The 57,671-nt window shown below is 71.9% G+C and carries 37 protein-coding genes and 1 riboswitch (2 of these 38 running past the window's edge); of the genes, 12 read left to right on the top strand and 25 right to left on the bottom strand.

Annotated elements, in window-relative coordinates:
• The 7 genes from ABZX65_RS14740 to ABZX65_RS14710 all read right to left on the bottom strand — a co-directional run.
• Positions 1–2,331, bottom strand: the 5' portion of a protein-coding gene (locus tag ABZX65_RS14740) for a glycoside hydrolase family 3 C-terminal domain-containing protein (protein ID WP_355338439.1). Its footprint begins 1,323 nt before the window's first position; the window shows 2,331 of its 3,654 coding nt (coding positions 1–2,331); it begins with the start codon at positions 2,329–2,331; the stop codon falls past the left edge of the window.
• A 233-nt stretch (positions 2,332–2,564) separates the two neighbouring features.
• On the bottom strand, positions 2,565–4,826 hold the full coding sequence (locus ABZX65_RS14735) for an ROK family protein (protein ID WP_355338436.1): 2,262 nt from the start codon (positions 4,824–4,826) through the stop codon (positions 2,565–2,567).
• Positions 4,819–8,136, bottom strand: coding sequence for a glycoside hydrolase family 38 C-terminal domain-containing protein (locus tag ABZX65_RS14730; RefSeq protein ID WP_355338433.1), 3,318 nt, complete (start codon positions 8,134–8,136; stop codon positions 4,819–4,821). Before ABZX65_RS14730 ends, ABZX65_RS14735 begins: the two co-directional genes overlap by 8 nt.
• A 228-nt stretch (positions 8,137–8,364) precedes the next feature.
• Positions 8,365–9,447, bottom strand: a complete 1,083-nt coding sequence (locus ABZX65_RS14725; protein WP_355338430.1) for a Gfo/Idh/MocA family oxidoreductase — start codon at positions 9,445–9,447, stop codon at positions 8,365–8,367.
• Positions 9,432–10,067 carry a ThuA domain-containing protein gene (locus ABZX65_RS14720; protein WP_355338792.1) on the bottom strand — a complete coding sequence of 212 codons (636 nt, stop codon included), beginning with the start codon at positions 10,065–10,067 and terminating at the stop codon, positions 9,432–9,434. Before ABZX65_RS14720 ends, ABZX65_RS14725 begins: the two co-directional genes overlap by 16 nt.
• A gap of 80 nt (positions 10,068–10,147) precedes the next feature.
• Positions 10,148–11,434: an enolase C-terminal domain-like protein gene (locus ABZX65_RS14715; RefSeq protein WP_355338427.1), complete on the bottom strand. Its 1,287-nt coding sequence runs from the start codon at positions 11,432–11,434 to the stop codon at positions 10,148–10,150.
• A gap of 287 nt (positions 11,435–11,721) precedes the next feature.
• Positions 11,722–12,468, bottom strand: coding sequence for an IclR family transcriptional regulator (locus tag ABZX65_RS14710; protein ID WP_355338424.1), 747 nt, complete (start codon positions 12,466–12,468; stop codon positions 11,722–11,724).
• Between the two features lie 251 nt (positions 12,469–12,719).
• Between ABZX65_RS14710 and ABZX65_RS14705 the strand changes: the two genes are divergently transcribed.
• From ABZX65_RS14705 to ABZX65_RS14680, 6 genes are all read left to right on the top strand, one after another.
• Positions 12,720–14,060 carry an extracellular solute-binding protein gene (locus tag ABZX65_RS14705; RefSeq protein WP_355338421.1) on the top strand — a complete coding sequence of 447 codons (1,341 nt, stop codon included), beginning with the start codon at positions 12,720–12,722 and terminating at the stop codon, positions 14,058–14,060.
• The gene (locus ABZX65_RS14700) at positions 14,057–15,064 is read left to right on the top strand and encodes a sugar ABC transporter permease (protein WP_355338418.1); all 1,008 of its coding nucleotides are present in this window, start codon (positions 14,057–14,059) and stop codon (positions 15,062–15,064) included. Before ABZX65_RS14705 ends, ABZX65_RS14700 begins: the two co-directional genes overlap by 4 nt.
• Positions 15,061–15,951, top strand: a complete 891-nt coding sequence (locus ABZX65_RS14695; RefSeq protein ID WP_355338415.1) for a carbohydrate ABC transporter permease — start codon at positions 15,061–15,063, stop codon at positions 15,949–15,951. Before ABZX65_RS14700 ends, ABZX65_RS14695 begins: the two co-directional genes overlap by 4 nt.
• Positions 15,951–16,808, top strand: coding sequence for an NAD(P)-dependent oxidoreductase (locus tag ABZX65_RS14690; RefSeq protein ID WP_355338412.1), 858 nt, complete (start codon positions 15,951–15,953; stop codon positions 16,806–16,808). Before ABZX65_RS14695 ends, ABZX65_RS14690 begins: the two co-directional genes overlap by 1 nt.
• A 111-nt stretch (positions 16,809–16,919) precedes the next feature.
• Positions 16,920–20,102 (top strand): glycoside hydrolase family 38 C-terminal domain-containing protein, encoded by a 3,183-nt coding sequence (locus ABZX65_RS14685; protein ID WP_355338409.1) that lies wholly within the window; start codon positions 16,920–16,922, stop codon positions 20,100–20,102.
• A 127-nt stretch (positions 20,103–20,229) separates the two neighbouring features.
• Positions 20,230–24,150, top strand: a complete 3,921-nt coding sequence (locus ABZX65_RS14680) for a discoidin domain-containing protein (RefSeq protein ID WP_355338406.1) — start codon at positions 20,230–20,232, stop codon at positions 24,148–24,150.
• Positions 24,151–24,224: 74 nt separating this feature from the next.
• On the opposite strand, the gene ABZX65_RS14675 is transcribed toward ABZX65_RS14680, so the two are convergent.
• From ABZX65_RS14675 to ABZX65_RS14660, 4 genes are all read right to left on the bottom strand, one after another.
• Complete coding sequence (locus tag ABZX65_RS14675) at positions 24,225–24,872, bottom strand: thymidine kinase (protein ID WP_355338403.1); 648 nt, start codon at positions 24,870–24,872, stop codon at positions 24,225–24,227.
• Between the two features lie 84 nt (positions 24,873–24,956).
• On the bottom strand, positions 24,957–26,150 hold the full coding sequence (locus tag ABZX65_RS14670; RefSeq protein WP_355338400.1) for a nucleotide pyrophosphatase/phosphodiesterase family protein: 1,194 nt from the start codon (positions 26,148–26,150) through the stop codon (positions 24,957–24,959).
• Positions 26,150–26,743, bottom strand: a complete 594-nt coding sequence (locus tag ABZX65_RS14665; protein WP_188286046.1) for a DUF5998 family protein — start codon at positions 26,741–26,743, stop codon at positions 26,150–26,152. The genes ABZX65_RS14670 and ABZX65_RS14665 overlap by 1 nt, the downstream gene beginning before the upstream one ends.
• A 76-nt stretch (positions 26,744–26,819) precedes the next feature.
• Entirely contained in the window at positions 26,820–29,579 is a 2,760-nt protein-coding gene (locus ABZX65_RS14660) for a GNAT family N-acetyltransferase (RefSeq protein WP_355338398.1), read from the bottom strand.
• Between the two features lie 161 nt (positions 29,580–29,740).
• On the opposite strand from ABZX65_RS14660, the gene ABZX65_RS14655 reads away from it, so the two are divergent.
• Positions 29,741–30,022 carry an HPr family phosphocarrier protein gene (locus ABZX65_RS14655; RefSeq protein WP_355338395.1) on the top strand — a complete coding sequence of 94 codons (282 nt, stop codon included), beginning with the start codon at positions 29,741–29,743 and terminating at the stop codon, positions 30,020–30,022.
• A gap of 236 nt (positions 30,023–30,258) precedes the next feature.
• Here the strand turns inward: ABZX65_RS14655 and ABZX65_RS14650 are convergent, their stop codons facing one another.
• From ABZX65_RS14650 to ABZX65_RS14635, 4 genes are all read right to left on the bottom strand, one after another.
• Positions 30,259–30,960, bottom strand: coding sequence for a GntR family transcriptional regulator (locus tag ABZX65_RS14650; protein WP_355338392.1), 702 nt, complete (start codon positions 30,958–30,960; stop codon positions 30,259–30,261).
• Positions 30,961–31,183: 223 nt separating this feature from the next.
• The gene (locus ABZX65_RS14645; RefSeq protein ID WP_355338389.1) at positions 31,184–32,047 is read right to left on the bottom strand and encodes a M23 family metallopeptidase; all 864 of its coding nucleotides are present in this window, start codon (positions 32,045–32,047) and stop codon (positions 31,184–31,186) included.
• A gap of 15 nt (positions 32,048–32,062) precedes the next feature.
• A riboswitch (cyclic di-AMP (ydaO/yuaA leader) is annotated at positions 32,063–32,230 on the bottom strand.
• Between the two features lie 322 nt (positions 32,231–32,552).
• The gene (locus tag ABZX65_RS14640; protein WP_355338387.1) at positions 32,553–33,938 is read right to left on the bottom strand and encodes a pitrilysin family protein; all 1,386 of its coding nucleotides are present in this window, start codon (positions 33,936–33,938) and stop codon (positions 32,553–32,555) included.
• Positions 33,935–35,311: a pitrilysin family protein gene (locus ABZX65_RS14635; protein ID WP_355338384.1), complete on the bottom strand. Its 1,377-nt coding sequence runs from the start codon at positions 35,309–35,311 to the stop codon at positions 33,935–33,937. The genes ABZX65_RS14640 and ABZX65_RS14635 overlap by 4 nt, the downstream gene beginning before the upstream one ends.
• Positions 35,312–35,670: 359 nt before the next feature.
• Here ABZX65_RS14635 and ABZX65_RS14630 point away from each other — a divergent pair, with 359 nt between their 5' ends.
• Positions 35,671–38,115 carry a DNA topoisomerase IV subunit A gene (locus ABZX65_RS14630; protein ID WP_355338381.1) on the top strand — a complete coding sequence of 815 codons (2,445 nt, stop codon included), beginning with the start codon at positions 35,671–35,673 and terminating at the stop codon, positions 38,113–38,115.
• 168 nt (positions 38,116–38,283) lie between these two features.
• Positions 38,284–39,228, top strand: coding sequence for a sucrase ferredoxin (locus tag ABZX65_RS14625; RefSeq protein ID WP_355338378.1), 945 nt, complete (start codon positions 38,284–38,286; stop codon positions 39,226–39,228).
• A 90-nt stretch (positions 39,229–39,318) separates the two neighbouring features.
• Here ABZX65_RS14625 and ABZX65_RS14620 read toward each other — a convergent pair whose 3' ends face one another.
• The 3 genes from ABZX65_RS14620 to ABZX65_RS14610 all read right to left on the bottom strand — a co-directional run bounded on the left by ABZX65_RS14620 (position 39,319) and on the right by ABZX65_RS14610 (position 42,184).
• Positions 39,319–40,401 carry an ABC transporter substrate-binding protein gene (locus ABZX65_RS14620; RefSeq protein ID WP_355338375.1) on the bottom strand — a complete coding sequence of 361 codons (1,083 nt, stop codon included), beginning with the start codon at positions 40,399–40,401 and terminating at the stop codon, positions 39,319–39,321.
• A 72-nt stretch (positions 40,402–40,473) separates the two neighbouring features.
• Positions 40,474–41,379 carry an ABC transporter permease gene (locus ABZX65_RS14615; protein WP_355338373.1) on the bottom strand — a complete coding sequence of 302 codons (906 nt, stop codon included), beginning with the start codon at positions 41,377–41,379 and terminating at the stop codon, positions 40,474–40,476.
• On the bottom strand, positions 41,369–42,184 hold the full coding sequence (locus ABZX65_RS14610) for an ABC transporter ATP-binding protein (RefSeq protein WP_355338370.1): 816 nt from the start codon (positions 42,182–42,184) through the stop codon (positions 41,369–41,371). Before ABZX65_RS14610 ends, ABZX65_RS14615 begins: the two co-directional genes overlap by 11 nt.
• 252 nt (positions 42,185–42,436) lie before the next feature.
• On the opposite strand from ABZX65_RS14610, the gene ABZX65_RS14605 reads away from it, so the two are divergent.
• Both ABZX65_RS14605 and ABZX65_RS14600 read left to right on the top strand, forming a co-directional pair.
• A complete protein-coding gene (locus ABZX65_RS14605; RefSeq protein ID WP_355338367.1) occupies positions 42,437–44,119 on the top strand; it encodes a sensor histidine kinase in 1,683 nt (560 codons plus the stop codon).
• Positions 44,116–44,808 carry a response regulator gene (locus ABZX65_RS14600; protein ID WP_355338364.1) on the top strand — a complete coding sequence of 231 codons (693 nt, stop codon included), beginning with the start codon at positions 44,116–44,118 and terminating at the stop codon, positions 44,806–44,808. The genes ABZX65_RS14605 and ABZX65_RS14600 overlap by 4 nt, the downstream gene beginning before the upstream one ends.
• Positions 44,809–44,815: 7 nt before the next feature.
• On the opposite strand, the gene ABZX65_RS14595 is transcribed toward ABZX65_RS14600, so the two are convergent.
• The 5 genes from ABZX65_RS14595 to ABZX65_RS14575 all read right to left on the bottom strand — a co-directional run bounded on the left by ABZX65_RS14595 (position 44,816) and on the right by ABZX65_RS14575 (position 49,464).
• Complete coding sequence (locus ABZX65_RS14595) at positions 44,816–46,537, bottom strand: cation acetate symporter (RefSeq protein ID WP_355338361.1); 1,722 nt, start codon at positions 46,535–46,537, stop codon at positions 44,816–44,818.
• A complete protein-coding gene (locus ABZX65_RS14590) occupies positions 46,534–47,031 on the bottom strand; it encodes a DUF485 domain-containing protein (protein WP_355338358.1) in 498 nt (165 codons plus the stop codon). The genes ABZX65_RS14595 and ABZX65_RS14590 overlap by 4 nt, the downstream gene beginning before the upstream one ends.
• A gap of 95 nt (positions 47,032–47,126) precedes the next feature.
• Positions 47,127–47,837 (bottom strand): response regulator transcription factor, encoded by a 711-nt coding sequence (locus tag ABZX65_RS14585; RefSeq protein ID WP_355338355.1) that lies wholly within the window; start codon positions 47,835–47,837, stop codon positions 47,127–47,129.
• Positions 47,834–48,988, bottom strand: coding sequence for a histidine kinase (locus ABZX65_RS14580; protein ID WP_355338352.1), 1,155 nt, complete (start codon positions 48,986–48,988; stop codon positions 47,834–47,836). The genes ABZX65_RS14585 and ABZX65_RS14580 overlap by 4 nt, the downstream gene beginning before the upstream one ends.
• Entirely contained in the window at positions 48,985–49,464 is a 480-nt protein-coding gene (locus ABZX65_RS14575) for a DUF1453 domain-containing protein (protein WP_355338349.1), read from the bottom strand. The genes ABZX65_RS14580 and ABZX65_RS14575 overlap by 4 nt, the downstream gene beginning before the upstream one ends.
• A gap of 371 nt (positions 49,465–49,835) precedes the next feature.
• On the opposite strand from ABZX65_RS14575, the gene ABZX65_RS14570 reads away from it, so the two are divergent.
• A complete protein-coding gene (locus tag ABZX65_RS14570) occupies positions 49,836–52,625 on the top strand; it encodes a tetratricopeptide repeat protein (protein WP_355338346.1) in 2,790 nt (929 codons plus the stop codon).
• Between the two features lie 487 nt (positions 52,626–53,112).
• Here ABZX65_RS14570 and ABZX65_RS14565 read toward each other — a convergent pair whose 3' ends face one another.
• The gene (locus tag ABZX65_RS14565; RefSeq protein WP_355338343.1) at positions 53,113–53,484 is read right to left on the bottom strand and encodes a hypothetical protein; all 372 of its coding nucleotides are present in this window, start codon (positions 53,482–53,484) and stop codon (positions 53,113–53,115) included.
• Positions 53,474–57,671, bottom strand: the 3' portion of a protein-coding gene (locus ABZX65_RS14560; protein ID WP_355338340.1) for a polymorphic toxin-type HINT domain-containing protein. 2,813 nt of this gene lie beyond the right edge of the window; the window shows 4,198 of its 7,011 coding nt (coding positions 2,814–7,011); its start codon lies off the right edge, out of view; it ends in the stop codon at positions 53,474–53,476. Before ABZX65_RS14560 ends, ABZX65_RS14565 begins: the two co-directional genes overlap by 11 nt.

Below are 57,671 nucleotides of genomic sequence, written 5' to 3'. Positions count from 1 at the left end.
GGCGTCCCAGAAGGACAGGTCGGCGGCCTTGACGGTGATGGTCAGGTGCTGGCTCTTGCCGGGCCCCAGCACCTTGGTCTTGGCGAAGCCCGCCAGCCGCTTGGCGGGCAGTTCCACGCCGGGGACGGTGAAGGGGGTCGCCGCGTAGAGCTGCGCGACCGTGGCGCCCGCCGTCTTGCCGGTGTTGGTGACGTCCACGCCGATCTTCACGGTGCCGTCCGGCGTGATCTGCGTCTTGTTGGCGCTGACCGAGGTGAAGGAGAAGGAGCTGTAGCTGAGTCCGTAGCCGAAGGGGTACGTGGGGGCGCCGGTGAAGTACTGGTACGTACGGCCGAGGCCGCCGGTGGCGCTCGGGGTCAGCCCGTAGTTCTGCTTGTCGGGGAGCTGTGAATCGTCCTTGTACCAGGTGAAGTTGAGGTGCCCGGACGGGTTGACGTCGCCGAAGAGCACATGGGCGAGCGCGGTGCCCTGCGACTGGCCGTTGTAGCCGCTGAAGACGATCGAGGAGACCGGTGAGCCGGCGGCGGCCTCCTTCTGGATGTCGACCGGGCCGTCGGACTGGATGACCAGGGCGAGCTTGTCGGTGCCGAGCGCCGACGTCTGGTCGATCAGCGACTGGTAGTTGCCGGGCATGTTCAGGTTGTCGCGGTCGTTGCCCTCGTCGCCGTTGGCCTGGGTGGTGCCGACGAACAGCACCACGAGGTCGGCGGCCTTGATGTCGGCCTTGGTCTTGTCGGAGAGCACCGCGGCGCCGGTGCCGGTGGACGAGGTGCCCGCCGCGTCGTAGACCACGGACGCCGTGGGGTCGATCGCGTGGATCTCGTTCTGGATGCCGCGCAGCGGGCTGGTCCGGTAGGTCGGGTCACCCGAGTACAGGCCGAGCGTCGCGGTGTTGGCGAGGTCGCCGAGGACGACGACCTTCTTGGTGGTGGCGGGGTCGGCGGGCAGCAGTTTGCCGCCGCCCGAGGCCCGCTTGTCGTTCTTCAGCAGCACCAGGGAGTTGTCGGCGACCGTGGTGGCGAGCGCCTGGTGGGCCGGGCTCTCGATCTGGTCCTTGGTGATGTTCGTGTACGACACCGCGCTCGCCGGGTCGAACTCGCCGGTCTCCATGCGGATGGTGAAGACCTTCACCAGGGCGGTGTCGACCACGCCCTCGCTGAGCGCGCCCGCCTCGATGGCCTCCTGGATGTTGGCGGTGGTCGCCTCGTCACCCGTGCAGTTGAGGTCGGTACCGGCCCGCAGCGCGTACGCCTGGCCGCCGGCCTGCCCGGACATCGTCGTGCCGGTGGCGGTCTCGGTCCACGTCGGGTTGTCCTTGTGGTCGGTGGTCCAGCCGGGCGGCGCCCAGTCGTGACCGCCGGGGAACTGCCGCCAGTTGGTGCTGACCGCGCCGCAGTCGGAGGTGATGTACCCGTTGAACCCGTAGGTGCGCTGGGCGAGTTGGTTGGTGGTGTAGGTGTCGGAGACCGACGGGGTGCCGTTGATCGCGTTGTACGACGTCATGAGCCCGGACACGTGCGCGTCCTCGATCAGCGAGCGGAACTGCGCGGTGTAGTAGTCGCGCAGGTCGGTGTCGTTGACGTCGGAGCTGATGCCGGTGCGGTTGTCCTCGACGTTGTTGAGCGCGTAGTGCTTGGCGGTGGAGGCGACTTTCAGATAGCCGGTCTTCGAGGTGCCGTCGGGGTTGTTGCCCTGGTAGCCGTCGACGAACTGGCCGGCCATCTGCCCGACGAAGTACGGGTCCTCGCCGAACGCCTCGTCGGTCCTGCCCCAGCGCGGGTCGCGGTCGAGGTTGACCGTCGGCGCCCAGTAGGTCAGCGAGCCGTAGTCGTCGGCGGACGGGCCGAGGTTGTTCTGGCCGGTGCCGAAGAGCGACTTGTCGACGAAGCCGCGCACCTCGTCGGAGATCGCGGTGCTCTCCTGGTAGAGCAGCGCCGGGTCCCAGGACATGGACGAGGCGAAGTTGGTCGGGAAGCTGGTGGCGTGGACGCCGCCCTGCGCCCCGCCGTTGTTCTGGTTGGCCCCGAGGGTGTTGACGCCGTGCTGGCCCTCGCTCCAGTACGTGTACTGCTGGACGCCCAGCCGGGGGATGGCGGGGCCGCTGTTGGTGCTGAGCTGCTGGACCTTCTCCTGCAAGGTCATCCTCGACACCAGGTCGGCGGCCCGCTCCTGGAAGGAGTAGTGGGTGTCGAGGTAGACCGGGGTGGCGGCGACCGCCTCCTGTGGGGTGTTCGCGGCCGCGCTCGGGCCGAAGCCCGCCGTCAGACCGATCGCACACGCCATGGCGCAGACCGCGGCCAGTCCCGCGCGTCGGCGCTTTCGCTCGTCCATCCTGCCTCCGTCGTCATCGAGCAGCATCGAGCAGATGCCGGTACCGACTTCGGTGCAAGTCCGAAGGAAGTCCGGGTCTCGCGTCATCAGTTGGGCAGTGTGTTGCCATCTTTGACGCAGCGTCAAGACAAAGAACGCGATCGGACCGGCATTTTTTGACTTCTCGATGCAAAAAGCTGGAAGCGGGCTGCTCACCGGCCTGTGCCCGGAGCCGGTCCGGGCTCGGGTCGCGGTCAGGGCCGCTCGCGCCCGCGCAGCCGGGGGGTGAACGTGGCGTGGAAGATGGTCGACGCGGCGCCGACGGCGGCGGCCTCGGCGCTCAGCACCGAGCGCTCCACCTCGACCCGGCGCAGCCTGCGGGCGGTGGGGAATTCGTTGACGGCGCGGCCGATCTCGTCCAGGTAGAAGTCGGCGACGTCGTCGGTGAAGAACGGGCCGCCGAGCACGATGAGGTCGATGTCCAGCAGGTCGACCAGGCCGAGCGCGCCGCGTCCGACGGCGCCCGCCACCTCGCGCAGCGCGGCCGTCGCGGCCGGGTCACCGGCCGCCGCGGCCCGGCCGACCTCCCGGTAGGCGGCGGTGCTGCCGCGGGCGGCGTCGGCGGCGGGCAGGCCGCGGCGGACCGCGAAGTCGGTCACGGAGACCGGCGGATTGCACTCGGGCAGCAGTTCGGGCCGCCCGTCGGCGTCCACCCGGCCCAGCGCGATGGCGCAGAGCTGCCCGAACTCACCGGCGTTGGCGCTGACGCCCCGGTAGAGGTCGCCGTTGAGGTAGAGCCCGGAGCCGACGCCCGTACCGAGGTAGAGGTACGCGAAATCGCGGGCCCTGCGGTCGCGGCCGATCCACCGCTCCCCCGCCGCCGCGGCCAGCGAGTCCTTCTCGATGATCACCGGGCACGGGAAGTGGTCCTTGAGGAGGTAGAGCAGCGGCAGGTCGTTCCAGGCCGACAGCAGCGGCGGGCCGAGCACCGTACCGGAGGCGATGTCGACCGGGCCCGGCACCGCGACGCCGATGCCGAGGAAGCCGTCCTCGCGGACCGCGCCGCCCGCCTTTTGCAGCGTCTCGCGGCCCAACTCAACCACCTGCGCGACGAATTCGGCCGGGTCGATGTCGGCGCTCACCGGCCGGGTGCGGGTGCAGACGATCGCGCCGTCGAGGTCGATGACGACGGCGGTCAGCACCTCGGGGTCGATGTGCAGGCCGAGCGCGTGCGCGGCGGTGCCGCTGAGCCGCACCGGGGTGCGGGGCTTGCCCGAGGTGGCGCGCCGCTGCGCGTCCTCGACGAGGATGCCGCGGTCGAGCAGCGAGCGGGCGATCCGGGAGACCGACTGCTGGGTGAGTCCGGTGCGGTGGGCGATCTCGCCGCGGGTGATGGTGCCGGACAGCCGGACGGTCTCGATCACCACGCACTCGTTGAAGGAGCCGAGGTCAATCTGGTTGACGCCGCTGAACGAGGGCGGGTGCGCGACGGCCTCGGGGGTGTGCGGGGCGCGCAGGTGGCCCGCGACGTTCTCGCGCAGCCAGCGGACCGGGCCCGGCGCGCCCGCGGTCTGCCGTTCCAGCGCGGCGACCAGGTCGAGGTAGACCCGCCGGGAGGACTCGGGGTGGCTGGTGCTGTCCAGGGCGATCATGGCGCGCAGGAAGCCGCGCCAGGTGGAGCGGGCCGGGAGCTGGTGGAAGGTCACCGGCGTGGTGCCGGGCGGGGGCGCGGAGATCCGGCCGGTCTCCCAGAGGGTGATCGCGTGCAGGGCGATGTCCGGGTGGTGTTCGGCCGCCGCCGCGAGGTAGCCGGTGAGCCCGAGCGGCGGCGGGCCGCCGGGGTCCGGGGCCACGGCCAGGCGCATCCCGTCGAGGGCCCGGCCGAGTCCGGCCAGGACGTCCTCGCCGATGACGGTGGCCGCGGGTCCCGGCGCCGGGGTCGCGGCGCGGGTGCCGGCGAGCAGGACGGCGCCGCGCGCGTCGGCGTACAGGCCCATCACCCACACGTCGGTGCCGGGCAGCGGCGGTCTGGTCGGTACGTGCGGGGCGGGTGTCGTCTCGTCCGCGGTGAGCTGCCAGCGGCGTCTGATCGCGGCCACCGTGGCGTGGGACAGGCCCAGTTCGCGGGCGATGGCCCGGCTGGCGCCGCTGCCGCCGGGCGCGAGCAGTGCCCGGGTGACCACCTCGGCCTCGTCCACGGTGGCGGGTCTGCCGGTACGGGGCCGCTGTTCGAGGCCGCGCAGCCCCGCGCTCTGCCAGCGGTGCCGCCAACTGCCCACGGTCTGCCGGGAGACGCCGAGCCGCCGGGAGATCTCGGCGTCCCGCAGTCCTTCGGCGGCGAGCAGGACGACCCGGGCGCGGGTGGCCAGCGGACCGTCGCCCGCGGCCCACTGGCGCAGCAGGTCCCGCGTCCGCGCGTCCGGCGGTCCCGGCGGGCGCCGCTCGTCGGGGAAGGTGGGCAACGCCCTGTCCTGCGACGGCACTTCGGGGAGCGGCGAGTGGGGTGTTTCAGGCAACGCGGCCCTCCTGGCCTTCGCGGGGGCGGATCAGCCGCAGGGTGAGGACCTGGAACGGGCGGAGCGTCAGCGGGGTGCGTCCGTCGTCGTGCGGGTGGTCGGCGAGCCGTTCCTCCAGCAGATCCGTCTCCTGGACGGCCGTCGCGGGGAAGCCCGCGGTCAGGACGGTGCGGGCCCGCCCGCCGCGCGACTCGTACAGCCGGACCACGACGTCGCCGCTGCGGTCGTCGGCGAGTTTGACCGTCTCGACCACGACGTCGGGGTGGTCGACGGCGACCAGCGGGGGCGGTGACGCCGCGTCAGAAGCGTTGCCGGGAGGGGAATCGGATCGGGTGACGGCGCCGGTGTCCGGGCCGGGGCGCAGCGGCAGGTGCAGCGCGTAGCCCTCGGAGACGGCGTCGTCCACGTCGGCGCCGGGCCGCAGCCGGTGCCGGAAGCGCTGGAGTCCGCGGTCGGCGTGCGGGTCGGGGCTGCGCGGGGCGCGCAGCAGCGTGCTGCGCACGACGGTGGTGGTGCCGCCGTCCTCGCGGGTGTGCCGTGTCACGTCGTAGCCGTACGTCGAGTCCCCGGCGAGCGCGACGCCCCAGCCGTGCTCGCCGACGTGGATCCAGCGGTGCGCGACCGACTCGCGGCGGGCCGCGTCCCCGTCGGTGTTCCCGTGGGTGGGGCGCGCGACGTGGCCGAACTGCGTTTCCGCGCGGCTGTGTTCCGCGTGCACGTCCAGCGGCCAGGCGGCCTTGAGCACGGTGTCCTGCTCGCGCCAGTCGACCTCGGTGTCGACGGTCAGCGCGTGGCTGCCCGCGGTGAGCGTCAGCTCCTGTACGACGGTGGAGCGTCCGGTGCCGCGCAGTATCCGCAGCCGGGCCAGCAGCGGTCCCGCGGCGGTGACCTCCACCCGGTCGGCCCGGTCCAGATCGCGGGACCCGGCCGCCGGGGCGTAGTGCGCCGCGCTCCAGCCGCCGGGCTCGTCGCGGTGCAGCTGGAGCAGATTGCCCGCCGCGCCGGGCGCGATGGCCTCGCGTCCGGTGCCGAGGTCGGCGGCGGACCGCACCAGACCGGCCGCGTCGACCCGTATTCGCAGCAGCCCGTTGTCCAGGACGTGGCCGCCGTCCGCGCCCGCCGTCACGGTGACCGGGGCGAGGTCGCCGAGCGCGATGCCCGCGGGTCCTGAGCCGTGCGCCGGGGCCTGCGCGAGGACCGCGAACCGGCCGTCGGACAGCGGCTGTACGGTGCCGGGCCGCGCCGCACGAGGCTGTACGGTGCCGGGTCGGGCGGTGCCGGGCTGTGCGGTGCCAGGCTGTGCGGCGTCGAGGGGAAGAGTGCCGGTCAGGAGCGTGCCGGGGGCCGGGCCGTCCTCCGGTTCGAGGACGACGACCTCGCGGCGGGCCCGCGGCCCCGCGTTGAGCACGGTCGCGCCGTCCGGGTCACCGACCGCTCGCCGGATCAGCCGTTCCAGCCTGCGCCGTACGTCCCGGTGGGTCTGCTCGGCCTCCTCGTGCACCCAGGCGATCGACGTGCCGGGCAGGATGTCGTGGCACTGCTGGAGCAGCACCTTCTTCCACAGCCGCTCCAACTCGTCGTAGGGGTACGGGATTCCGTGCCGTACGGCGGCGGTCGCCGACCACAGCTCGGCCTCGTGCAGCAGCGCCTCGCTGCGCCGGTTGCCGCGCTTGGTGCGCGCCTGGCTGGTGTACGTGCCCAGGTGCGGCGCGAGGTCGAGTTCGCCGCGCCACACGGGGGCGGCCGGATGCTCGGCCTGGGCGTCGCGGAAGAAGCGGGCCGGGGCGCCGAGGGTGACGCGCGGCGCGCCGTCGAGGTCGGCCAGGCGGCGGGCGCGCTCCAGCATCGACCGGTCGGGGCCGCCGTCGCCGCGGCCGAAGGGCAGCAGGGAGCGGGTCGCGTCACCCTTGTCGGCGAAGTCGTCCACGGACCGTACGAGGTCGCCGCCGGTCAGCGCCGGGTCCTCGGCTCCGCGTTCGCCGTCGGTCCCGACCGGAGCGAGGTGCGCGAAGAGCCTGGTGCCGTCCAGGCCCTCCCAGCGGAAGGTGTGGTGCGGCAGCGCGGAGCCGCGGCCGGGCTCCGGGCGGCGGCCGAGGAACCAACGGGCGCCCGCGAGCGCGGCGAGCTGCGGGAAGGCCGCGGACGCGCCGGAGGCGCCGGGCAGCCACACGCCGTCGGTCTCGGTGCCCAACTCGTCGCGGAAGAAGCGCCGTCCGTGCACGAGCTGGCGCACCAGCGCCTCGCCGCCGGGCAGTTCGGTGTCGGCCTCCACCCACATGCCGCCGACCGGAGCCCAGTTGCCGTCCGCGACCGCCTTGCGTATCCGCTCGAAGACATGCGGCTGGTGGTCCTTCATCCAGGCGTAGTGCTGCGCGCTGGAGGCGGCGACGACCAGTTCGGGGTACTCGTCGGCGAGCGCGGCCATCGTGCTGAAGGCGCGGGCGCGTTCGCGGACCGTCTCGCGCACCGGCCACAGCCGGGCGGAGTCGAGGTGCGCGTGGCCGACGGCGGTCACGGTGTGCGCGGACTCGTGGGCGCGCCGGGCGAGCACGTCGGTCAGCAGCGTACGGGCGTATCCGGCGGTGCGGCCGACGGCCCGCGGGTCGACGGCGTCCAGGGCGCGTTCCAGCGCGAGCCGGATCTCGTGCCTGCGCGGCTGCTGTTCGGGCAGCGCGCGCATCAGCCCTTCGAGGGTCTGCACGTCGTGGACGAGCTGCCAGACGTCCTCGTCGCGCACGGCGAGGTCGGCGCGGCGCAGCCGGTACAGGAGGGTGTCGCCCGCGGTGGCCGGGTCGCCGTACCGGGTGCCCGCGCCGTTGCCCGCCGCGATCCGCGGGTTGGCGGCGGCCTCGACCAGCAGCCGTACGGACGAGCCGGCGGTGGCGGAGCCGGCGATCAGGACGGCGCCGAGGCCGGGGTGCAGGCCCTGGAGCGGGATGCCGTGCGCGTCGTGCACCAGGCCCTCGGCCGGGCCGCCGGAGGCCCCGGTCCAGGCCCCGGTTCCCTCTCCCGTCCCGTCGTCGGGTCCCGAGCCGAGGTCGAACAGCGCCTCGACACGCCGCCCGGCCCAGCGCTCCGGCACGGTGGCGTGGACGCTGAACCAGGTGGTCGCCCAGGGGCGCCCCCACGCCTCGCCGACGGCGAACGGCGTGTAGTCGGCGCGCAGCGCGACCTCGGCGGGGACGGGCTCGCCCGCGATGTGCCAGGCGCCGACGTCCATGGGCAGCTTCTGCGGGTAGAGCGCGGGGCGCAGCCGTTCGGCGAGGAATGCGGCTATGCGCTCTTCGCCGGACTTCATCCGGTCATGCATCGGCAGCCCTTCCTGTCCAGCCAGTAACCGCCATGTAAAACCATGTGTGTTATCAAGTCAACGCCTCGCGCGAATTCCTTCTTCTCGCAGGTCGTGACCTGCAACTATCAAATTGTCAGGCTAATTTGGAACCGAAAAGGGAGTCAGCCGTCAGTTAATTCGCCTGACACCGGGAACGGCAAAAGGCGGCAGGAAGGGCCGTGGCCCTTCCTGCCGCCCTCGGTGGAATTACGGTGTCACGGAATCCACCCGCGCGGGCCGCTCGCAGCCGCTGGTGACCGGCAGCGCCGTCCCGTCGTGCGCGGCGTCCAGCAGTGTCAGCATCACGTCCAGTACGTGCTGGGCGAGTTCGGCCGACGCCAGGTGCGGGCGTCCGGCGGCGACGGCGGCGGCGAGGTCCGCGAGACCGGTGCCGCGCCCCGCGCCGCGGTATCCGGCCGAGACCGGCAGCGGCTGCCACGTACCGTCGGTGAACAACTCGACCTGGCCGTCGAAGCCGTTGGGGTCGGGGACGGACAGCGAGCCCTCGGTGCCGTACACCTCGATCCGCGGCAGCCGGGCGGCGTGGATGTCGAAGCTCATGATCAGCGTGGTGAGGGCGCCGCCCTCGTGCTGGAGGACGCCGGTGACGTGGGTGTCGACCTCGACGGGGAAGCGCGCCCCGGCGCGCGGGCCGCTGCCGATGGCGCGTTCGGCGCGCGGGGTGGCGACGGCGCCGGTGACCTTGACGACCGGGCCCAGCAGGTGGACCAGCGCGGACAGGTAGTACGGGCCCATGTCGAGCAGCGGGCCGCCGCCGGGCCGGTAGTAGAACTCCGGGTCCGGGTGCCAGGCTTCGTGGCCCGCGGTGGTCATGAAGGCGGTCGCGGCGACGGGCGTGCCGATCAGCCCGTCGTCCACGGCCTTGCGGGCGGTCTGGGTGCCGGTGCCGAGTACGGTGTCGGGCGCGCTGCCGACCCGGACGCCCGCGGCGCGCGCGGCGGCGAGCACGGCGGCGGCCTCCTCGCGGGTGGCGGCGAGCGGCTTCTCGCCGTAGACGTGCTTGCCCGCGGCGACCGCGGCCAGCGCCACTTCGGCGTGCACGGCGGGGACGGTGAGGTTCAGGACGGCGTCCACGTCGTCGCGCGCCACCAACTCCGCGACGCTCGACGCCACTTCGGCGCCCGCGCGCTCGGCGGCCTCCTTGGCCCGGCCGGGGTCGAGGTCGGTGACGGCGGTCAGCCGCAGCCCTTCGAGCCCGGCGATGGTGTCCAGGTACTGGCCGCTGATCTTGCCCGCGCCGACCATGCCGATCCTCAACGGCTCGCCCACAGCAGTCCCCTCTCGGTCAGCGCCCGCACCTCGGGCACGTCGAAGTCGTCGGCCTTGTGCCCGATGGCGGACACGAACACCCGTCCCGCGCCCTGCCTCCTGGTCCACACCGCGGGCATCACGACCGGGTGCGCGCGCTCGCCGTCCGGCGGGAAGGTCGTGGTGGCGAGCACGTCGATGTCGGGGTCGGTGGCCAGCCAGTACTGCTCGGTGTGCACGTCGAAGTCGCCGATCCCGGCGATCACCGGGTGGTCGGCGCGCTCGGGCCGCACATGGACCCGGTAGTCGAGGAATCCCGCCGGGTGCATGAGGAACTGACCGCCGGTCAGGAACTGGTAGTCGACGTCGCCGCGGAAGGAGTCGACGATCCCGCCGTGCCAGCCCGCGAAGCCGGTGCCCGCCCTGACCGCCTCGGCCAGGCCCCTGGTCTGCTCGCCGCTGATCTCGCCCATCGTCCAGCACTGGACGACGAGGTCGGTGGCGGCCATCAAGTCCCGGTCGGCGTAGACGTCGAGGGACTGCGCGGTCTCGACGGTGAAGCCCTCGTCCTTGAGGAAGGGCAGGAAGAGGTCGGTGATCGCGATCGGCGCGTGGCCCTCCCAGCCGCCGCGTACCACCAACGCCCGTCGTGCGGACCGCTCCCGGCCGGCCCCGTCCTGGTCGGCTCCGGCTCCGGGTTCACCGGCTCTGATCGGATTCGTCACGGGCGTTGCACGCTCCCATCGGTGTTGCGCAGCAGGGCCCAGCGGTCGTGGGCCAGGGGTTCGGGCACGGGGTGACGGCGGGCGGCGGCCTCGTCGAAGTCCACTCCGTGGCCCGGGGTGTCATGGGGTACGAGGCCGCCCGCGGTCGCGGTGACCGTGCCGGGGAACACCTCGTGGACGGGCGGCCTGAAGACCGCGGCCTCCTGGACGCCGAAGGCGTGGCTGGAGATGTCCATGGCCAAGGTGGCGGCCTGGGCGACCGGGCTGACGTCGGCGGGGCCGTGCGGCGCGAGCCGGACACCGCGCAGTTCGCAGAAGGCCGCGATCTTGCGGGCGGGGGTGAGGCCGCCGAGGGTGGGGACGCGGATCCGCGCGAAGTCGATGTCGGGGCCGTCCAGCAGGGCGGTGAACTGGGCGGTGTCGTGGAAGAGTTCGCCGACCGCGAGCGGTACGGGCGAGGCGTCGTGCAGCCGCTTGAAGTGCCGGGTGTCCTCGGGCGCGAGCAGGTCCTCCACGAAGTACAGTCCGGCGTCCTCGACCCTGCGCAGGAAGTCCCTGGCCTGCCGGGGGTCGAGCCGTTCGTGCACGTCGTGCAGCAACTCGACGTCGTCGCCGACGAGTTCGCGCACACGGGTGAGAACGCCCGGCACGTGCCGCAGATAGCCCGCGCTGTCCCAGGGCGCGCGCCGCTCGCGTACCGCGTCGGCGTCCGCGGTGCCGCCGCCGGAGGCGCCGTAGGTGTCGGCGCCCGGCACGGCGGCCTGGATCCGGACGTGCCGGTAGCCGTGTTCCCTCGCGGCCTGGACCTTGTCGGCGATCTCGGCGGCGTCGCGGCCGTCGACGTGCGTGTACGCCTCGGCGAAGGCGCGGACCTTGCCGCCGAACAGCGAGTGCAGGGGCGCGCCGAGGCGCTTGGCCTTGAGGTCCCACAAGGCGACGTCGATGCCGCCGAGCGCGTTGCCGGTGACCGAACCGCCGCGCCAGTAGGCGCTGTTGAGGATCAGCCGGTGGATGTCCTCGATGTCGTCGGGGTCCCGCCCGGTGAGCAGCGGGGCGAGGTAGTCGTCGAGCACCGAGCGGACGGCCAGCGTGCGCTGGGGGTCGCTGGCGCAGCCGAGGCCGTAGAGGCCCGGTTCGCCGGTCTCGACGCGGACGATGAGATGGGGGCACCCGTGGGGGGCGGTCAGAAAGGTGCGAACGGCCGTGATGCGGATCTTGGCGCCGCGCTCGTCGACCCAGGGGGCCGGGGCGAGCGGTGCGGGGCCGGCATCAGGCAATGCCATACGAACTCCCACGTACAGGTAACGGAATGACGTACCGGTATCCGAACGTAGAGAGGGCATTCCGAGTTTGTCAATCACTTTGACAAACTCGGAACGACCGTAACCCCCGCCACGCGGGACACACAAGGGGTCGGCACGCCCCGGTCGGCCGGACGGCCCGTCAGGCCGGGCCCGACAGCGCGTCAGGCCCGGCGGCAGGCGGGCGGCGGGCCGGTGGCGAGCCGGCGGGCGGCCCGTGCCGGTTCAGCGGCCGGCCCGCGGCCGGTCGGCGCGGTGGCGGCGGCCGGTCAGTGCTGGCCCAGCCGTTTGAGCAGGGTGCTCAGCGACTGCGCGGCCTCGGTGACCGCCTGCGCGACCTCCTCGACCCGCGCGTCGTCCATCCGGCTCTTGGGCGCCGAGCAACTGATCGCGTCCTCGCCCTGGCCGCCGCCGAGCGCGACCGCGACGCAGCGGATGTCGACGGAATTCTCGCCGTCGTCCGCCGCCCAGCCGCGCAGCCGCGCCTCGGCCAACTGGGCCAGGAACGCGTCGGGATCGACCACCGTGGTCGGGGTCATCCGCTCCAGCGGCCAGTCCAGCCGCCGCTGCACCTCGGCGTGGTCGTACTGCGAGAGCACCGCCTTGCCGAGCGCCGTGGCGTGCGCGGGGAGCCTGCGGCCGACCGCGGAGTACATCCGCAGCGCGTGCCGCGACTCGCGTTTGGCCAGGTAGACGACGTGCGTGCCGTCGAGCCTGCCCAGGTGCACGGCCTCGCCGGTCTCCTCGGCCAGCGCGTCGAGCACCGGCCCCGCCAGGCTGGTGACGTCGTCGCCCTCCAGGTAGGCGGTGCCCGTCAACAGCGCCTTGAGACCGAGGCTGTAGCGCGTCCCTGACGGGTCGAGATCCACCCACCGGCGCGCCTGCATCGTGCGCAGGATGGCGTGCAGGCTGCTCTTCGGCACCGCCATCGCCGTCGCCATCTCCGCCAGCGAGAGCCGGGCGCCGTCCGCGCCGAGCAGTTCGAGCACTTCCAGTACCCGAGCTGCGGACTTCACCTCTTCGGGCTTCCGCCCGCGCGCCGCTTCTGCCACCGATTCCACCGATCCTCCGCTCCCCGCCGCCGATGCACGACGCATAAGAGTGCCCACTCCCATCGCGGCGTGCGTCTTGACGCTATATCAAACACGACCCTAAGTTCAGTCACTCCAACGTCATTCGGTCTTCTGAACGGTCGAATCCTAGGTAGGGGCCCATGAACACACCATTCGCACGTTTTACCCCGAAGACGAGACTCGCCGCAGCCGCTGTGGCCACCGTCCTCTCGCTGAGCCCGCTGGCCGCCTGCGGCGGCGGCTCCTCCGGATCGGGGGACAGCAAGTCGCTGGAGATGTGGACCTTCAAGCAGTCGCACGTCGCCGGACTGCGCAACGCGGCGGCCGAGTTCAAGAAGCAGACCGGCATCACCGTCAAGATCGAGGCGTACGGACCGGACGACGCGTACAGCACCAAGCTCCAGGCCGCCGCCAAGACCCACGACCTGCCCGATGTGCTGGAGACGCACTCCGACGGCGAGGACCTGGTGCTCGGCGCCACCGGCATAGCCAAGGACATCGCGGGCGACGTCGACGCCGCCTGGAGCGGCCTGTACCAGAAGGGCGTCCAGGTCTCGGGCACCGTCACGGACGCGAAGTACACCGAGTCCAAGCCCGCCGACTCCAAGACGCACGGCGTGAGCAAGGGCCAGCGCTTCAGCGTGCCCTTCACCTCCGGGACCTTCGGCATCGTCATGGCCAACAAGAAGATGCTGGCCGCCGCCGGGATCACCAAGGCCCCCGCGAACTGGGACGAGTTCCTGGCCGACCTGAAGGCCACCACCACCAAGGACCCGAAGAACGGCGGGGTCAGCCTCGGTCTGAAGGTCAAGGCGACCGGTCTGACCTGGGTCCTCCAGCCGCTGGCCTTCGCCCAGTTGGGCAAGGAGAAGTACCAGGCGCTGTTCGGCAAGGACGCAGGCGCGGACTTCTCCTCCGCCGACGGCACCAAGGTCCTCACGCAGTACGCGCAGCTCCAGCCGTACTGGATGCCGGGCACCCAGACCCTCGACATCGACGCGGCCGACCAGGCGTTCGCCCAGGGCAAGTCGGCCTTCGACATCGGCGGCACCTTCACGCTGGCCTTCCTCCAGCAGAACGGCATGAACCCCGACGACGTGATGGCCTTCGGCCTGCCCTCGCCGGGCGACGGCGCGGTGCCCCACCGGGCGCTCGGCCCGCTGGCGCTCACCGGTCTGACGGTCACCTCCACCAGCAAGCACCCGGACAACGCCGAGAAGTGGATGAAGTTCCTGGCGCGGCCCGACATCGCCTCGAAGTTCGCCAAGGACGCCACCGACGTGCCCGCCACCGAACTCGGCGCGGACGCCGCCTCGGTGATGGGCCCGACCCTCGCCGACATGCTGAAGACCTTCGTCGGCACGCCGGAGACCACCTACGACCCGAGCGACAACACCTTCCGGCCGCCGACGTACGACCAGGACTCGATGGGTGAGGTGCTGGCCGACCTGACGCCGCTGAAGCAGAAGAGCGTGGACCAGACCGGCAAGGCGATGGCCAAGCTCAACAACTCCTTCTGGGCGACGTCCAAGTGACCACCGCACCCCGTCCCACGCTCACGGAGACGGCCGGCGCCGGCCGGGGAGGCGATCCCCGGCCGGCCGCGCGCGCCGCCGCCGGCCGCGGTACGCGTCCCCCGCGCCGCCGCGGCTACGAGGCCGTCTCCGGTTACCTGTTCGTCGCCCCCGCCGTCGTGCTCTTCGCGGTCATGGGCCTGTACACCGTCGGCTACGGCTTCCTGCTGAGCTTCGCCCGCTGGAACGGCTTCGCGCCGCACTGGGACTGGGTCGGCCTCCAGAACTACAAGGACCTGCTCTGGCAGAATCCGGCCTACGCGCCCCGGCTGCACCACGCGGCGCTCCACACCCTGTACGTGATGATCGCCGTCCCGCTGCTGACCGTCGCGGTGTCCTTCCCGCTGGCGATCCTGCTCAACTCCGCCAAGCGGATGCAGGGCGTGCTGCGTTCGGTGTACTTCGTGCCGTACGTCACCAGCGGCATCGCCGTCTTCTTCGCCTGGCAGTACATCCTCCAGCCGGACGGCGCGGTCAACACCCTGCTCAGCAGCGTCGGCATGGGGTCGCTCGCGCAGCCGCAGGGCTGGCTCGGCAACCCGCACACCGCGCTGCCCACGATGATCGTGGTCACCGTGTGGGGGGCGGTGCCGGTCGCGATGCTGATGTACCTCACCGGTCTTCAGACCATCGACCGCAGCGTGATGGAAGCCGCGCAGCTCGACGGCGCCGGATGGTGGCGGACGAACATGTCGGTGGTGTGGCCGCTGGTCCGGCCGATCACCTCGATCGTCGTGCTGCTCAATCTCCGCGACTCCCTCCAGGGCTTCCAGACCTTCCTGGTGATGACCAACGGCGGTCCCGGAGACCACACCAACGTCCTCGGCCTCGAGGCGTACCGGCTGGCCTTCCTCAAGGACCTGGCGCCGACGCTCGGCCTGGCGAGCGCCCTCGGCTGGCTGCTGTTCGCCGCCGCCGTGGTGCTCGCCCTGATCAACCTGCGAGTCATGCGGAGCAGAACATGACGACGAACATCTCCGGCGCGGGCCCCTCGCGCACCACAGGACCCGCCTCGCCGGCCAGGGCCGCCGTCTCGCGCGCCGCCGCGCGCTGGACCGTCGGCATCCTGCTGACGCTCTACGGCCTGGTCAGCGTCTACCCCTTCCTGTGGATGATCTCGGCCGCCTTCAAGGACCAGGTCGAGGTGGTACGCGGCGGCCATCTGATCCCGCACCACCCGACGCTGGACACGCTGACCCACACCTGGAACCAACTGCACTTCTTCCACTACTTCCTGAACAGCCTTCAGGTCACCGCGCTCACCGTGGTGCTGACGCTCGGGGTGTACGCGGCGGCCGGATACGCCTTCGCGGTGCTGGACTTCCCCGGCCGCGGCCTGCTCCAGAAGCTCTTCGTCGCGCTGCTGTTCGTGCCCGGCATCACGGTGATGCTGCCGATCGTGCTGCTGGAGAACAAGATGGGCATCCTGGGCACGCACATCGGTCTGGTGCTGCCCTTCGTCAACGGCGGCGCGCCGCTGTCGGTGCTGCTGATGACCGGCGCCTTCAGCGCCGTGCCACAGGAGTTGCGGGAGTCGGCGCGGGTCGACGGCGCCAACGAGTTCCACATCTTCACCCGGATCTATCTGCCGCTGGCCCGGCCCGCGCTGATCACGGTGGCGCTGCTCACCGCGATCCCCACCTGGAACGAGTACCTGCTGACGCGGGTGTCGCTCAACGACGAGAGCACGTACACGCTGCCGCTCGGGCTCCAGACGCTCGCCTCGTCGAACGTGCCGCACTACAACAACCTCATGGCGGGCGCGCTGATCGTCGTCATCCCGGTGGCGCTGCTGTTCCTGAGCCTCCAGCGCTACTTCGTCAACGGCCTGGTCGGGGCGGTGAAGGGCTGATGCGCGTCCTGATCACGGGGGCCGCCGGACACATCGGCGGCCATGTCACCGCGGCGCTGCTGGCCGCCGGGCACGACCTGGTGCTCACCGACCTGCTGCCGGTGACCGAGCCGCGCGCCGCGCGCGTGCACACCGGCGACCTCCAGGACCCGGAACTGGTCCGCGAGGCCATGGCGGGCGCGGAGGCGGTGGTGCACCTCGGGGCGATCCCGCACCCGAACGACACCGACCCGAGCACGCTGTTCGCGCACAACTGCCTGACGGCGCACCGGGTGTTCGAGGAGGCGGGCCGGGCCGGGGTGCGCCGGGTGGTGGCCGCCTCCAGCATGGCCGCGGTGGGCCTGGCCTGGTCACCGGTGCCGGTCTCGCCGTCCTACGTCCCGCTGGACGAGGCCCATCCGAGCGTGCTGCGCGACCCGTACGGCCTGTCGAAGGCCGCGCTGGAGGAGGTGGCACGCACCGCACACCGGCGCTGGGGCCTGGACGCGGTCTGTCTGCGGCTGCCCTTCACCGGGACCGGCGACCGGCTCGGCCACTTCCTGGACGCCTGCGCCGCCGACCCGGCCGGTCAGCGGCACGACCTGTGGGGCTGGCTGCACACCCTGGACGCGGCCGAGGCGGTACGGCGCGCGCTGGAGACCGAGCTGACCGGCTGTCACGTCGTCAACGTCACGGCCGCCGACACGACATCCGCGCTGCCGTCCGCGGAACTGATGGCCCGTCACCATCCGGGGGTGCCGCTGCGCAGCGGCCTCCCGGACCACGCCTCGCTCTTCGACACGGCCGCCTGCACGGAGCTGCTGGGCTTCACGCCCCGGCGCACCTGGCGTACGGCCGGAGCGGAGCGCCGCACCTGACCCCTCCCCCACGTCCCCCACGTCCCCCACGGCTTTTCCGCGAGCACTCGCCCTCCCGCATCCGCCCGCCCTTCCGGCACCCGCCCGCCCACGGCAGAAGGAAACGCAACTGTGCATGACGACCGGCACATCGTCGAAGAGCGGATCACCAAATTCCTCGCTCAGGTGGTCCGTCCCGCCCTCTACAGTGACGCGCTGACCCTCGATCTCGCCGCCTGGCAGGCGCCGGGCGAACCCGTACCGGTGGCCGACGCGCTGGCCGCGACGTACGCGCCCGCCGCGATCGGCGACACCTGGGGCGGTCCGTGGTCGACGACCTGGCTGCGGGCGACCGGCCGGATACCGGCGGCCTGGGCGGGCCGCCGGGTGGAGGCCGTCTTCGACCTGGGCTTCGACCCGACGAAGGGCCCCGGCGGCCAGGCCGAGGGCTTCGTCCACGACGCGGCGGGCGCACCCGTGCAGGGCCTGCACCCGCACCACCGCTCGGTGCTGCTCGCGGAGCCCGCCGCGGGCGGCGAACCGGTCGAGCTGCTGGTGGAGTTGGCCGCGAACCCGATGATCGAGGGCGCGCTCGCGGTCGGCACGCACTACGGCTCGCGGGACACCGCGGGCGAGGAACACCTGTACCGGCTGCGCGCCGCCGAGATCGCGGTGCGCGAGGACGCGGTGTGGCACCTGCTGCACGACATGGAGGTGCTGGACGAGCTGATGCGCGAGCTGCCGACAGACGGGTCGCGGCGGCACGAGATCCTGCGGGCGCTCCAGCGGGCGGTCGACGCGGTCGACGTGCGCGCGGTCGCGGGCACCGCGCAGGCCGCCCGCGACCGGCTGACGGACGTGCTGTCCCGGCCCGCGCACGCCTCCGCGCACACCGTCACCGCGGTCGGGCACGCCCATATCGACTCGGCGTGGCTGTGGCCGGTCCGCGAGACGGTCCGCAAGTGCGCCCGGACCTTCACCAATATGACGACGCTGGCGCAGGAGTACCCGGAGCTGGTCTTCGCCTGCTCCTCCGCGCAGCAGTACGCGTGGATGAAGGAGCGCCGCCCCGAGATCTTCGAGCGGATCAAGAAGGCGGTGTCCGACGGCAATTGGGCGCCGGTCGGCGGCATGTGGGTGGAGGCGGACGGCAATCTGCCCGGCGGTGAGGCGCTGGCCCGCCAACTCGTCTACGGGCGGCGGTTCTTCGCCGAGGAGTTCGGCATCCCGCAGGACGGCGTGTGGCTGCCCGACTCCTTCGGCTACACCGCCGCGTACCCGCAGCTCGCCGCGCTGGCCGGGGCCCGCTGGTTCCTCACCCAGAAGCTCTCGTGGAACGAGACCAACCGGCTGCCGCACCACACCTTCCACTGGGAGGGCATCGACGGCACCCGGATCTTCACCCACTTCCCGCCGGTCGACACCTACAACGCCTCCCTGACCGGCGCCGAACTGGCCCACGCCGAGCACAACTTCGCCGACAAGGGCGCCGCCACCCGCTCGCTCGCCCCCTTCGGCTTCGGCGACGGCGGCGGCGGGCCGACCCGCGAGATGCTGGAGAAGGCGCGGCGGCTGCGCGACCTGGAGGGCTCCACCCGCGTGGAAGTCGGCGACCCCTCGGCCTTCTTCGACGAGGCGCGCGAGGAGTACGAGCGGCTGCCGGTCTGGCGCGGCGAGCTGTACCTGGAGAATCACCGCGGCACCTACACCAGCCAGGCCCGTACCAAGCGCGGCAACCGGCGCGCGGAGGCGCTGCTGCGCGAGGCCGAGCTGTGGTCGGCGGCGGCCACGGTCCGCGGCGGCGCCCCCTACCCGTACGAGCGGCTGGAGTCGATCTGGCGGCGGGTGCTGCTGCACCAGTTCCACGACATCCTGCCGGGCTCCTCGATCGCCTGGGTGCACCGGGAGGCGGAGGCCGTACACCGGGAGTTGCAGGCCGAGTTGGCCGAGGTGATCGAGGCAGCGGTGGGTGCGGGGACGGGCGCGGGACCCGCCGGTTCGGGGCCCGGCGGTTCGGGACCCGCCGACTCAGGACCCGCCGACTCAGGACCCGCCGACTCGGGACCCGTCTTCTACAACGCCGGGCCCTACGCGCGCCGCGAGGTGGCCGTCCTGCCCGCGGGCACCCCCGCCGCCGACGGCCAGCCGCTGTCCGACGGACGTACCGCCGTCCTCGTCGAGGCCCCCGCCTTCGGCACCGGCCGGGCCGTGCGCTCCGCGCTGCCCCCGGTCTCGGTCACCGAGGACACCACCGGGATCACCCTCGACAACGGGGTGCTGCGGATACGGATCGACGCCGACGGCCTCGTGCGGTCCGCGTACGACCTGCGCGCCGGACGCGAGGCGATCGCCCCCGGCGCGGCGGGCAATCTGCTGCAACTCCACCCGGACGACCCCAACCGGTGGAGCGCCTGGAACATCGACGGCTACTACCGGGACACCGTCCGCGACCTCACCGCCGTCGACGCCGTCGAGGTCACCGAGGCCGGGCCGCTGCTCGCGTCGGTGCGCGTCACGCGCTCCTTCGGCGGCTCGCACCTCACGCAGGACCTGCAACTCACCGCCGGAAGCGCCCGGTTGACCGTCCGGACCGACATCGACTGGCAGGAGCGGGACACCCTCCTCAAGGCCGCGTGGCCGCTGAACGTGCACGCGGAGCGCGAGAGCGCCGAGATCCAGTTCGGGCACGTCCAGCGCCCCACCCACGAGAACACGAGCTGGGACGCCGCCCGCTTCGAACTCTGGGCCCACCGCTGGGTGCACGTGGGCGAGCACGGCTGGGGAGCCGCCGTCGTCAACGACTCCACCTACGGCCACGACGTCTCGCGCCTGACCCGCGACGACGGCGGTACGACCACCACGCTGCGGCTGTCGCTGCTGCGCGCGCCGCACAGCCCCGACCCGCAGGCCGACCGGGGGCGGCACTCCTTCGCCTACGGCCTGGTGGTCGGCGCCGGGGTCGGCGACGCCGTCGCCTCCGGCTACTCCTTCAACCTGCCGCTGCGGCCAGGCAGTTCGGCGTCGACCGGCGGGGCCGCCGCCGGGCCGTCGTTCGTCACCGTCGACAACCCCGACATCGTCGTGGAGACGGTGAAGCTCGCCGACGACCGCGGCGGCGACGTGGTCGTCCGGCTCTACGAGTCGCGCGGCGGCGGCGCGCGCGGGGCGCTGCACACCGGCTTCCCCGTCGCCGCGGCGCACGTCACCGACCTCCTGGAGAGCCCCACCGCTCCCCTCCCCCGGGCCGGGGACGGCTCCTTCCCGCTGGACCTGCGCCCGTTCCAGATCCTGACGCTCCGCCTGGCGCGTCCTTAGTGTCCGCCCGACGCGGGCCGGTTGCCCCCGCAGGCCCGTCGTGGCTGATCGCACCATTCCCCGCGCCCCTCAAGACCTGGCGTACCGCCCTTCCCCCTGGAAACCGACCCTCCGTAGGAGAAGCCACATGAGACCCACCCTCGCACGATGGCTGCGGCCCCCCGCCGCGTTAGCACTGCTGCTGCTCGCGGCCCTCCTGCTCCCTCCGTCGTCGCGGGCCGCCGCGGCGGCGCTGTATCCGCTGGGCGTCGGCGCCGACCTCGGCCCGAAACCGGTCACGCTGGGCCTGACGGCGAGTGCGGGCGACTCCGCCGACGGCCTGCGCACCGGTGAGAAGAACGGAAAGCCGTACTGGCAGACCGATGTGGCGGCCGGCACGGACTACATCAAGCTGGCGCTGGACCGGGAGTGGACCGACACCGTCGGCGGCGCCGGCCAGGTCACCGTGGCGGTGACGTACGACGACGCGCCCGACGGGACGACGCTTCGGCTGACGCGCGGCGCGAGCGACCTCGTGGGCAGCGTGCCGCTCACCGGAGCGGCCGGATGGACGACGGAAGCCTTCACCGTACCGGCGGACTTCGGGACGGAGGCGGGCCGTGAGCTGCGGCTGTCGGGGACGAAGGACGGGGCGCCCGCCGACGTGACGGTGGCGTCGGTGAGGGTCGCCGCGGGCCAGTCCGTGGACCTCGGCACCGCGGTCGACGCGCACGGCATCTCGCCGCGGGCGGGCGACAACGACACGCACCTGGTGACCGGCACGGAGGCGGGCCGCGGCTACTGGGGCACCGACCAGAGCCACCCGGGCGCCGAGACCGGCTTCTTCTACATGAACGTGGACGACACCGCGCTGTACGACAACCGCGACCCGGTCGCGGTCACCGTCGACTACCTCGACCGGGGCAACGGAGCGATCCAGCTCCAGTACGACTCCCCCGGCGACACGATCCCGGAGATGTTCAAGAACTCGCCGGTCTTCACCTACGGCGACTCGGGGACCTGGAAGACCCACACCTTCCTGCTGGACGACGCGATCCTCACCAACCGCTCCAACGGCTCGGACTTCCGCATCACCACCGGCGGCAGCCCGGCCGAACTGAAGGTCGCCCGCGTCTCGGTGACCGCGCTGCCGCGCGTGCTCGACCCGACGACCGGCCTCAAGCAGCTTGTGGCGCAGGCCGATCTGGCCTACCTCGCGGCCCGCGAGGGCACCCGCGACGGGCAGTACCCGGTCGGCGCGAAGGCCGCGCTCCAGCAGGCCGCCGACGCGGCCCGCGCGGTCGCGAACGGCACCGGCGTCACCGACGAGCAGGCCCGTACCGCCTTCCACGCGCTGGCCGCCGCGCTCGACGTCTTCCACGCCGCCGCCGTGAACACCGACCTGGCGCACCTGGGCACCGCCACCGCCTCGTCCACCGCCGCCGGGTCCGCCCCGGCCGCGGCGATCGACGGGAACGGCGGCAGCGCCTGGGTCAGCGGGGACGGCGGGACGGGCGAGACCTTCACCGTGGACCTGGGCGCGGCCAAGCGCTTCAACCAGGTCAAGGCCGGCTGGACCGGCGCCTTCTCCTCCGACTACACCGTCCAGGTGTCCACGGACGGGACGCGTTTCACGGACGTGGGCCGCACCGGGGCCGTCGGCGGCTCGGTGTTCACCACCGCCTTCGCTCCGACGACCGCCCGGTACGTCCGGCTGGCGATCCACGGGTACAGCGCGGGCCAGACCAAGGTGGGTCTCGCCGTCCTCGAGGTCCGCGACCAGCGGGTCGTCACACCGCACCCGAAGCTGGTCACCACCCGCTACTCGACCGGCGCTCCGGTCGTCGCCGACTTCGACATCCGCGACTACGGCGTCGACACCTCGGGGAAGAGGGACGCGACCGCCGCCGTGCAGTCCGCGCTGTACGACTGCCAGGACGCGGGCGGCGGCACGGTGTGGCTGGGCGCGGGCACCTACCGCCTCACCACCACCGTCGAGGTCCCGGCCTTCTGCTCGCTGATCGGCGACCGGCGCGACCCGGACCGCGGGTCCGGCGGCTACGGCACGGTGATCCGCGCCGACCTGCCGCCGGGCGCCGACGGGCCGGTGCTCTTCCGGGTCGGCGGCAGCGCCTCCGTCCAGGGCCTGACCACCTACTACCCGCGGCAGAACGCGGCCCACCCGGTGCCGTACAACAACACCTTCGAGATTCCGGGTTCGGCCTGGCAGAGCGACGCGAATTTCATGATGAGCACGGTCGCGCACGTCACGATGCTCAACTCGTACAAGGGTGTCGGGGTCTCCACGAAGACCGACGACCGCGGCAGGCCCGCGGTGCAGGGTCAGGTGCACGAGTCGGCGACGCTCGCCGACATCAAGGGGACGGTGCTGTTCACCGGGGCCACCGGTTACAACGGCTCGGACGTCGGCACCTGGAGCGACATCACCTTCTCCAACTCCTACTGGGCGCACGCGCCTTCGGCGTACGACCCGCCCGCGCGGTCGGCGCTCGACCGGTGGACGCGGGCCAACGGCACGGGACTCGTCCTCGGTGACCTGGAGTGGGACCAGTTCTCCCGGATCTCGCTGTCCGACTACCGCACCGGCATCCAGGTCGTGAAGGGCCAACGGGCGGCTTTCGTCGGCGCGTTCCAGCAGACCCGGGTGGTGCGCACCGATGTGGCCCTCCAGGTGGACGACATCGACACCCGTTGGGGCATGACGGTGGCCGGGGGCACGCTCCAGGGCAGCGTCGCGTCGATCCGCAACGCCACCAAGGGATTTGTGAAGGTCACCGGCACGGCGCTGGACGGCGCGACCTCCGGCACGGTCGTGACGATGCCCGGTCCCGTACCGGTCCAGGCCGCCGCACCCGACCTGCCCGCGCCTCGCGGGCACGCGCTGTACGCGGCGGGCGCCGTCCCGCACGGCGTGGGCTACCAGCCCGCCGCCGACGCCACCGCGGGCATCCAGCGGCTGCTGGACCGGGCGGGCGCGCGGGGCGGCGGCACCGTGTACCTGCCCGCGGGCTGGTACCGGGTCGAGGGCCGGCTGCGGGTACCGGCCGGGGTCGAACTGCGGGGTGCCTCGTCCTCGCCGAACCGCGACGAGGACGGCGCCAGCGGCGGCACCGTGCTGTTCGCCTACGCGGGCCGGAACACCGCGAACGCCGACACCGACGCCGCCTTCGTCACGCTCGCCGGAAACGGCTCGGGCGTGCGCGGTCTGCGGGTCTTCCACCCGGAGAACAACCCCGCGACCGGCTACGTCCCCTACCCGTACGACATCCGGGGCACCGGCCGCGGCACGTATGTGGTCGACGTCGGTCTGACCAACGCGTGGAACGCCGTGGACGAGGGCAACGACGGCTTCGTGGTGCACAAGGTGACCGGGGTCTTCCTCAACCGGGGCGTCACGGCGCGCGCGGGCCGCGGCGGTCTGGTCGACGGTGTGCTCAGCAACGGCAACGCGGTGAACCGCACCGGCTTCGGCATTCCCGGCTGGGGCCTCGGCAGCGATCTGTTCGCGCAGACCATCGACGGGTTCACCCGCAAGAACACCGACCTGGTGCATGTCGACGGCGCCCGCGGCCTGACGGTCTCGGACGTCTTCGGCTACGGCATGCACAACGGTCTGGTGGTCACCTCCGGTGACGTCCGCGCCTTCAACCTGGGCACGGACAACCTCGGCGACGGCGGTTACACCGTGAAGGCGGGCGCCTCGGCCGACGTCACGGCGGTCAACGTGCTGCGCTACAACGGCGCGACGTCCACCGGTCCCGCGAAGCTGCTGGGCATCATGGCGATCAACATGGTGCAGCAGTCGGTGACGGCCACGGCCGAGCCCGCGAGCGGCGGGAAGGTCACCGTCGGCGGGAACCAGACGGAGCCGGGCCGCTTCGAGCGCGGCGACACCGCGACCGTGACGGCCGTACCGGCGCCCGGCTTCCAACTGCTGGGCTGGACGCTCGACGGCGCCCAACTGCCCGACAGCGGGCCGACGGTCACCGTGCCGGTGACCGGGGACCGTACGGTCGTGGCGCGTTTCGGTCCGGTCGGCGTCAACTGACCGGCGGGCGGGCCCGGTCGACCGCCGTCGTGCGGCCGGCCGGGCCCGTCGTCATGAGCGGGTGACCGCCGCGGTCAGGAGTGGGTGACCGGCAGCACGTCGGGCGAGAGCGTGCCCGCGCCCGCGGTCGCGCTGGTCATCCGGCGGCGGTGGTGACGGCGGCACAGCACCTCGTAGCCGACCTCGCCGGACCGGTCGACGTCGCCGATCACCACCTGCGCGCCCTCGACGACCATCACGCCGTCGACCGTACGGGCGTTGTGGGTGGCGCGCTCGCCGCACCAGCACAGCGCCTCGACCTGAAGGGCCTCGACCCGGTCGGCGAGTTCGATCAGCCGCTGCGAGCCGGGGAAGAGCCGGGTGCGGAAGTCGGTGGTGATGCCGAACGCGTGGACGTCCAGGTCGAGTTCGTCGACCACCCGCGCCAACTGGTCGATCTGCTCGGGCGCGAGGAACTGCGCCTCGTCCACGATCACGTAGTCCACCCGGCCGCCGCGGCTGAGCACGCCGACCACGTGGCCGTACAGGTCCATGCCGTCCGCGACCTCGACGGCGTCGGTGACCAGGCCGAGCCGCGAGGAGAGCTTGCCCTCGCCCGCGCGGTCGTCCCTGGTGAAGATCACCGACTGGAGGCCGCGAGCGGTGCGGTTGTGGACGATCTGGAGGGCGAGGGTGCTTTTGCCGCAGTCCATCGTTCCGGAGAAGAAGACCAGCTCGGGCATGGGAAGGACGACGGCCTTTCGATGGGGGCGGGAGAGCGCGGGGCGGGAGAGCGCGGGGCGGGAGAGCGCGGGGGCGGGCGGGCCTCAGGAGCGTACTTCGAGCAGCGGTACGAGCTGCTCGGCGGCGGCCATCGAGCCGTGCAGGCCGACCATCTTCGACTCCCCCGATTCCGTGCGGTGGGCGACGACCGCGATGTCGTCGCGGGCGACGGCCACGACGTCGCCGATCCGGCCGAACACCCGCTCGTCCGGCGGCGGTCCGAACCAGCCCGCCTCGATCGCCTCGGCCCTGGTCGCCACCCACATCTGCTCGCCGAGGACCTCGCTCCACACCGCGTGCACGTCGGCGGCGGCGCCGGGCACCGCGTAGACGTGCCGGGCGCGGGCCTCGCCGCCGAGCACCGCGACCCCGGCGCGCAGTTCCCAGTCCTCGTCGAAGTCGATCCGGGACCGCTCGTCGAAGGGGATGTCGATCATGCCGTGGTCGGCGGTGACGTACAGGGCGCAGCGCGGCGGCAGTTGCTCGGCGAGCCGCTGCGCCAGCCGGTCGACCATCATGAGCTGGCCGCGCCAGGCGTCGGAGTCGACGCCGTGCCGGTGCCCCATTCCGTCCAGCTCGCTGTAGTACGTGTAGACCAGCGTGCGGTCGGCGGCGCCGAGCCGGTCGGCGGCCAGGTCCATCCGCTCCTCGCCGGTGAGGCGCCCGTGGAAGGTGCCGCCGGACAGCGCGACCTTGGTCAGCGGGGTGTTGACGAAGGTCGGCGAGGAGACCTGGCAGGTGGCGATCCCGGCGGCGTCGGCGAGCTGGAAGACGGTGGGGTGCGGCTGCCAGACGTGCGGCGCGGTCCAGGGCTGCCAGCGCAGCTGGTTCATCAGCTCGCCGGTGGCCGGATTGAGCGTGGTGTAGCCCGCCAGGCCGTGCGCGGACGGCGGCAGCCCGGTGCCGACCGAGCCGAGCGAGGTCGCGGTCGTCGCCGGGAATCCGGCGGTCAGCGGGCGGCCGGTGCCGCCGCGCGAGGTCGGCAGCAGCGAGGTGAGGTACGGCGCCTCGTCGGGGTGGGCGAGGATCAGCTCCCAGCCGAGGCCGTCCACGAGGAAGACGCAGACCCGGTCGGCGGGCGCCAGTTCCAGGCCGGTGGCCGGCATGCCGGGGACGGCGAATCCGGCGACGGCGGCCGGGATGACGTCACAGAGCGCGCCGGTGCCGTAGTCGGGTACGGGAGCGGTACGCGGATCGAGCGGCGCGGAACCGTACCCGCCGTGCAGCGGCTGGACCATCAGTCAGTGGCCGCTGTCGCCTCGGAGAGCGCCTGCGCGAAGGCCAGGGTCTGGCGGACGGTGTCCGGGCCGTCGCCCGCCTCGCTGACCCGCAGCGACAGGTCGTCGGCGGTCGAGGAGCCGGTGTAGCCGTGGTCGGCCTCGCAGTTGGGGTCGCCGCAGGCGGCGGGCTCCAGGTCGAGCCGCGAGACCGCGCCCCAGCCGATGGTGAGCACCACTTCGCGGGGCAGCGTGCCGGGCGTGTACGACTCCGGGTTCGCGACCACCCGGCTGACCACGACCGAGGAGATCCGGCCGATCTTCACCGATTCGGTGGACGTGGTGGCGTACGGCGTCGGCGAGGTGTCGTCGGCGGCCTGCTCGTCGGTGTGGCTGACGATGAAGCGGCTGTCGGTGAGCACCAGCACGGTCACATGACGACGGACCTCGTTGGCGTCGAAGCTGGTCTCCTGGTGGACCAGGTAGGAGGAGACCGGCTCGCGTCCCACCGCCGCCTCGACGGCCTCGGCCACGAGGGTGGGGTAGTAGCCGCTGCGCTCGATGGCCGTGCGCAGGCCCTGAGTCGTAGTACCGGTCTTCGCCATGCCGACCATCCTAAGGGCCAGGTACGACCGCGACGTGCTCGGAGCGCGACCCGGCGTGCGGGCGGGCGCGGGAGCGGGCGCCGGGTCAGAACGAGGACAGCGCCCGCGGCCCGAGATCGGTGCGGGCGGGCGGCCTGGCCAGGCGGACGGACGCGCCGAGGACGGTCAGGCCGCGCGAGGAGACCACCACCGGTTCCAGGTCGACCGCGACGATCTCCGGGAGGTCGGCGGTCAGCAGCGACACGCGCAGCAGCAGCTCCTCCAGCGCGTCGGTGTCGACCGGCTCGGCGCCGCGCCAGCCGAACAGCAGCGGCGCGGCCTTGATGGAGCGGACCAGTTCGGCCGCGTCCCGGTCGGTGGCGGGGACGAGCCGGTGCGCGGTGTCGCCGAGCAGTTCCGAGGGCGCGCCCGCCAGGCCGAAGGACAGCACGGCGCCCGCGGCGGGGTCGACGCCCGCCCGTACCACCGTGTCCACCCCGCGCGGCGCCATCGCCTGCACGACGGGCAGCAGCTCCCGCGGGGTGCCCAGCCGCGCGGTCAGCTCGTCGTAGGCGCGCCGCAGGTCGCCCTCGTCCGCCAGGTCCAGGCGTACGCCGCCGAGGTCGGCGCGGTGCCGCAGATGGGGGGCGGTGGTCTTGAGGGCGACCGGGTAGCCGAGCCGGGCGGCGGCGGCCACGGCGGTGTCGGCGTCGGGAGCGGGCAGCGCGCCGCGCACCTGGATGCCGTACCGGCCGAGCAGCGTCGCGGTGTCCGCGTCGCCGAGCGCGATCCCGCCCTCGGGCGCCTCGCCGGGCGGCAGCAGGCGGCGTACGTCGTCGGCCGCCGCGGCCTCCTGGATGTCGTCGAACTGCGGGATGCGGCCGGGGTCCGCCGATCCGGCGCGCCAGGCCGCGTAGGCGGCGGCCTCGGCGAGCGCGCGCACGGCCCGGTCGGGCGCGGAGTAGGCGGGGATACGGGAGGCGGCCTCGTCGCCGGGCGCGCCGAGCCGGTCGGCCAGGGTCTCCAGGGCGAGGTGGGCGACCACCACCGGCTTGCCGCCGCCCGCGGCGGCGGTCGTACGGCGCAGCGCCTCGGCGAGCGCCGGGTCGTCGCCGGACTCGGGGTCGGGGGCGTCCTCGGAGCCGACGCGCGGGATCGCGGTGACGACGACGGCGTCGCTGCCGGGGTCGGCGAGCGCGGCGCCGAGGGCGGCGGCGAAGTCGTCGGGGGTGGCCGCGGTGGTGAGGTCGAGGGGCGCGGCGGGCCGCAGTCCCGCGGTGAGCGCGGCGTCGTAGGTGAGCAGGCCGAGCGATTCGGAGTTGCCGAGGACGGCGATCCGGTCGCCCGCGGGCAGCGGCTGGAGGGCCAGGAAGAGTCCGGCGTCCAGCAGTTCGGTGACGGTGTCCACGCGGATCACCCCGGCCTGCCGGAAGAGCGCGGAGACGGTGGAGTCGGGGATGCGGGTGGCGGGCACGGCGTGTCCTGCCGGGACGGAGCCGGAGTGCAGGGCGCCCTTGACGACGACCACCGGTTTGGCGGCGGCGGTGCGGCGGGCGAGCCGGGTGAACTTCCGCGGGTTGCCGAAGGATTCGAGGTACATCAGGACGGCGTCGGTGTCGGGGTCGTCCTGCCAGTACTGGAGGAGGTCGTTGCCCGAGACGTCGGCGCGGTTGCCCGCGGAGACGAAGGAGGAGGGGCCCGCGCCGCGGCGGTGCAGTCCGGAGAGCAGGGCGATGCCGATCGAGCCGGACTGGGTGAACAGGCCGAGGCGTCCGCTGCGCGGCATCTCGGGCGACAGGGAGGCGTTGAGCCGGACCCCGGCGGCGGTGTTGAGGACGCCGAAGGCGTTCGGGCCGATCACCCGCATGCCGTGGCTCCTGGCCTGCCGGACCAGCTCGCGCTGGCGCGCCCTGCCCTCCTCGCCGGTCTCGGAGTATCCGGCGGCGACCACCACCAGGCCCTGGACGCCCGCGGCGCCGCAGTCGGCGACGGCCTCGGGGACCCGGTCGGCGGGCACGGCGATCACGGCGAGGTCGACGGGCGCGCCGATGCCGAGGACGGAGCGGTGGCCGGGCACGCCGTCGATGTCGGTTCCGCCGTCGGGGAAGGAGCGGTTGACGGCGTAGACGTGGCCGGTGAAGCCGCCCGCGACGATGTTGCGCAGCAGCGTACGGCCGACGCCGCCCGGCCTGCGGCCGGTGCCGACGACGGCGACCGAGCCGGGGCGCAGCAGCCGCTGGACGGAGCGGGCCTCGGCGCGGTGCTCGCGGGCCCGCATCACCTGGACGGACTGCTCGGTGGGTTCCAGGTCGAGTTCGAGGTGGACGACGCCGTCGGTGAAGCTGCGCTGCTGGGTGAAGCCCGCGTCGGTGAAGACCTTGACCATCTTGCGGTTGGTGGGCAGGACTTCGGCGGTGAAGTGCAGGATGCCGCGCTCGCGGGCGACGGCGGCGATGTGTTCGAGCAGCGCGGAGGCGACGCCGCGGCCCTGGTGCGCGTCCTGGACGAGGAAGGCGACTTCGGCGCGGGTGCCGGTGGTGCCCTTGTCGGCGGAGACGGCCCGGCCCGCGTCGTCGGTGCGGTCGTAGCGGACGGTGGCGATGAAGTCGCCGCCGACGGTGGCGGCCAGGCCGACGCGGTCGTTGTAGTCGTGGTGCGTGAAGCGGTGCACGTCCCGGTCGGACAGCCGGGGGTAGGGCGCGAAGAAGCGGTAGTACTTCGACTCGTCGGAGACCTGCTCGTAGAAGTCGACGAGCCGTCCCGCGTCGTCGGGCCCGATCGGCCGGATGTGGGCGATCCCGCCGTCCCGCAGTACGACGTCCGCCTCCCAGTGGACGGGGTACGGATGCGCCGTCTGCTCGCTCATGGCCCCAGCGTAAGCGGGTGGCCCGGCGGGCGCGTCACACTCGCGGAGCCGACGCGCAGGGGGCAGTCTGGTGGGGGCCGCGATCGTGCCGACGTGCCGGAGCAGCGCTCCGGCCGTGCGAAACTGGTCTAGACAACTGGAACGACCCGAAGGGCAGCACCATGGTTGAGCGCCGTGTCAACGTCGGCTGGGCGGAGGGCCTGCACGCCCGCCCCGCGTCCATCTTCGTCCGCGCGGCCATGGCCGCGGGCGTCCCCGTGACGATCGCGAAGGCCGACGGCGGCCCGGTCAACGCCGCGTCCATGCTGGCGGTGCTCAGCCTCGGCGCGCAGGGCGGCGAGGAGATCGTGCTCGCCTCGGAGGCCGACGGCGCCGACGCCGCGCTCGACCGGCTGGCGAAGCTCGTCGCCGAGGGCCTGGAAGAGCTCCCCGAGACCGTCTGAGACGCGGCGGGGCGCGCCCGCCCTCCCCGGCCGCGCTTTCGCGCGACCGGGCCTTGGGGCGGTGCGCCCTGCCGCGCGAAGCGCCCTTCGCGTGGCCGGAACACGTCCGGGGATCTTTGTCCCGCCACCGGACAGCGGAATTCAGCGGGGCCGGACAATCCACCCGGATTGCACCGGCCCCGCTTTATTGCATTTACGGGTGCCGCAATTCTACGCACTTGTATACGGTGCGATTGTTAATGGCGGCGGCGCACCGCGTTTACGGGATGTTTCAGAATCCTCACCGCGGCGCTCCGCTCCACGTGCCCCGCGGCCAGTTTGCGGGCCCGCTCGGCGTCACCGCGCGCCACCGCGTCCACGAGCGCCGCGTGCTCCTCCCACGACTCCACCGCGCGCGTGGGCACGTCGTCGCCGTACACCCAGGCGATCTTGTGGCGCAGCTGCGTGAGCAGCGCGGCCAGCGTGGGACTGCCCGACGCCTGCGCCAGCGTCTCGTGGAACCAGCCGCCGAGCGACGGCAGGTCGGACAACTGGCCCTGGACCGCGCGCTCCTGACCTAGGCGTACGAGCCCCCGCAGCACCTTCAGATGCGCGTCGGTACGGCGCTGGGCGGCGCGCGCGGCGCCCAGCGGCTCCAACAGGCCGCGCAGTTCCAGAAGGTCGGCCGCCTCCTGCTCGGTGGGCTCGGCCACCGACGCGCCGGCGTGCCTGCGGGTGCGGACGAAGCCCTCGGACTCCAAGGTGCGCAGCGCCTCGCGGACCGGCACGCGCGACACCCCGTACCGCTGCGCGAGCAGTTCCTCCGTCAGCCGGCCGCCCGGCGGGAAGAAACCGCTGACAATGTCGTCGCGGATGGCCGTACACACCACCTGGGCGGAGATACGCCGCCCCGTGCCGTCCGTCCCGTTCACATCCGATTCCGCATCGCAGGACCCCATTCTTTCCGCACATTCTGCGGTAACCCTATTCCAGCACACCAGGGATTCCGATCACAGTCCCGAATATGGAACTTCTTTTGGCGCGCGGGACCGATGCGGGACGGGTACGGGACGGGTGCGGGACGGACGAAGGCCCCGGCGGGGGGAGCCGGGGCCTTCGTGCTGAGGGGGGTGGTGCGGTGGTTCCAGGGGGCGGTGGCGGAACCCCTGCGGGGTCCTGGGGTCAGACCGAGACGCCGTGCTTGCGCAGGTAGGCGATGGGGTCGACGTCGGAGCCGTAGTCGGGTCCGGTACGGGCCTCGAAGTGCAGGTGGGGCCCGGTGACGTTGCCGGTCGCGCCGGACAGGGCGATCTGCTGGCCGGGCGTGACGCTCTGACCGACCGAGACCTGGATCGAGGACAGGTGGCCGTACTGGGTGTACATCCCGTCGGACATCCGGATCACGATGTTGTTGCCGTACGAGCCGCCCCAGCCGGCCTCGACCACGGTGCCGGAGCCGACCGCGTGCACGGTGGTGCCGCTGGCCGCGTGGAAGTCGATGCCGGTGTGGTAGCCGGAGGACCACAGGCCGCTGGAGGAGTGGTAGGCGGTGGAGACGTAGGAGCTGTCGACCGGCAGGACGAAGGAGCCGAGACGCTTGCGCTCGGCGGCGGCGCGGTCGGCGCGGGCCTTGGCCTCGCGGGCGGCCCGGACCTTGGCCGCGGCCTCCGCCTTGGCCTTCGCGGCTGCCGCGTCGGCCTTGGCCTTGGCCGCCTTGGCGCGGGCGGCGGCCTCGGCCTGCTTGCGGTCGGCCTCCGCCGTGGCCTTCGCGGCCTCGGCGGCCTTGCGCTGGGCCTCCGCCTGCGCGGCCAGGGAGTCGGCGAGCGAGCCGGTCACATCGGCGGTACGGGCGAAGACGGTGTTCGCGACGGCGTCGTGCGCGCTCTCGGCGTGGGCCGTGGCGGTCATCGAGGTGGCCCCGAACGCTCCGGTCGCGGTGAGCACCGCGACTCCGGCGAGCGTGCCGCCACCGCGGACGGTGCGTGCGGCGCCGCGACGGGGACGGCGGTGCTTCCCGCTGGGCGCGGGCAGAACGGTGAACGCCATGAAGAGGCGTCGCTCCTTTCCTTCCTTCTCGCCTACCGGGTTAGCTGACGGGTTCGGAGCAGGAAGGTCTCCTACGGGTCCGGCCGCCGCTCGGCGGTCGGTCCCGATTCACCCCAGGGACTGCTCCCTCGTGAGAGGGCTGGGTCCCCGGCTCCCCTGACGGGGACTCGGCGATGTGTGCCCGCGTGCCGCCGGACGCGGCTGCTGCTGACGGGCAACGAGCGAAGACGCTAACCGCGGTTTCGCCCATCCGCCAAACAGATCAGCTGATTTGTTGCGTACGCCACACTTCGCTGACACTCCCCCGCAAGCCCTCCCCAAATCCCGCACGGCGCTCGAAAACGCCCGCGCGGCGCTCCAAAACGCCCGCGCGGCGGTCGAAAACGCCCGGAACCCCGGCGCCGCAGGGGGCTGCCGGGGTTCCGGGGACGGGTGGCGCGAGCGGTGCCGACCGCTCGCGCCGGGTGGCGCGTGACCCGCGTGACGCGGGTCCGACCGTCCGGTACTACGTGATGATGTTCACCGGTCCGATGCCCAACTCGCCCACCGGCCCGGCGATGACGGACGCGTCCCCGACCAGGACCACCACGAGCCGGTCGAGCGGGAAGGCGTTGACGACCGCGGCGGTCGCCTCCACCGTGCCCGTGGCCGCCAGCCGCGCGTAGAGCTCGGCCTGGTAGTCGTCCGGGAGCTGCTGCTCGACCTGGTCGGTCAGCGTGGCCGCGACGGCCGCCGACGTCTCGTAGCGCAGCGGCGCCACACCGACCAGATTCTGTACGGCGACGTCCCGCTCCTCGTCGGTCAGGCCGCCCTCGCCGAGCGTCCTGATGACCTGCCAGGTGTCGGCGAGCGCGGGCCCGGTGACCTCGGTGGCCACCGAGCCGCTGATGCCCAGCAGCGCGGCGCCCGTACCGTCGGCGGAGCCGAGCAGCACCTGTCCGAAGGCGCGTACGCCGTAGGTGTAGCCCTTCTCCTCGCGCAGCACGCGGTCCAGGCGGGAGGTCAGGGTGCCGCCCAGGCAGTAGGTGCCGATCACGCGGGCCGCCCACACCGGGTCGTGCCGGTCGGCGCCGGTACGGCCGATGAGGAGCTGGGTCTGCACCGCGCCCGGCCGGTCCACGATGACCACGCGCGCGGTGTCGTCCGAGGTGATCGCCGGGCGCGGGCGGGGCTTGGCGGCCGAGCCGCTCCAGCCGCCCAGGGTGTCGTCGAGCAGCCGCGGCAGGTCGATGCCGGTGAGGTCGCCGACCACCACGGCGGTCGCGGTGGACGGGCGGACATGGGCCCGGTAGAAGGCGCGTACGGCCGCCGCGTCGATCCTGCGGACGGTCTCCTCGGTGCCCTGGCGCGGCCGGGAGCAGCGCAGCTCCGGTGCGAACAGCTCCTTGGACAGCGCCATCGCGGCCCTGCGGGCGGGGTTGGCCAGCTCGTGCGGGATCTCGTCGAGCCGGTTGGCGACCAGCCGCTTGATCTCGTCCTCGGGGAAGGCCGGGGTCAGCAGCGCCTCCGCGAGCAGGGCGAGCGCCTTGTCGAGCCGGGAGGCGGGCACTTCGAGGGAGACCCGCACACCGGGGTGGTCGGCGTGCGCGTCCAGCGTGGCGCCGCAGCGCTCCAGCTCGGCCGCGAACTCCTCGGCGGTGTGCTGCTCCGTGCCCTCCGACAGCGCCCTGGCCATGATGGTGCCGACGCCGTCCAGACCCTCGGGCTCGGCGTCCAGCGGCGCGTCGAGCAGCACCTCGACGGCGACGACCTGCTGTCCCGGGCGGTGGCTGGTCAGCACCGTCAGACCGTTGCCCAGGGTGCCGCGGTCGGGGGCGGGGAACGCCCACGGCCGGGGCTCCCCGGCCTGCGGCTGCGGGTGGAACGTCATGACGGCCGCGGTCTCGCTCACAGCTCGCCCTCCTGCTCGGTGGCTTCGTCGGTCGCTTCGTCAGTGGCGTCGTCGGTGGCGTCCTCCGCCACGTCGCCGCCGGTGGGCTCGTAGACGAGGACCGCGCGGTTGTCGGGGCGCAGCCGCGCGGCGGCCACGGCCCGCACCTGCTCGGGGGTGACGGCCAGCACCCGCTGGACGGCGGTGAGGGCGAGCTGCGGGTCGCCGAACAGCACCGCGTAACGGCACAGTTCGTCGGCCCGGCCGCCCACGGTGGCGAGCCGGTCGAGCCACTCGCGCTCGATCTGCGCCTGGGCGCGCTCCATCTCCTCGGGGCTGGGGCCCTCCTGGGCGAAGCGGGCCAGCTCCTCGTCCACCGCGGCCTCGATGGTGCTCAGTTCGACCCCGCTGGACGCCTTGATGTCCAGCCAGCCGAGCGACGGCGCGCCCGCGAGGCGCAGCAGGCCGAAGCCCGCGGCGACGGCGCTGCGGTCGCGCCGTACCAGCCGGTTGTGCAGCCGGGACGACTCGCCGCCGCCGAGCATGGTCAGCGCCAGGTCGGCCGCGTCGCCGTCGGCGGTGCCGTCCTCCGGCAGCCGGTAGGCCGCCATCAGCGCGCGCGAGGGCACGTCCTCCTCGATCACCTCGCGGAGCTGGCCGCCCATCACCTCGGGCAGCGAGCCGTCGCGCGGTGCGGGCTTGCCGTCGTGGGCCGGGATACTGCCGAAGTACTTCTCGACCCACGCCAGCGTCTGCTCGGGGTCGATGTCGCCGACCACGGCCAGCACCGCGTTGCCGGGCGCGTAGTACGTACGGAAGAACGCCTGCGCGTCCTCCAGCGACGCCGCGTCCAGGTCGGCCATCGAGCCGATCGGCGTGTGGTGGTACGGGTGCCCCTCGGGGTAGGCCAGGGCGGTCAGCCGCTCGAAGGCCGTGCCGTAGGGGACGTTGTCGTACCGCTGGCGGCGCTCGTTCTTCACCACGTCGCGCTGGTTGTCCAGGCTCTCCAGGTCGAGCGCGGTGAGCAGGCTGCCCATCCGGTCGGCCTCCAGCCACAGGGCCAGTTCGACCTGGTGGGCGGGCATGGTCTCGAAGTAATTGGTGCGCTCGAAGCTGGTGGTGCCGTTCAGCGAGCCGCCCGCGCCCTGCACCAGTTCGAAGTGCCCGTTGCCCTTGACGCTGGCGGAGCCCTGGAACATCAGGTGCTCGAAGAGGTGGGCGAGGCCGGTACGGCCCTTGACCTCGTGGCGGGAACCGACGTCGTACCAGAGGCAGACGGCCGCGACCGGAGTGAGGTGGTCCTCGGAGAGCACCACCCGCAGGCCGTTCGCCAGGCGGTGCTCGGTGGCTGTCAGGCCGCTGGAGTGTGCCTCCGGCGTGGCCGTGTGACCCATGGGCAAGCTGTCCTTCCGGTCGCTGCTGCGTGACTGCGTAGAGTGCTGCCACTCTAGGCAAGGGAGCCGACCGTCCGCGAAGTTCCCGGTCACGCCGTGGGTGAACGTGCCCGCCGCGTCGTGGGTGAACGTGCCGTCCACGGCACGCTCGTACCGGGTGGTGGTCCGCGATGTCGGTAGTGCGGTCCACAATGGTCGGCGTCCCACCCGAGCCTTGTGCCCGTCCGACCGCTCGACTGATCGCTCGTCCGTTCGTCCGACCGTTCGGCTGATCGCCCGTCCGATCGTCCGACCGGCCACCGCCCGACCGCCCGACCGATCGCCTGTCCGCCCGTCCAGATGAAGGAGCAGCCGCCGAGATGGCCCGCCGCACCGCGAAGACCCCGCCGCCCGACGATTTCGAGGAGCGCATCCTCGACATCGACGTCGTGGACGAGATGCAGGCCTCCTACCTCGAGTACGCCTACTCGGTGATCTACTCGCGGGCGCTTCCCGACGCCCGTGACGGGATGAAGCCGGTACACCGCCGCATCGTCTACCAGATGAACGAGATGGGGCTGCGGCCCGACCGCGGCTTCGTCAAGTGTGCCCGCGTGGTCGGCGAGGTGATGGGCAAGCTTCACCCGCACGGGGACGCGTCGATCTACGACGCCATGGTGCGGATGGCCCAGCCGTTCTCGCAGCGGCTCCCGCTGGTCGACGGACACGGCAACTTCGGCTCGCTGGACGACCTGCCCGCGGCGATGCGTTACACCGAGGCCCGGATGTCCGGCCCGGCCCAGCTCATGGTGGAGTCGATCGACGAGGACACCGTCGACTTCGCCCCCAACTACGACGGCCAGGAGCAGGAGCCCGCGGTCCTGCCGTCGGCGTACCCCAACCTGCTGGTCAACGGCGCCTCCGGGATCGCCGTCGGCATGGCCACCAACATGCCGCCGCACAATCTGGGCGAGGTCATCGCCGCCGCGCGCCACCTCATCAGGCACCCGAACGCCGACCTCGACACACTGATGCGCTTCGTGCCCGGCCCCGACCTGCCGACCGGCGGCCGGATCATCGGACTGACCGGCATCCGGGACGCGTACGAGTCGGGCCGGGGCACCTTCAAGATCCGCGCGACGGTCGCGGTGGACGACGTGACGCCGCGCCGCAAGGGCCTGGTCGTCACCGAACTGCCCTTCACGGTCGGCCCGGAGAAGGTGATCGCGAAGATCAAGGACATGGTCAACGCGAAGAAGCTCCAGGGCATCGCGGACGTCAAGGACCTCACCGACCGCGAGCACGGCCTGCGGCTGGTCATCGAGATCAAGAACGGCTTCAACCCCGAGGCCGTCCTGGAGCAGCTCTACAAGCTGACGCCGATGGAGGACTCCTTCGGCATCAACAACGTGTGCCTGGTGGACGGGCAGCCGCTCACCCTGGGCCTGCGCGAACTGCTCCAGGTGTACGTCGACCACCGCTTCGAGGTCGTCCGCCGCCGCAGCGAATTCCGCCGCACCAAGCGCCGCGACCGGCTGCACCTGGTGGACGGTCTGCTGGTGGCCCTCATCGACATCGACGAGGTCATCGCGATCATCCGGGCCAGCGACAACTCGTCGGCGGCCAAGGAAAGCCTGATGGAGCGCTTCGGGCTCTCCGAGATCCAGACGCAGTACATCCTGGACACCCCGCTGCGCCGCCTCACCCGCTTCGACCGGATCGAGCTGGAGTCCGAGCGCGACCGGCTGAACGCGGAGATCGCCGAGCTGACCCGGATCCTCGACTCGGACGCGGAGCTGCGCAAGCTGGTCTCGGCCGAACTGGCCGCGGTCGCCAAGCAGTACGGCACCGAGCGCCGTACGGTCCTGCTGGAGTCGGCGGGCGCGCCGCTGTCCTCGGTGCCGCTCGAAGTGGCCGACGACCCGTGCCGCGTGCTGCTCTCCTCGACCGGGCTGCTGGCCCGTACGACCAACGGCGAGGACTTCAGCGACGGCGGTGCCAAGCGCGCCAAGCACGATGTGATCGTCTCGGCGGTGCCGACCACGGCGCGCGCCGACATCGGCGCGGTGACGTCCGCCGGGCGGCTGCTGCGGCTGACCGTGATCGACCTGCCGATGCTGCCGGACACGGCCGGGGCGCCGTCGCTGGCGGGCGGCGCCGCGCTGTCGGAGTTCCTCACCCTGGAGGACGGCGAGCGGGTGCTGTGCCTGACCACGCTCGACGAGTCCTCGCCCGGCCTCGCGCTCGGCACCGAACAGGGCGTCGTCAAGCGCGTCGTGCCCGACTACCCGTCGAACAAGGACGACTTGGAGGTCATCGGCCTCAAGGACGGTGACCGGGTGGTCGGCGCGATGGAGCTGCGCACCGGCGAGGAGGACCTGGTCTTCATCACCGATGACGCGCAACTGCTGCGCTACCCGGCCGCGCAGGTACGCCCGCAGGGGCGGCCCGCGGGCGGCATGGCGGGCGTCAAGCTCGCCGACGGCGCCAAGGTGATCTCCTTCACCGCCGTCGATCCCGCCGTGGACGCGGTGGTGTTCACCGTCGCGCGCGCCGAGGGCACGCTGGACGACACGACCGAGGGCACCGCGAAGCTGACGCCGTTCGAGCAGTATCCGCGCAAGGGGCGCGCCACCGGCGGTGTGCGCTGCCAGCGGTTCCTGCGCGGCGAGGTCGGTCTCGCGCTGGCCTGGGCGGGTCCCGCGCCCGCCCGCGCCGCCACGCCCACCGGCACGCCCGCCGAGCTGCCGCCGAAGGACCCGCGCCGCGACGGCTCGGGTGTGCCGCTGGTCAAGCCGGTCGCGGTGGTGGCGGGACCGGTGTAGCGCCGGGCCGTACGCGGGCCGGTCGCACGGGCGCGTGCGGCTTGTCGTACAGGGTGTCGTACGGCCGGTCGTACAGGCTGTCGTACGGGTCGCTGGATACGGGCGCGGTGGCGGGGGCCGCCGCGCCCCGGGATTCGGGGGCCGCCGGGAGGCAATAGGCTCAGCCGGGTGAGCACCTGCACCAGCGCCTCGGCGTCCCTCGCCGAACCGGTGGCCGCCACCGCGGCCACCGCACGGACGTGGCTGCTGATCGAGCAGCCGGGCCCGTGGGGGGCGAAGGCGCTGGGGGCGAGCCGGCTGGACCCGGCGACCGGCCGCGAACTGGAACGGCTCGCCGACGGCACCGGCACCCGCGTCGCCCTGATCCGCCGCCCCGGCAGACACGCCGACCTGCACCTTCCGCGTCGGCGCCGGGTCTACCTCGCGCACACCGCGCCGGGCGCCTCCTGGGTCCGTACCGCCGAGGTCGCCGACCCGGCGGAGCTGACCGCGCTGGACTTCACCGCGCTGGGCGCGGGCGCGCACAACGGATTCGGCGACGCGTACGACGGCGCGCCCCTCGCCCTGGTGTGCACCAACGGCAAGCGGGACCGCTGCTGCGCGGTGCGCGGCCGGCCGCTCGCCGCGGAGCTGACCGCCTCGGGCGGCAGCGAGGTCTGGGAGGTCACCCACCTCGGCGGACACCGTTTCGCGCCGACCATGCTCGTCCTGCCCTACGGCTACACGTACGGCCGGGTGGACGCGCACCACGCGAAGGACGTACTGGAGGCGGCGCGCTCCGGGCGAATGGTGCTGGACGGCTGCCGGGGCCGCTCGGCGTGGGACCGTCCCGGACAGGCGGCGGATCTGGCCGTACGGGAGCTGACGGGTGAGGACCGTACGGCGGCCGTGGTCGTGGAGGCCGTGGAGCGTACGGCCCCGGCGCCTTCGGGCGACGGCGACGGCGCCTGGGCGGTGCGGGTGGCGCACGTCGACGGGCGGGTCTGGGAGGTGACGGTGACGCAGGTCGCGTCGCTGCCGCCGCGCCCGGAGAGCTGCGGCGCGGCCCTCGGCACACCCGCCCGGATGGAGGTCACGGGGATCGAGCGGGTGGCCGGGGGCCGCGCGTCGTAGGGCTCTTCGCCGGGCGCTCATGGCGAGGCGCTGCGTGAGCAGGCGCTACCTGAGCAGGCGCTGCGTGAGCAGGCGCTAGATGACCGGGCCCTACTTGACGTTCTTGACGAACTCCGTGGTGTAGGTCTTCTCCAGGTCGACCTTCTTGCCCTTGAGGTTCGGGTTGAAGGACTTCAGGACCGCCTCCACGGTGGCCGGGCCGTCCGGGGGCATCACGCCGTCGGTGGTGAACATCGGCAGCGTGGCCTTGATGGAGTCGGCGTACAGCTTGGCGCCGCCCTGCGCGTAGTCGGAGGGCATCTTCGCGGCGATCTCCTCGGGGGTGTGCGTGGACATCCACTTGAGGGTCTTCACGAAGGCGTTGGCCAGCTTCTGCACGGTCTCCTTGTGGCCGTTCACCCAGTCGGTGTTCATGTAGAGGCTGGAGGACGGGTAGAGGCCGCCGAGCGCCTCCCGCGAGCCCTCGGGCGTGCGCATGTCGTACAACACCTTGCCGATGCCCTTGTCGAGGATCTGCGCGACGGTCGGGTCGGTGGTCATACCGGCCTGGATGGAGCCCTGTTGGAGGGCGGCGATGAAGGTCTGGCCAGCGCCGACGGTGACGGGCGTGAAGTCGCTGACCTTGAGGCCGTTGTGCACCGCGAGGTACTTGGTGAGGAAGTCGGTGGACGAGCCGAGGCCGGTCACACCGAGCTTCTTGCCCTTGAAGTCCTTGGCGGAGGTGATGTCGCCCGCGGCCTTGGTGGAGACCACCTCGACCTCACCGGGTGCCTGTGCGAACTGCACGACGGACTCGATCATCTTGTTCTTGGTCTGGAGGTCGAGGGTGTGGTCGTAGAAGCCGACGGCGCCCTGCACGTCGCCGGAGACCAGCGCCGTGGTGGCCTGCACACCGGCCGGTTCGCTCAGCAGCGTCACGTCGAGGCCCTCGGCCTGGAAGAAGCCGAGTCTCTGAGTGAGCATGGCGGGCATGTAGATGACCTTGTCCAGGCCGCCGACCATGATCTTGACCTTCTCGGCGTTCTTGGCCGCCGGGGCCGTGGAGCCCGCGTCCCCGGTGGAATCCGAGCCGGAGCCGGAGCCGGACGCGGCGTCGTTGGCACAGGCGGTGAGTGTGGTGAGGGCGAGGGCTCCGGCGAGGGCGAATGCCGGGAGCTTGGCGTACTGGCGCATGGTCACGTCCTTGTGAGAGCGGAGGGTGGGCGCGCGGGGGGGGCGCGGGATTTCGGGGAGGGCGACCGCGGCTCAGCGTTCGGCGCCGGGCTGGGCGGGCTTCCAGCGGAAGAGCCGCTTCTCCAGGTAGGTCAGCAGGCCCTCGGCGATGAGGGCGACGACGGCGAGGATCACCATGGCCGCGTAGACACCGGCGGCGTTGAAGGTGCCCTGCGAGGCGGAGACCAGCAGGCCGATGCCCTTGGTCGCGCCGATGTACTCGCCGACGATCGCGCCGATCAGCGCGAAGCCGAAGCTGACGTGCAGGCTGGTGAAGATCCACGACGTGGCGGCCGGGATCACCACCTGGAGGGTGACGCGGCGGTTGCTCGCGCCGAGGACGCGGGCGTTGGCGACCAGATTGCGGTCGACCTCGCGGGCGCCCTGGAAGGCGTTGAAGAACACCGGGAAGAAGACCAGGACGACGGCGGAGGCCACCTTGGAGGCCGGGCCGAGGCCGAACCAGATGAGGAAGATCGGCGCCAGCACGATGCGCGGCATCGCGTTGAGCACCTTCACGTACGGGCCGAAGACGTCCGAGAGGAAGGGGATCCGGCCGAGCGCGATGCCCAGCACCACACCGCCGGCGACGCCGATGACCCAGCCGTACAGCGCCTCGTAGAGCGTGTACCAGATCTGCTCGCCCAGGGGGCCCTGCGGTGTGCCGTGCATCGTCCACTGCCGGATCTGGTCCCAGATCTTGGACGGCATGGAGAAGTTGAACGGGTCGATGACCCCGGTGCGGGCCGACCACTCCCACAGGCCGAGCACGAGGACGAGGACAGCGAGGCGGCTGGCGTACACCAGGAGGGTGCGGTTGCGGACGGCGCGGGCGCGGGCCTCGGTGCGCTGGGTGCCGGCGCCGGGCCCGGCCGGGACGGCGTCCTCGGGGGTGGCCCCGGTCCGGGGGGCGGCCGGGGCTGCGGACTCAGGCGGCATGTCCGACGCTCCTCTCGCGGGTGATGCGGACCTCTTCGCCCAGCGACGACCAGATCTCGCGGTAGATCTCCACGAAGCGCGGCTGGAGCCTGACCTCCTCGACCTTGCGGGGCCGCGGCAGGTCGATCGTGAAGACCTCCTTGACGGTGGCGGGCCCCGCGGTCATCACGACGACCTTGTCGGCCAGTGCGATGGACTCCTCCAGGTCGTGGGTGACGAACACCACCGAGGACCCGGTACCGGACCACAGCTCCAGGAGTTCGTCGGACATCAGGGCCCTGGTCTGCACGTCGAGCGCGGAGAACGGCTCGTCCATCAGCAGGATGTCGGGGTCGTTGACGAAGGTCGCGGCGAGCGCGACGCGCTTGCGCTGGCCGCCGGAGAGCTGGTGCGGATAGCGGTCCTCGAAGGCGGTCAGGCCCACGCGGGCCAGCCAGTCGCGGGCCCGCTCCTTGGCCTCGGCCTTGCCGACACCGCGGAAGCGCGGCCCGGCCATGACGTTGGACAGCACGGTCCGCCAGGGGAAGACGGCGTCCTGCTGGAAGACGAAGCCGACGCCGGGGTTGATGCCGTTCACGGCCTCTCCCGAGACCAGCACCTCGCCTTCCGTGGGCTCCTCCAGGCCGCTGACCAGGGTCAGCGTCGTCGATTTGCCGCAGCCGGTCGGTCCGACGACCGCGACGAACTCACCGCGTTCCACGGTCAGATCCAGGTCTCTCACGGCGGTGTGCAAGGCGCCGGACGGGGTTCTGAACGCCTTGCTCGCCCCCCGCAGCTCGATGGCGGGGCTCGTTTCGCTGCTCATGGCGGTGGAGGCTAGGAGCGACCACCGCGGCGGCGGCAGTCTTGTGGGCGCAAGGAGCCTTCTGCGCGCAAGCCGGTCTTCTGCTCGTTTTGCTCGCCCGCGCACAACGAAAGCGAAACGGAGTCTGCCCATCCGGCTCCGCGGGGTTTACCTTGCGTTGACGACAGGGCTGTCGACGTACGCGTGGGGTGGGGACGCGGGTCGGCCGCCGCGACTGTCGGCGGACCGGTTGGAATGCGGAGGAGCCCCACGATGCGGATCGGATGGCCGCGCCGTGTCTCGGCGCAGGTCCTGTTGGTGCAACTGGCGATCACGGCGGGCGTCACGGCGCTCGCCACCGGGCTCTTCCTGGCGCCGCTCAGCCACCAGCTCGACGAAGAGGCGATGCACAGGGCGCTGGCCATCGCGGAGACCGTGGCCGTCGATCCCGAGGTCGCGCGGGCCGTGGTCTCGTCCCGGCCGACGCCGGACGGCCCGGTGCAGGCGGAGGCGGAACGGGTCAGGATCGCCACGAAGGCCCTCTACATCGTGGTGATGGACACCCACGGCATCCGGTGGTCGCACACCGACCCCAAGCGGATCGGCGAACCCGTCTCGACCGATCCCAGCGTGGCGCTGGCCGGTGACGAGATCATGCAGATCGACCGCGGCACGCTGGGGCGCAGCACCCGCGGCAAGGTGCCGCTGTACGACTCCTCCCACCGGATCGTGGGCGCGGTGTCCGTGGGCATCAGGTACGACGGCATCCTCAACCGGGCGATCGGCCTGGTGCCGGGTCTGCTGATGTACGCGGGCGCGGCGCTGGGCGTGGGTGTGCTGGCGGCGGTGTGGGGTTCGCGGCGGTTGCAGCGGGCGACGCACGGGCTGGCCTTCGCCGACATATCGGCGCTGCTCGACGAGCGGGAGGCGATGCTGCACGGCGTCCGCGAGGGTGTGGTCGCACTGGACCGGCAGGGGCGGGTGCGGCTGGTCAACGACGAGGCTCAGCGGCTGCTCGGGCTCGACGGCGCCGGTGACGGCGCGGCCACCGGGCGGCCGCTGGACGAGCTGCTGCCGCCTGGCCGTACGACGGACGTGCTGGCGGGGCGGGTCGAGGGCGCGGATCTGCTGACGGTCAGCGGCGGCCGGGTACTGGTCGCCAACCGGATGCCGACCGGTGACGGCGGGGCCGTGGTGACGCTGCGGGACCGTACGGAACTGGAGCTGCTCGGCCGCGAACTGGACTCCACCCACGGGCTGCTGGACGCGCTGCGCGCCCAGGACCACGAGCACGCCAACCGGCTGCACACCGTGCTGGGCCTGCTGGAACTGGGCCTGCACGAGGAGGCGGTGGGCTATGTCGCGGAGGTCGCCGACACCCATCGGGCGTCGGCCGAGGTGATCGCGGACCGGGTGCACGATCCGCTGGTGTCGGCGCTGCTGGTCGGCAAGGCCGCCATCGCGGCGGAGCGCGGGGTGTCGCTGCGGGTCGCGCAGAGCACGCTGCTGCCCGACCGGGTGGTGGACCCGCGCGATCTGGTGACGGTGCTGGGCAATCTCATCGACAACGCGCTGGACGCCGCCGCCGGGCACCGCGTGTCCCCGGCGATGTCCGCCGCGCCTTTCGTGGAGGTCGAACTGCGCGCCGAGGACGACACGACCCTGCTGCTGCGGGTGTCGGACACGGGTCCGGGAGTGCCGCCGGAGGCGCGCGAACTGATCTTCACCGAGGGCTGGTCGACGAAGGAACGTCCGCCGCACCGGGGGCGCGGTCTGGGCCTCGCGCTGGTGCGCAGGCTCGCCGAGCGGTACGGGGGTCTGGCGCGGGTGACGGCGCGGGCGGGCGGTGGCGCGGTGTTCACGGTGGTGCTGCCCGAGGCGCTGGCCGAAGGAGTGCTGGCCGGTGGGGCGCTGGCCGGAGGAGTGCTTTCCGCGGCTGGGGAGGCGGCGCGATGATCGACGTACTGGTGGTGGACGACGACTTCCGGGTGGCGGAGATCAACTCGGCCTATGTGGGCAAGGTGCCGGGCTTCCGGGTGGCCGGGCGGGCCCACACCGCGGCGCACGCGCTGTCGGTGCTGGAGCGCACCCGGATCGACCTGGTGCTGCTCGACCACTATCTGCCGGACGAGACGGGTCTGACGCTGGTCCGCCGGATGCGGCAGCACGGGCACCACGCGGACGTGATCATGGTGACGGCGGCGCGTGATGTCGCCACCGTGCAGGCGGCGATGCGGCTCGGCGCGTTGCAGTACCTGGTGAAGCCGTTCAGCTTCGCCGGTCTGCGGGCCAAGCTGGACGGTTACGCGGCGCTGCGCCGCACCCTGGAGGGGGTGGGCGGGCGCGGCGAGGCCGGGCAGGAGCAGGTCGACCGGATCTTCGGCGCCCTGCGTACGGCGGGCGCGTCCTCGGCCGAACTGCCCAAGGGGCACTCCGCGCCGACCGCCGACCTGATCCGCCGCGTCCTGCACGAGGCGGGCCGCCCGCTGTCCGCCCACGAGGTCGCCGAACGCGCCGGGCTCAGCCGCTCCACCGCCCAGCGCTACCTGAAGTACCTGGAGCAGGCGGGGCGGTTGAGCCTCACCCTCAAATACGGCGACACGGGCCGTCCCGAACACCGCTACGCCTGGGCCGCCACCGGCTGAACCGCCATTACGCGGCCCCGGCGCCGGTGAGCGAACGCACCTCCGTCTCCGCGTACTTCCCCGCGTCCGCCTCCTCCGGCGACAGCAGGGTGCCGAGCCAGCCCGCGAGGAAGCCGAGCGGGATGGAGATCAGGCCCGGGTTCTCCAGCGGGAAGAGGTGGAAGTCGACGCCGGGGAAGAGCGCATCGGGCCTGCCGGAGATGACGGGCGAGAACACCACCAGGAGCAGGGCCGGTACGAGGCCGCCGTAGATCGACCAGACCGCGCCGCGGGTGGTGAACCGGTGCCAGAACAGGGAGTAGAGCAGGGCGGGCAGATTCGCGGACGCGGCGACGGCGAAGGCGAGGCCGACCAGGAAGGCGATGTTCTGGTCCTGCGCGAAGAGGCTGAGCCCGATGGCGACCGCGCCGATCCCGACGGCCGCGAATCTGGCCACCCGCACCTCGTCCTCCTCCATCGCCCCTTCCTCCACCGCGTCGGCGGTGACCCGCGCGGTGCCGGGGGCCGCGGCCTCGCGCTTGGCGCGCCTGTTCTGCCGTGCCTGCGTTTCCGCGACGGGGCGGCGGCGCAGCGTGGCGTAGAGGTCGTGGGCCACCGAGGCCGACGATGCCAGGGTGATGCCCGCGACCACGGCCAGGATCGTCGCGAAGGCCACCGCGCCGACCACAGCGAACAGCACGGTGCCCCCTGTCGTCCCCTCCCCGCCGCCCAGGATCTCGGCGAGCAGCGGCACCGCGGTGTTGCCCGCGGCGTTGGACGAGCGGACGGTGTCGGTGCCGACGACCGCCGCCGCTCCGAAGCCGAGCACGATCGTCATCAGGTAGAAGGCGCCGATCAGCCCGATCGCCCAGACCACCGACCGCCGCGCGGAGCGTGCCGTGGGCACCGTGTAGAAGCGGGACAGGATGTGCGGCAGGCCCGCCGTCCCGAGCACCAGCGCCAGGCCGAGGCTGATGAAGTCCAGCTTCGACGCCCAACTTCCGCCGTACTTCAGCCCGGGAGCCAGGAAGGCGTTGCCGTGCCCGCTGCCCGCCGCGGCGGCGTGCAGCAGACTCCCCGGATTGCCGTGGAAGCGGACCAGGACCATCACGGTGAGCGTCACCGTGCCGCCGATCAGCAGCACCGTCTTGACGATCTGGATCCACGTCGTCGCCCGCATCCCGCCGAAGGACACGTAGAACACCATCAGCGCGCCGACCCCGACCACCGTCCAGGTGCGCGCCGCGCCGTGCCCGCCGAGCAGCAGCCCGACCAGGCTCCCGGCGCCGACCATCTGCGCCACCAGGTACAGGATCGACACCACCACCGACGACGTGCCCGCCGCGATCCGCACCGGCCGCTGTCTCATCCGCGCGGAGAGCACATCGGCGAGTGTGTACCGCCCGCAGTTGCGCACCAACTCGGCGACCAGCATGAGGACCACGAGCCACGCGACGAAGAACCCGACCGAATACAGCAGGCCGTCGTACCCGAAGAGCGCGATGAGCCCGGAGATGCCGAGGAAGGACGCCGCCGACATGTAGTCGCCCGCGATGGCCAGGCCGTTCTCCATCGGGGTGAACAACCGTCCCCCGGCGAAGAACTCCACCGACGAGCTCCGCCGCCGTCCCGCCCACGCCGTGATCGCCAGCGTCACCGACACGAAGATCGTGAACAGCACGATCGCGAGGCCCTGATGCTCCCCGGCCGAATCCGCCAGATACCCGCCATTGAACCGACCGCTGTTCAACGCACCCGCTCCTGCCCGGTCCTGGTCGCCAGCGTCCAGCGCAGATCGAGCGCCGCCCGGTCCCTGCGCAGCCGCGCGTGCCGGGCGTAGGCCCACGTCAGCAGGAACGTCGTGGCGAACTGCGCCAGCCCCGCCACCATCGCCACATTCACGTCACCCGCGACCTGATGTCCCATCAGGCCCGGTGCCGTGGTGGCCGCCACCACGTACAGCAGGTACCAGGCCAGGAAGCCCGCCACCACCGGGAAGGTGAAGCTCCGGTACCGGTCGCGCACCTCCTGGAACGCCGCGCTGCCCTGCACCTCCAGATACACCGCCGACCGGTCCACCGGCCGTCCGTCCTGGCCCGCCTGCGGTGTGCCCTCGGGCCGGGTCCGCCCCGGCGCGGGGTCGGGGGCCGTCTGATCCGGGACCCAGAGACCGGCGTCCGCCGCGTCCTGCCACGGGTCGTTCACCCGCAGCGCCCCGGGGTCGCCCCCGTCGTGCTTGTCCACCGAACACTCCTCGTTCCATCGGCCGATCGGCCGATGTGCCCAATCATGGACAGAGCGGGAAGATCCAGAACGAACAAGTAGAAACCTTCACCCCATCAGGTGATGCCGTGCCGGTAGGCATATCCGACCGCCTGTGCACGGTCCCGCGCCCCGGTTTTGGCGAACAGGTTGTTGATGTGCGTCTTCACCGTCGCCATGCTCACGTGCAGCCGCGCGGCGATCTCGGCGTTGGACAGCCCTTCGGCCACCAGGGCCAGCACTTCCGCCTCCCGGGCCGTCAGCCCGTCGGGCAACTCCCCCCGTCCCGCCGCCCCTTGGCCCGGCTCTCCCGCCCCGCCCGGTCCGCCCGGTCCGCTCCCCCGTCCCTCCGGCCGCCGCTCGGGGCCCGCCCCGGTCAGCGCGTCCAGCATCCTGCCCTGCACCGCGGGCGACAGCCCCGCCCGCCCGGCCGTCACCTCCGCGATGGCCCGCGCGATCTCCTCCCCTCCCGCGTCCTTGGTCAGATATCCCCGCGCCCCCGCCCGCAGCGCGGGAAAGAGCGAGCCGTCGTCCGCGAAGGTCGTCAGCACCACCACCTGCGTCCCCGGATACCGCGACCTGATCCGCCGCGTGGCCTCCACCCCGTCGCAGCGCGGCATCCGCAGGTCCATCAGCACCACCTCCGGCCGGTGTTCCCCCACCAGCCGTACCGCCTCCTCCCCGTCGGCCGCCGCTCCGACCACCTCGATATCGGGCAGCAGCCCCAGCAGCATCACAATTCCCTCACGCACCACCGTCTGGTCGTCCGCGACCACCACCCGCGTCACGCGGGCACCCGCAAGCGCACCACGAAGCCCTCCTCGGCCGGTCCGGCGTCGAGCGCGCCGCCCAGCAGCTCCGCGCGCTCCCGCATCCCCAGAAGACCGTAGCCCGATCCGGATGCCCTCAAAGAGTTATCCACAGGCGTCCTGCTCCCGAAGTCCCGGAACTCCAGCTCCACCTCCTCGCTCCGGTACTCCAGCCGCAGCGCGACCTTCGCTCCCGGCGCGTGCTTGCGCACATTCGTCATCGCCTCCTGTGCCACCCGCCGCACCGCCAACCCCGCCTCCGCGGGCAGATACCGCGCTTCCCCTTCCACTTCCAGGTCCGCCCCCTCCGAGGCGACCAGCTCCCGCAGGAATTCCTCCACCGGTGCCATCTCCCCGCGCAGCGCCGACAGCGCCTGCCGGGTCTCGGCCAGCCCCTCCCGCGCCATCTGCCGGGCCGCGATCACCCGTCCCAGCACCACGTCCCGCTCGACGCCCCGCTCGATCAGCAGCCGCGTCGCCTCCAGGTGCACCGTCTGCGCCGACAGGCTGTGCGCCAGCACATCGTGGATCTCCCGTGCGATCCGGGCCCGCTCCGCCAACGCCGCCGACTCGGCCTCCGCCGCCCGCGCCGCCCGCTCCTGGACCAGCAGCCGCTGCGTGTTCCCCCGCGCCTCGGCGTCCAGCCGCACGACGTACCCGATCAACCCCAGCCCCGCCACCGTCAGCGACGTGACCAGCCAGCCGCCGGAGTCGCCGACCAGTGCGTAGGCGGCCAGCGCCGTACCGGTGAGGGGCGCCGCCGCGGCCAGCGGCAGCCGCTCCATCCCGAGCACCGCGCAGCCGCACCACAGCAGCGTCGCGGGCACATCGGCGCCCACCGCGTGCAGCCCGAAGGCGGCGCCCAGCATCAGTGCGATCAGTGCGACGGACGGCGCCGCCCGGTGCGCGAGCGTGAACCGGAAGAACGCCCACACCACGACGGCCGCCACCGCCAGCCCCAGCACGGACGCCGCGGTCAGCCACCCGTTGAGATCCGTGCGGGCCAGGATCCCCCAGAGCGCCGCGGCGGCGAAGAGCAGCCGCACTCCCCGGCCGAACGCCCGCCGCGCGGACGACCGGTTCTCGCGGGACAGCGCCTCCTTCGAAGGCCAGGACGTCCAACCGCTCATGAGGCCGTACGGTACGACGGCGCCACGCTCTGGGCCCGCCAGGCGAGCACCCCGGCGCGTATCAGCAGCGTGGCCGCGAGCGCTATCAGGAACGAGCCGCTGTCCTGGTGGACCCCCATCGCCGTGCCCACCCCGTACAGCCCGATCCGCACCGCGACCCCGGCCGCCCACACCGCGACGGTGACCTTCCCTCCCTGCGCCCAGACCGTCCCGTCCCTCTCGGTCCACAACCGCGTGGTCCACGCCCATGCCAACCCCATCCCCACAGCGACCACCAACTCCACGGCCAGCAGCGCGACCGCCGTCTGCCGGTGCTCCGGGTCGATCAGCCCGTGCTGCCGCAGCGCCATGAACACCAGCACCGCCGGTATCAGCCACCACCGCCGGCCGCCCGTGACCTTCCTGGGCCGCAACTGGCGGGTGACCACCACACCGATGACCGCCACGATCACCAGCGCATCGATCAGACCGGACATGACGGACGCCTCCGTAAAGCGACTCCCACGAGGCCGGCGGGTTCGCCGACATCTCAGAATCTACGGAAACCCCCAGCTCAGCGGATCAAACCGGGGGTTGAATCTCCCTCTCCACCCCCGGGTGGAGCCCCCTCCACCAACGCCCCCGTGCTGTGGGCGAACGCGCGCCGGTCCGGCGCCGGTCCGGCATCGGTCCGGCACCGGTCCGAGTGCCCGCCCGGTGAGCGGATCCCCTGCGTCCGGGCTGCGGCGCTGCGTACGCTTTTCCAGCGACCGGCGATCGGATCGTCGGACAACGGGGAGGGCACCGTGTCGGATCTCGGCCAGCGGAACGTGGAGCGCCGGACACCGCACGGTGGGGAGGCGGGAGCGTGAGCCAGTCCGTACGCGCCGAGAGCGGTTTCGCCTACGGGGTCGTGGGCGCGGACATCCATGTGTTCGGCGACGGCGTCCCGGTCTACCTGCTGCAACGCTGGCAGCCGCCGGTCCTGCCGGACGACGGCTTTCTGTTGAATGTACCGAGCCGGATGCTCAACGCGCGTTTCCGGGTCGTGGAGTTCACCGGACGCACCGCCGAGTTGACCGCGTTACGGCGCTGGCGCGACGGCGGCGGTCCGCTGGCCGTGCAGTGGCTGTGCGCGCCGGGCGGACAGGGCAAGACCCGTCTCGCCGACCGCTTCGCGCAGGAGTCGCTGGCCGAGGGCTGGCAGGTCGTCACCGCCACCCACGGACCGGGGAGCGTGCTGCCGCCTCCTGGCAGTCAGGACCTCCGCGACCGGGGCGACGCGGGTGTGCTGCTGATCGTCGACTACGCCGACCGCTGGCCGCTGACCCATCTCATGTGGCTGTTCGGCAACACGCTGGTGCACCGCGACAGCGGGCGCGGCGCCCGGGTGCTGCTGATCGCCCGCGGCGACGAGGTCTGGCCGAGCGTGCGCGCCGCTCTCGCGAACCAGCAGGCCAGGACCTCGCTGCAACGGCTCGCGCCGCTGTCCGACGAGGTCGGCGGTGACGGCGCCGCCGCATCCCCGCGGTCCGAGATGTTCGCCGTGGCCCGCGACAGCTTCGCCGCGCGTTACGGCGTCTCCCCCGGCGGCATCGCGGCACCGGCCCCGCTCGGTGACGCGGCCTTCGGCCTGACCCTGGCCGTGCACATGGCCGCCCTGGTCGCCGTGGACGCCGACGCCCACGGGCTGCGCGCGCCCACCGACCTCGCGGGCCTGTCCAGCTATCTGCTGGACCGGGAGCAGTTGCACTGGGCGCGGCTGTACGGCGACCCGGATCACGAGATCGCCCCGTCCGCACCGGCGTTCCGCACCTCGCCCGCGCTCATGAACCGCACCGTGTTCACCGCGGCGCTCACCGGGCCGGTCAGCCCGGAGGAGGGGCGGGTGGCCATCAGCGACCTCGCGGTCCGGCTGCCGGCCGATCGCATCCTCGCGGATCACGCGGTCTGCTACCCACCGGCCGAGGCCGACCGCGACACCGTCCTGGAACCGCTGTACCCGGACCGGCTCGCCGAGGACTTCCTGGCGCTGACCCTTCCCGGCCACCGGGCCGACTACCCGGCCCAGGACTGGGCCGGGCGCACCGTCAGCGCCATGCTCAGCGGCACCGACGTGGTGAGCGACGCGGTCACCGGAAGCTGGATGCCGCGCGCCGTCGTCTTTCTGACCGCCGCCGCCCAGCGCTGGCCCCACGTCGGCCCCCTCCACCTGTTCCCGCTGCTCGGCACGGCCCCTCAACTCGCCGTCGTCGGGGGCAGCGCCGCGCTGGCCACGCTCGCCGCCCTTGACGACATCAGCCCCGAACTCCTCGAAGCCGTCGCAATGTTCTTCCCGCCGTTCAACCGGCGCAGTCCCGACCTGGACCCCGGAATCGCCGCCGTCAGCACCCGGCTGCTCCCGCACCGCCTGGAGCGCGCCAGAAACCCCAACGACCAGGCCGCGGAGCGGCACGAGCACGGCGTCCGCCTCCACCACGCCGGTCGGCTGGAGGAGGCGCTGGCCGAATCCGAGGCCGTCCTGGCCCAGTTCCGGGCCATCGCCCGTGACGGCGTCCCCAATCCCTCGCTCGTCCCCGTGGTCGAAGGCAATCTGGCGTTCGCCCTCAAGGCGTACGCGGACCGCCTGGGCGAGGTCGGACGCCGGGCGGAGGCCCTGGCGGCCACCGAGGAAGCCGTCGCCGTACAGCGCAGGCTGGCCGCGTACGACGAGCAGTACCGCCCCGACCTGGCGAGCGGCCTGCTCGGTATCGGACGGGATCTGTCGTACGCGCAGCGCTGGGACGACGCGACGGCTGCCCTGGAGGAGTCCGTGACGCTCCTGCGCGCGCTGGCCGCGGAAGAGCCCGGCAAGCACGAGTCGAACCTCTCCGCCGCCCTGGCCGCCCTCGGCGTGTGCCACCTGCGTACCGACCGTCCGCGGTCGGCGGTCTCACACGGCCGGGAGAGCGTCGCCCTGCGCCGCCGTCTCCACGCGAAGGACCCGTCCGCCCACGCCATGTCCCTGGCCAACGCTCTGTATCACCTGGCCGCCGCCCTCGAACGTGTCGGCGATCCCGACAGCGTCCCGCTGGCCCACGAGGCCGTCGAGCTCTACCGCGACCTCGCCCGGGTCAATCCCGCCGCCTACGAGCGCGAACTCGCCGACGGGCTCAACGGACTCGCCGTACGCCTGCTCGTCGCCCAACGCCCGGAGGAGAGCCTGACCGCGGCTTACGAGAGCGTCGCGATCCTCCGCCGCGTCAGCGCCCGCGAGGCGATCGCCGAACAGCACACCTTGGCCGAGGCTCTCGGCGTCCTGCTCGGCGCGCTGATGGTCACGGGCCGCTTCGCCGAGGCCACCGACACAGCCGACGAGTGCGTCATGGTCTGCCGCCGCATGACCGAGAAGGACCCCGTGGCCCTCCACCGCCTCGCGGGGGCCCTGCTCATCGCCGCGGAAGTCCGCGTCACCCCGGCCGACCCCCGCCTCGACGAAGCCCTCATCCTCTTCGACGAGGCCACCGAGATCATGGACCTCTACGCGATCTCCCCCCAGGGCGGCCCGGCCCTCCACCACCGCGTCGGCTCCCGCCTCATAGAACTCCTCACCGCCGCCGACCGCCCCGCCCCCGCCGCCCGCCTCCGCCGCACCCTCCAGAACCCAACAACCCCCTGACGCCCGGCCCGGCCGCAGGTCAGACGTCGATCCGCGACCGGTCCAGGGTCGTGGCGAAGTTGGTGATGAACCAATCCGACAACGTCCTGACCTGCGGCGAAGCCGCCAGGTGTGCGCTGACCTGGCATTTCTCCGCTTGCCAGCGTTGGCCTCCGACGGCCGTTTTCGACTGTCCTGCGGACCGTTTGCGGACCGCTTCAAGCAAACCGGCACCTACGCCACGCTCCTACCGCTGAGCCTGACGGCCACTGCGGCCGACCTCAAAATCTCCCGACACGAGGAAGCCGACAACCTCTCGCCGCTTGAGCCCGCTGATTTATCGGCGTCACAGTCGGCATCAATGCCCACGTCCGGCTCCGCCTCCAGCAATATCTACACCCCACTGAAGAGAGCAACGATAGTCCACTCGCGGCAGCCGTCGTCCGCTGGCGTTGTCGCCAGCATAGGTTCACCTTTTAGCAAATAAGAATGATGTACATGCACCCAACTAGCGAGTTCCCTCGCCCATCGCGACGAGAGCGCCATGAGCAGCGGTAACGACATCGTCCCAGAAGTGCGTTTGGATGATTTCCGAATCGCGCGATGACGGTACAGAAATTGCACGGTCCAGCACAGAATTCAACGCTTGCATAGCTGCAACTTCCTCCTCGTCGATGAGCACAAATCCTAGCCTCCCGCGCGGTTCCGCGAGAACGCCAGAGTCATCAAAAAAATCTAGCACATCATCGAGACCAGAATTGTTTTGATCTCTCGACATCCAGTTTTTCTCCTGCCAATCCCTGTCACTCAACCTGATCAACCAGTCGATCAACTGAGCACGAATCCAGGGAGTCTGCAGATTGGCGGTTTTACGGGGCATTCCAATTCCTCCACGTCTGCCACTCACTAAGGGGGACATGAGCCTCCACTGGGTAATCCTGAATTCTTGCCCCAGCGGGAAGCAGCTGCCCCCCTCTGCCAACGATCCTGCCACCTGAGTTAATTATGACGTGATCAACCTGCTGGCTACCCCACTGCGAACCGGGGTCCCCCTTGTCTATACGGACACTGTCCTGTCCTTTCGGAGCACGCCACACAAAACCTTCTTTACTATCGTTCTTCTTGAACTTCCTGGTCATACTGGGGCCCGACCACTCGTTGGGGATTTTTCCTGATCCATGCGGGAACCACCCCGGTCCAACTGGGCAAGGAGAATTATGGACGAGTACCGGGGTGACCCCTGCCAGCACGTAGTACGTGTGAAGTTGGGAGACGGTGAGGTTGTGCATGTCTGCTGCGCCGGGGGCGGGGCGGACGGCGGTGACGACGACGTGAGCGTTGTTGTCGGTTTCGAGTGCGTGGCCTGGGGTGAGTTGCACTGCGTTGACCCAGGCGTGGGTGGTGTCGTCCCAGAAGGGGTGTTCGGTGGTGGTGTGGAGGACCGAGGTGTGGCCGGGGGAGGTTTGCACGGTCAGGTCGAGCAGGTTGTCGTCGCTGTTGACCATCGTGGCGGTTACGGTGCGACCGCCTTCGTACTTGCCCGTGCCGGGGTCGGCGGCTGCGACCTTGTCGCCAACCTTCAGTTCACCGATCGGCTTCGAGGTACCGTCAGCGAGGAGCACGGGGGTGTCCGGCGAGAAGCTGTTTTTGCACCCATTCTTGAGACCGGCCCTGATCGCTGCGGCGACGTCGTCGAGCTCGCCCAGATCAGGGAGTTTGGCGCCTCCGGCTAGCATAAGGGCCGTGTCACTGTAGAGGTTCTTGCTTGCCTCTGAAACGGCCGCGTCTTTGGCGCACTCTTCGAAATGGCCGATGCAGTAGGTCGCAGCTATTTCTTGCGCCCCGGCCACATCGTTCGGGTGACCGAGTATGTACGTGTACGCCTTGGCGCAGGCCAGCCGTCCGAAGCAGGCGACCTCAGATTCCCCAGAACCAGGGGCGTTCGTGGTTGGGAACCAGTAGTTTCCTGAGTAAGGCTGATTGGGCATGAACGGGTGGAGCGATCGGGAAAGGTCGCCCCCACCTTGTGTCGTTGACGGCGAGTTGTCGTTTATCCATGTCCGTTCGGGTGTGGGCTCGCGTGGGTCCTTGGTTTTGTCGTACCTGGAGGTGGATGTCGGCACTCCGTTGGAGCAGTTGCTCATGGTGCCGTTCATGCATTCCATGACGCCGAGCCCGGTGGGGTCGCTGAGGGTGACGGGGCTATTGTCGCTGTAGCCGTAGCCGCCGAGGGACTGGGGGTCGGCGAGGTCCAGTTGTGGATCGACGCTAATGAAACGGCCGGTGGTGGTGTCGTAGTCGCGGGCACCGAGGTGGGTGTAACCGGTGGCGGTGTCAATGTCGCCGCCGACGAAGCCCTTTTGGCCGGGCCAGAAGGTGGGAGTGGTGCCGCGGGGGGCACCGTAGGGGAGGGTTTTGCGGCGGTTGACGGCGAGTGTCGTGGCGCTGATGGAGAGGGTGTTGGTGCCGTGGGGGTCCGCGACGAGGAGGCGGACCCTGGCGTCGCTGCTGGTGCGGATCGCGGAGCCGCCCGGGACGGCGTAATAGCGGTTACCGGCAAGGGCGTTCGTGGACTTGGTGAGGACGAGTTCTTGTCCGCCGGGCAGATACAGCGTGGTCTCTGCAGGTTCCCGCTTGAGCAAGCGAGTGCCCTGGGTGTCGTAGACGAACTTCGTGGTGGCGCCGGAGACTGTCGAGGTGGCGAGGCTGCCTTCGTCGTTCCAGGTGAGGCCCTGCGCGGCTCCAGTAGCGGGGGTCTTCGTGGTGAGGTTGCCGGCCTCGTCGTACTGGTAGGTGTCTGTCCCCGTGGCTCCGCCGACGGCGGTGACGTTGAGCACCGCGTGCGGCCGTGCGACACCGGTGGTAGTGGGGTAGGTGTAGCTGCGGATTGTGTTGGCCGTGATTGGTCCAGCTTTGTGCTGAGTCTCCGTGGCCCGGTCGGCGCTGTTGGTGAAGGTCCAACTGGTCCAGTAGGGATCCACGGTGCCGAGCGCCGGGGTACCTGTGCCGTTGTCCGGTCGTGTCGTGCAGGCGTCAGCAGTTGTCCATGCTTCCGACAGGCGCCGGGCCCAGTCGTAGGCGAAGCATTGGTCGTCGGCGATGGTGCCGTCGTTCTGATCGTCCCGGACCCGCGTGATGTTCCCGGCCGTGTCGTAGGTGTACTTGATGTTCGACAGGGTCTGCGGTCCGGACGCCTGGCGGTCGACGAGCGTTGAGGCCAGGCGGTGAGTGATGGCGTCGTAACCGAGAGTCTGGACGACCATGGCTCCGGTATTGCCGAGCTGAGCCTGGGCGAGTTCCCCGTACGGGGTGTAGCTGGTACCGCGCAGGTAGACCTGCGACAGCGTGCCGTCGACGATACCGAGTTGGTCCTGAGCGCCGTAGTGGTTGGTGACGGTCTCTGCGGGCAGGGCCGTCGTGGCGTTGGCATTGCCGGTGCTGTAGGCCGTGGTGGTGGGAAGGCCACTGACTGGAGTGTAGGTGCTGGCGACGGTGTAGGTGCCGGCAAGCATTTCCTCTCCAGTCACGGAGGGCACTGTGACCTTGGTGCCGGTGGCCTGGCCTGCGGAGTCGTAACCGGTCACCGCCGTTGTGTAGGCGGCGACCGGAGTCTGGGTGGTGTCGTAGCGGATGGAGGAGGCGGGAAGTCCCTTGCCACCCGAAGCGGTGTCATAGGCCCACTCGGCAAGCTTGGTGCCGGTAGTCGACCCGGTCCGCAGGCTGGTCTTGCGGCCGAGTTCGTCGTACGTGTTGGCCAGAGTGATACCGCGCGCGTCGGTGACAGTGGCGACCTGACCGTCGCTTCCGTATGTGGTAGCGCTTGCGCCCTTGTCTGGGTCGCTGGCGGTGATCTGGCGACCGCGCAGGTCGTAGCCGTAGGTCCAGGAGTTGCGGCCGGAGGCGTCGGTGACCTTGGACAGCTTTCCGGCCCGGTCGTAGGCGTAGGTGATCTTCTCGTACTGGCTCGCTGCGGCCCCGATGAGCGGGTTACGGTCCTTGTACTGGCGCAGTTCGGTGGTTTGGCCCCGGATATTGCTGACGGTGAGGGTCGCGGTGCCGCCGGTCGGGGGAGCAGTCGAGGTCCAGGTGTCTCCGTACGAGGTCGTGGTGCGCCACTTCTCCGCGTTGAGCGACAGAGTGATCACCGCGGTCGGCCGGTTGCGGCCGTCGAACTCGGTCACGGTGGAGACGGGAATCTGGTCGGGGACGACCGTCAGCAGCGTGGTCGAGACGGCCTTGTCGTTGTAGAACGGCGCGTCGGTCTGGAAGGGCCGGCCGAGGGTGTCATAAAAGGTGTCGGTGACGACACGTCCCGTAGTCCCGACCGCATCGGTCTGCGTCTGCCGTTGCCGGAGCAAGGAGTCGTAGATCCCGATCGAGGTACCCCAGGTGCCGTCCTCGTACAGGTTCTTCGACGTGACCGTGGAAGGTACGGTCGCGGAGACGTTGTAGGTGAACGTCGCGTTGGGGTTGGCGCTGGTAGGTCGCCCGGTGCTCCACCCCTTGGTGAGACGTCCTAGCGCGTCATACTCACTCGTCGCCGTGCGCTGGTTGGCATCGGTAGTTTTCAAGGTGAGCCCGCGCAGTCCGTCGAGGACGGTCGTGGTGGACTGCGCCTTGACATTCGTGACCGTCAGCATGGTGGGCTGAGCACCAGTGGCCGGGGTGTAGACGGTGGTGACGGGCTGGGCATCCTGACCCTTGAGAGTGGTTACCCGCCCGTACTGATCGTGCACCGACTGACTGGTGGTATCCCAAACCAGTTGACCACCGGTTTGGAGCTTCGACGCCTCCTCAGTCTTTGTGGCGTTCGCCTGACCGGGAGTAGGAGCAGCCCCTGGGGCGCTGTTGTCGTAGCTGGTGCGGGTGGAGGCGGTGACCGCCGTGGGGGGGTAGTCGGCACCGCAGGTGCCCTGGTCGACGTTCGTGACCTGGGCCGGGTAACTGATGAGCCAGTTGGTGATGTCGGGGGTGACGTAGGACGTGCGGGTGCAGTTCGGCTCCACCCCGTGGGCGGTGTCGCCGCCGTCTCCCTCTGCGGTGACGAGCCCGTAGACTGTGTCGTAG

The sequence above is a fragment of the Streptomyces sp. NPDC003300 genome (assembly GCF_040610915.1).
Lineage (GTDB): Bacteria > Actinomycetota > Actinomycetes > Streptomycetales > Streptomycetaceae > Actinacidiphila.
Note: the sequence above shows the minus strand (reverse complement) of the source record. Positions and strands in the feature narration are given on the sequence as shown.

What these genes read in the sequence shown, in the direction of transcription:
- ABZX65_RS14615 (WP_355338373.1), bottom strand. Translation starts at nt 41,379, where the DNA reads ATGCCGCCTGAGTCCGCAGCCCCGGCCGCCCCCCGGACCGGGGCCACC.
- ABZX65_RS14715 (WP_355338427.1), bottom strand. Translation starts at nt 11,434, where the DNA reads ATGGCATTGCCTGATGCCGGCCCCGCACCGCTCGCCCCGGCCCCCTGG.
- ABZX65_RS14690 (WP_355338412.1), top strand. Translation starts at nt 15,951, where the DNA reads ATGCGCGTCCTGATCACGGGGGCCGCCGGACACATCGGCGGCCATGTC.
- ABZX65_RS14575 (WP_355338349.1), bottom strand. Translation starts at nt 49,464, where the DNA reads ATGTCCGGTCTGATCGATGCGCTGGTGATCGTGGCGGTCATCGGTGTG.
- ABZX65_RS14630 (WP_355338381.1), top strand. Translation starts at nt 35,671, where the DNA reads ATGGCCCGCCGCACCGCGAAGACCCCGCCGCCCGACGATTTCGAGGAG.
- ABZX65_RS14680 (WP_355338406.1), top strand. Translation starts at nt 20,230, where the DNA reads ATGAGACCCACCCTCGCACGATGGCTGCGGCCCCCCGCCGCGTTAGCA.
- ABZX65_RS14665 (WP_188286046.1), bottom strand. Translation starts at nt 26,743, where the DNA reads ATGGTCGGCATGGCGAAGACCGGTACTACGACTCAGGGCCTGCGCACG.
- ABZX65_RS14565 (WP_355338343.1), bottom strand. Translation starts at nt 53,484, where the DNA reads ATGCCCCGTAAAACCGCCAATCTGCAGACTCCCTGGATTCGTGCTCAG.
- ABZX65_RS14645 (WP_355338389.1), bottom strand. Translation starts at nt 32,047, where the DNA reads ATGGCGTTCACCGTTCTGCCCGCGCCCAGCGGGAAGCACCGCCGTCCC.
- ABZX65_RS14650 (WP_355338392.1), bottom strand. Translation starts at nt 30,960, where the DNA reads ATGGGGTCCTGCGATGCGGAATCGGATGTGAACGGGACGGACGGCACG.
- ABZX65_RS14635 (WP_355338384.1), bottom strand. Translation starts at nt 35,311, where the DNA reads ATGGGTCACACGGCCACGCCGGAGGCACACTCCAGCGGCCTGACAGCC.
- ABZX65_RS14620 (WP_355338375.1), bottom strand. Translation starts at nt 40,401, where the DNA reads ATGCGCCAGTACGCCAAGCTCCCGGCATTCGCCCTCGCCGGAGCCCTC.
- ABZX65_RS14600 (WP_355338364.1), top strand. Translation starts at nt 44,116, where the DNA reads ATGATCGACGTACTGGTGGTGGACGACGACTTCCGGGTGGCGGAGATC.
- ABZX65_RS14730 (WP_355338433.1), bottom strand. Translation starts at nt 8,136, where the DNA reads ATGCATGACCGGATGAAGTCCGGCGAAGAGCGCATAGCCGCATTCCTC.
- ABZX65_RS14675 (WP_355338403.1), bottom strand. Translation starts at nt 24,872, where the DNA reads ATGCCCGAGCTGGTCTTCTTCTCCGGAACGATGGACTGCGGCAAAAGC.
- ABZX65_RS14660 (WP_355338398.1), bottom strand. Translation starts at nt 29,579, where the DNA reads ATGAGCGAGCAGACGGCGCATCCGTACCCCGTCCACTGGGAGGCGGAC.
- ABZX65_RS14655 (WP_355338395.1), top strand. Translation starts at nt 29,741, where the DNA reads ATGGTTGAGCGCCGTGTCAACGTCGGCTGGGCGGAGGGCCTGCACGCC.
- ABZX65_RS14610 (WP_355338370.1), bottom strand. Translation starts at nt 42,184, where the DNA reads ATGAGCAGCGAAACGAGCCCCGCCATCGAGCTGCGGGGGGCGAGCAAG.
- ABZX65_RS14580 (WP_355338352.1), bottom strand. Translation starts at nt 48,988, where the DNA reads ATGAGCGGTTGGACGTCCTGGCCTTCGAAGGAGGCGCTGTCCCGCGAG.
- ABZX65_RS14695 (WP_355338415.1), top strand. Translation starts at nt 15,061, where the DNA reads ATGACGACGAACATCTCCGGCGCGGGCCCCTCGCGCACCACAGGACCC.
- ABZX65_RS14670 (WP_355338400.1), bottom strand. Translation starts at nt 26,150, where the DNA reads ATGGTCCAGCCGCTGCACGGCGGGTACGGTTCCGCGCCGCTCGATCCG.
- ABZX65_RS14605 (WP_355338367.1), top strand. Translation starts at nt 42,437, where the DNA reads ATGCGGATCGGATGGCCGCGCCGTGTCTCGGCGCAGGTCCTGTTGGTG.